Origin of the sequence: Lentzea sp. CC55 (assembly GCF_021056325.1) — a bacterium.
GTDB classification, from domain to species: domain Bacteria; phylum Actinomycetota; class Actinomycetes; order Mycobacteriales; family Pseudonocardiaceae; genus Lentzea; species Lentzea jiangxiensis.
Window position 1 is genome coordinate 71,858 of record NZ_JAJCXE010000023.1, and the last position, 54,484, is coordinate 126,341.

Here is a 54,484-nt window from a genome sequence, read left to right on the forward strand (position 1 = left end):
ACCAGGAGAACGGCGTCCGCGGCTACCGGCTCAGCGGCCAGGCGGAATTCCTGAAGCCGTACGAGAACGGGCTCGACCGGCAGACGGCGGCGCGGGCGACCGTCGTGGTCCTGAACACCCCGGAGGTCACCGGGCACGTCGCGGCCGTCGACACCGCGCTCGCCGCGTGGCGCAGCGACTACGCCGACCCCGCGATCGCCGCCGTCCGCGCGGGCAGCCCTGTGCCGGACGAGGCGCTCGGCAAGCAGAGGTTCGACGCGGTCCGCACCGCGCTCTCGACGTTGCAGGCCGAGCTGGCCGTGCAGCGGGCGGAGGGGCGTGCGGCGCTCAACGCCTCCGCGACCCGGATGGCGGTCACGTGCATCGTCGCGCTGGCGGTGCTGCTGGTCGCGGTGCTCGCCTGCGTCGCCGCGATGCTGGTGCACGTCGTGGGGCCGTTGAGCAGGCTGCGCCAGCAGGTCGGGCTGGTCGCGGGCGGCGAGTTCTCGCGCACGGTGACGGCCACCGGCCCGCAGGAGCTCCGCGCGCTGGGCCGCGACGTCGACACCATGCGCACGCGGGTCGTCGAGGACCTGCACCAGACGCGGGAGCGCAACGCGGCCCTCGACGCCGCGACGGCGGAGCTGCGCCGGTCCAACGCGGAGCTGGAGCAGTTCGCCTACGTCGCGTCCCACGACCTCCAGGAGCCGCTGCGCAAGGTGGCGAGCTTCTGCCAGCTGCTCGAACGGCGCTACCGCGACCAGCTCGACGAGCGCGCCGTCCAGTACATCGACTTCGCCGTCGACGGCGCCAAGCGCATGCAGTCGCTGATCAACGACCTGCTCGCCTTCAGCCGCGTCGGCCGGCACCGCGACAAGCACGTGGTCGTCTCCGCCGCGAACCTCGTCGACGAGGCGTGCCGCGACCTCTCCGAGGCGCTGGAGGAGTCCGGCGCCGTGGTCGAGGTGGGCACCCTGCCCGAGGTCGAGGGCGAGGCGCGGCTGCTGACCGCGGTGTTCCAGAACCTGATCGGCAACGCGGTCAAGTTCCGCGGCGACGAGGCCCCGCGCGTGCGGGTCGACGCCGAGCCGGGCGAGGACGACCAGTGGGTGTTCTCGGTGCGGGACAACGGGATCGGCATCGAGGAGCAGTACGCCGAGCGGATCTTCGTGATCTTCCAGCGGCTGCACCCCAAGGACCTCTACGCGGGCACCGGCATCGGGCTGGCGATGTGCCGCAAGATCGTCGAGTACCACGGCGGCCGCATCTGGCTCGACACCGGCGCCGGTCCCGGCACCACGATCCGCTTCACGCTGCCACGGGTCGGGTCGGCCGTCCCCGCGCCGGTCGCCGGCTGAGAGGTCACCGCACGCGACGGTGACCTCGTTGCCGGCGAACGGTGTCAGAGCGCGAAGCCGCCGGACACCTCGACGTCCTGCGCGGTGATCCACCGGCCGTCCTCGCCCGCGAGCGCGGCGATCGCCACGGCCACGTCTTCGGGCTCGCCCATGCGCCCGAGCGCCGTCCTGGCGGCGATCGCGGGCACGACCTCGGGGAACCGCTCGACGGCGTCGCCGCCGAGGCGCGTGCGGGTGGCGCCGGGGGAGACGGAGTTGACGCGGATGCCGCGCGGGCTGAGCTCCTTGGCGAGGTAGCGGGTGAGCACGACCAGCGCGCCCTTCATGGAGGCGTAGCCGGAGTAGCCGGGTTCCGCGAGCTGGGTGGAGCTGCTCGTCGTGTTGATCACCGCGGCGCCGTCGGAGAGGAGCGGCAGCAGCGTCTGGGTGAGGAAGAAAGGGCCTTTGAGCAGCACGCGGTAGAAGCGGTCGAACAGCTCCTCGGACAGCTCCGGGAACAGCGCCGTCTCGGCGAAGCCCGCGTTGTTGACCAGCACGTCGACCGTCTCGCGGCCCCAGCCGCCGAGCACCTCGGCGACCCGGTCGCGGAAGGCGCAGAAGGTCTCGCTGCGGCCGACGTCCAGCGGCAGGGCCACCGCGGTGCCGCCGTTCCGTTCGACGGCCGCGACCGCGTTCCTCGCCCCCGCCTCGTTGGAGCTGTAGGTGAGGATCACGGAAGCGCCTCGCCGCGCCAGTTCGACAGCCGTGCTCCAGCCGATGCCGGAGCTGCCGCCGGTCACGATGGCCACTGACATTTTCCTACCGCCTGTTCGGTCTGCTTGGTTTCAGTAGAACCAATAAGACCGGTTCAGACGGTGAACTCCGAGATCAAAGCTCCCGGTTGCTTGCCTGATCCTCCCTAAGAGTTCAGGGCGCGGTTCAGCAGGGCGGTGAGCTGCCGCAGCTCGTCGGCGGTCAGCGCCCCCAGCGGTGTGTTCTCCAGCGCCGCCCGCATCACCTCGTCACGCACCCTGCGGCCCTTCGCGGTCAGCACCAGCACGCGCGAGCGGCGGTCGGCCGGGTCGACGGCGCGCTCCACCAGGCCCCGGTCCACGAGCTGGTTGCTCATGAACGTGAGGTTCGGGGCGTTGCAGTACAGGCGCTCGGCCATGACCTTCATCGACGGCGGCTGCTCGGCAGGGTCGATCGCCCACAGGGCCTGGAACGTCGCCGTGGTCAGGCGGTGTTCGGTCAGCACCGGGGTGATCAGGTCGACGGTGCGCATCCAGGACTCGTGGACCGCGGCGACCGCCGCGGTGAGGTCGGACGCGGTCATGCCGCCATCCTACCGGCGTTTCGAGTCTCGAAGTATCGTGCTAGCGTCGATGCTTCGAGACTCGAAGCAATGGAGGACTCTGTGGGCTACCGGGGTGTGACCGCGCTCGTCACCGGCGCGTCGAAGGGGCTGGGCCGGGCGTACGCGCTGGAGCTGGCGCGGCGGGAAGCGCGGGTGGTGGTGCTGGCGCGGTCGGAGGCCGGCCTGCGCGCGCTGGCGGCCGAGGTCCGCGAGCGGCACGGCGTGGAGGTGGAGGTGGTCGTCGCCGACCTCACGGCGCCGGACGGGCCCGGCCGCGTGCTGGAGGAGCTGCACGAGCGCGGGCTGAGCGTCGACCTGCTGGTCAACAACGCCGGCGCGGGCAGCGCGGGACCGTTCCTCGAGCGCCCGCTGGGACCGCAGCTGACGTCCGTGGCGCTCAACGTGGACGGCCTGCTCGCGCTGACCCACGCGATCGGCGGAGAACTGGTCTCACGCGGGTCCGGCGGCATCATCAACGTGTCGTCCATCGCGGCGTTCCAGCCGATGCCGTACCAGGCGACCTACGCGGCGACGAAGGCGTTCGTGCTGTCGTTCACCGAAGCGCTGGCCGAAGAGCTGCGCGGCACCGGGGTGCACGTCATGGCCGTGCACCCCGGGGCGGTCGCGACCGGGTTCTTCGACGGCACCACCGCCACGATCCACCCGATCGCGGACACGCCGGAGACCGTCGCCGCCCGCACCCTCGACGACTACGAGCGGCGGCGTGCGGCCTCCTACCCGGGCCGGGCGCTGACCAAGGTGGTGAACCGGGCCATGACCTGGCCCTCCCGCGTGCTGCCGCGCACCGCGGCGACCCGCGCCGCCCGTGCGCTGAACCGCAAGCTGGGCCTGCACGAGGTGGTGGACGTGGTCACGCCCTCCCGGTGACGTTGAGCGCAGCGTGGCAGGCCGGGAACAGCGAGTCGAGGATCGACGACGGCGCGGAACAGAAGGTCCGGGCTCGTCAGGCAGAGGGCGTCCGCGGCCAAGCCGAGAGCTTCGAGCCGTTCCGCCGCCTTCAGCGCTTCCGGCACGAGAGCGCCCATCGTGACGATGGTGGCGTCGGTGTGTTCGCGGTGCGGCGCAAGGCATAGCCGCCCGCGACGACCTGGCGCCGGCGGCGTTCGCGGGCGACTTCGGCGCGACGCACGCTCCCGGACGGTGATGGCGTGGACCGAGTTCGCTGTGGCGGGTGTGGCCGGCTCACGCGAGCGGCAGAGGCCGGGGGGCGGCTCGCGCTGAGCGCACCGCGGCGGTCGGCGCTGAGTGCACCGCGTGACCCGCGATGGCGCGACCGAACCCGCTGTGCCCGACCGGCTCGGCGCGAGCGGCGGGGCCGGATGGCGGCTCGCGCTGAGCGCACCACCCGGCCCCTGGCGGCCGGCCCGGCGCAGCCACCTCACGCGGCCCGCCGGGCTCGTCGTGGGCGACTACTCGATGTGCAGGTTCCGCACCTTGGCCTCGGCGACGATGCGGTCCGCCTCGTCGCGGGCGACGCTGCGCAGCTCGGCCAGGGCGCGCATCGCCTCGGCCCGGCGGGCCGACATCGCGAGGCGGAAGTCCTCGCGGACGCTCTCCCGCTTCGCGGCTGCCTCCTCGTCGAGCCTGCGGGCGCGCTGCTCCGCCTCGCCCACGATCATCAGGGCCTTGAGCTGGGCGTCCCTGATGACGTCCCGGCGTTCCTCCTCGGCCAGGGCGACCATGCGGGCGAGCCGCTCGGGCAGGCCCTTCGGGTCGATCGGCGTGAGGCAGATCCGGTGCAGGCCGTCCTGCAGGGCGGCGTTCTCCTCCTGGACCGCCGTCAACCTGGTGGCCAGGGCGTCCGCCCGTGCCTCCGACGCGTCGCGGTCGGCGGTGACCAGGCGCAGCTCGGCCTCCAGTTCGGCGACGTAGTCGTCCACCTCGTCGCGGTCGTAGCCGCGCCAGCGCAGCCCGAACCACGTGCGCAGCGGTATGAGCTCAGTCCTGCTGTCGACACCCACCAGCCGTCTCCTCCGCCTCCCGCGAGTCAGTCCTGCCAAGGGGTACGTACGAGGCGCGTCATCGGTTCTAACGGGTTCACCAGGCATGATGGGCACGTGAACACCAAACTGTGCCCGTGCGGCACCGGCCGGTCCTATGTGGACTGCTGCGGTGCGCTGCACTCCGGAGCCCGCAAGGCGGCCACCGCCGAGCAGCTGATGCGGTCGCGCTACAGCGCTTTCGCCGTGTCCGACGAGGACTACCTGCTGCGCACGTGGGCCGCGAAGCACCGCCCCTCCAGCGCCGGGATCGACTCGACCGACCGCTGGCTGAAGCTCGAGATCCTGGCCACCGAGAACGGCGGGCTGCTGCAGAACGAGGGCGTCGTGGAGTTCCGGGCGCACTACGTCGGAGGCGTGGTGCACGAGCGGAGCAGGTTCATCCGGGAGAACGGCCAGTGGGTGTACGCGGAGGGCCTCGAATGAGCACGGTGACGGTCGCGAGCAGGTTCAACGGGCCGCCCGGGATGGGCAACGGCGGCTACTCCGCAGGCTTGCTCGCCGCGCACGTCGCGGCTCCGGCCGTGAGCGTCCGCCTGCGCAGGCCGGTGCCGCTCGACCGCGAGCTGCGGGTCCGCGACGGGCAGCTGCTCGACGGCGAGACCGTGATCGCGTCGGCCGAGCCCGCCACGCTCGACCTCGAGGTCCCCGCCGCACCGGCGATCGACGAGGCCCTCAAGGCGTCCGCCAAGGTGCCGTGGCGCGACAAGCACCCGTTCCCGACGTGCTTCGGCTGCGGTCCCGGCCGCGAGGACGGCATCGCGGCGCTGCTCGGGCCGCTCGACGGCCGCGACGAGTGGGCCGGGGTGTGGCGGCCCTCCGACGCGCTGCCGAACGACGGCGAGCACGTGCTGCCCGAGATCGTCTGGGCGGCGCTCGACTGCCCGTCCGCCCAGCCCGTCGCCCCGGACGGGGGACCGGCGTTCGTGCTCGGCACGTTCGTCGCGCAGGTGGAGAAGCCCGTCGCGCTCAACGTCGACCACGTGCTCCTTGCGTGGGAACTCGGCCGGGAGGGGCGCAAGGCGTACTCCGCGTCCGCCATCATCGGTCCCGACGGGGTGTGTGGCAGGGCGCACGCCGTCTGGGTGTCGATCGGATGACCCCAAATAACCCGACTGGGTGAGAAGGGGTGCGGCGCGTCTTGATAGCGTGCACCCCCGTTGCCCGATTGAGCCGAAAGGGCGAGTGACCGGGATGGCACGGAGGTGATCAGGCGCTTGATGGGCCGACGTGCCGCCGCCCATGGCGACCAGCAAACACAGACCCAGGCTTCTGGCCAGAGCAGTTTCGGGGTTCAAACCATCACGAGCACCGACCAGGACCTGGACCTGTACCCCGTCGAGCAGCCCCCGGCAGCGGCAGCACCAGCGGCGCCGCAGCCGGAGCCGGTACCCCAGAGGACGCCGTTCGCGGCGAACTTCGTCGGGGCGACGCTCGTCGTTTCCGCTCAGGAGGGCCCGAGCCAGGGCGCCACGGGCCTCGCCCGCGCGCTGCCCGCCGACCGCGGCAGGACCGTGGTCGTGGTCGACTTCCCGGGCGGGGACCAAAGCACCTTCTGGCCGCACGTCGTGACCGCGCTCAGCGGCCGCGGGCCCATCCGGCTCGCGGTGTCGCACGCGGGCACGATGCGCCCGACCGCGCCCGCGCAGTGGCTCGCCGAGCAGCTGCAGACCGAGGTCGTCGCGCCGGACGGCGTGCTGACCACGGTGCCCGGCGCCGCGTTCGTCGTGGGCACCCAGGGCTACGGCAGCTGGGTGCGGTTCCAGCCGAACGCGTCACCGATGCCGTTCGGCCGCCGCTTCCCGGTGCCGCAGTGGGAGGCGATGGACCCGAACTCCCCGTGGCCCACGGGGGAGGTCGGCATCTCCGAGCCCATCCCGTCCGGGCTGTGGCTGCGCGCGCAGCAGCCGCCGTTCGACCCCACCGCCCAGGACTCGCGGCCGATCGTGGCGCTGCCGTGCCGCGACAACGTGCTGACGGTCGTCGTCGGCGGTCCCGGCCAGTCCGCGATCCCGGTCGACGAGGTGTGCCGCCTCATGACCGCGCTGCCCCAGGCGGCCCGGTCGCGCGTGCGGCTCGTGCCGTACGGCATCGACGCCGGCCTGGGCAGCCTCGTCGCCGACCAGCTCGGCGAGCCGATCGCGATGTTCACCGGCCTGCCGGTCGGCAACCTGCGCGGCGGCGGTCCCGCCGTGATCGCGGTCGACCCGCGCGGCCAGCAGACGTGGCGGCCGTTCGTGACCGAGGTGCTGTGCGTGCCGAACGAGTCCGTGCCCGTCGTGTCGGGCTACCGGACCCCCGTACCGGGCCTGTCCGAAGTCTCGCCGGGCGTGTTCGCGCTCGGCGACGGCGTCGTGCTGGAGGTCGTGCCCTCGGGCCTGTGGGTGCGTGAGCAGGACGAGCCGTACAACGCGGCCGAGGTGCGCTCTCAGCCCGTTGATCCCGAGTGGGCACGTCTGACCGTGGGCACGCCTGGGCGCACGACGCCCGGTGCGGTCGCGGTGCACGGCGCTGCTCTCGTGGAACGCCTTGAGCCCGAGGTGCGCAAGCTGCTGCGTTTGGTGTTCTGCGACTCCAAGGTCTCGCCGCCGCCTCCGCCCGCTCCTCCGCCCCCTCCGGCGCAGATCGCCTCGTCGACCAGCACCGCGGCGCACGCGTTGTCGACCCGTGACTCGTCGGACAACGGCACGGGCTTCTTCACCGCCGTGACGCCCGTCGAGCCCGAACCGGACCGCCCCGCGTACGCGAGCATGGACGCCGGCCCGGCGATCGCGACCGTGACGTCGCACGCGCTGGACGACCCGGACGAGGCCGCCTTCCCGTCCGACGACCCGGACTACGCCCCCGTGCGATTCCGCGTCGACGGCCCGCTGCCGCTGCAACCGCTGGCGCTGTGGGAGTCGTTCGCGGAGGTCTCCGCCGACCGCGAGACGGTCGACCCGGACCACAGCAGCTCCGACGCCGAACGCGACACGGTCCGCCGCGCCCTGGGCGAACGCTACGGCGTGCACGCGGCCACGGTCTGCCGCCTGCTCGCCCAGCGCCCGGACGCCGAGGAGGACCCGGCCGCGTTCGAAGCGATGGTCACCGACCTCACGGCACTCCTCGCGTGCGTGTCACAAGACGAAGAAATGGTCGTCGACACGCTCCGAATGGGCCGCCTCGGCCGGTTGCGCCCGTACGTCGCCTGCATCGTCTCGGGTCTGAACCGCCTGCCCGTGCACAACGGCGTGGTGACCGTGTGGGGCATGAGCGGCCAAACCGGCCCGCGCCGCTACCGCCACGGCGAGGTCGTGGTCGAACACGGCCTGCTGGACGCCATCGCCAACCCGGCCTCGCGCATAGGGGGCGCCACGGAGTACCTGCTGTGGTCGGTCACCGGCCGCCGCGTCGAGGTGTCCGACCGCGTCGCCGTCGCCACCGAGGAGCGCGTGGTCTTCGCACCCGGCACCCCGTTCCGCGTGCTGGCGGTGGCCGAGGCGGAGGGCGACCACCCGCAGCAGGTGCTGCTGCAGGAGGTGGCCGGAGCCGCGGCGGAGCAGGAGATCGCGGGGATGCGGCCGAGCGTGCTGTCGCAGCTGGAGCGGGCGGCGGCGAACCTGCGCGTACTACCGGTGTCGCACCAGGTGACGGTGGAGGCCTGACCGCCCACCTGGGCATCCGCTACGCCGAACCGCCCGTCGGCCCGTTGCGCGTCCACCCGCCGGTGGACCGCGACGGCGAGCCGACCGGCGGGTTCGGCGACGCCCACACCCTGAACGTCTGGTCCACGGCGGACCGGGACGCCCCGGTCCTGCTGTGGGTCCACGGCGGTGAGAACACCGTCGGCTCCTCGTCCCAGCCGGAGTACGCGGGCGACCACCTGGCCTCGCTGGGCATCGTCTTCGTCAGCTGCAACTACCGGCTGGCCGAAGACGGCTACGGCGCGCTCGACGGCGTTCGGCACAACCGGGGGCTGCTCGACGTCGTCTCGGCGCTGCGGTGGATCCGGCGCAACATCACGGCCTACGGCGGCAACCCGGGCAACGTCACCGTCGCCGGCCAGTCCTCGGGAGCGCAGACGGTCGCCGCCCTCATGGTGATGCCGGCGGCGCGGGGCCTGTTCCACAAAGCGGTCGTCCACAGCCTCGCCGGCAGGTTCTTCACCCCGGCGCAGGCACGGGAAACGCAGCACCGGGCCGATCCGGGAGTCGTGCACCACCAACCGGTCGTGGACGGCGACACCCTCCCGCGCAGCCCGCTGGAAGGCCCCTACGGGGTCGAGCTGATGGTCTGCCACACGGCGGACGAGGACGAATACTGCAACGGCACTTGTGTGCTCTGTAGTGGATCATATTGTGTGTGGTGGTCGATGTCGCTGTGGCGGAGCTGGACCGGTTGCGTGATCGGATCGGTGGCCGGTTCGTCAGGTCGGAGCCGCGGGTTCGTGCCCGCGAGTATGTGCTCGGCCTGACTGCGGGGCTGGAGCGTAAGAACGGCTGGACGTTGGCCGAGCGGGCCGGTGAGGTGTCGCCGGACGGGATGCAGCGGTTGTTGCGGCGGGCGGACTGGGACGTTGATGGTGTCCGTGACGATCTGCGGGACTACGTCGCGGAGAACCTGGGCGCCCAGGACGGGGTGTTGATCGTCGACGACACCGGGTTCTTGAAGAAGGGCACTCGTTCGGCGGGGGTGCAGCGGCAGTACTCGGGCACCGCCGGTCGGACGGAGAACTGCCAGGTGGGAGTGTTCCTGGCCTATGCCTCGGCGCGGGGTCACGCGTTGATCGACCGGGAGCTCTACCTGCCGGAGTCCTGGACCGCCGATCCGGACCGGTGCCGGGCGGCAGGCATCCCCGATGGGGTGGAGTTCGCCACCAAGCCGCGGCCGGCGATGGCGATGATCGAGCGCACGCTCGAGGCCGGGGTGCCGTTCCGGTGGGTGACCGCCGACGAGGCCTACGGCCAGGCCAAGTACCTGCGGTTCTGGCTCGAACAACGCGACGTGGCCTACGTGCTGGCCACGAGAGTCAACGACACGCTGACCACCACCGACTTCCGCCAGGCCCGCGCTGATGCCCTGATCGCACAGCTGCCGGCACGGGCCTGGCGCAGGTTGTCGGTGGGCGCCGGAGCGCACGGGCCGCGCGAGTACGACTGGGCTCGGGTGCCCATCCGCGTGTTGTGGGAACCGGGCCGCGGGCACTGGTTGCTGGCCCGCCGCAGCATCACCGATCCCGGCGAGATCGCCTACTACGTCTGCTACGGGCCCCGCCGATGCACGCTGCTGGACCTGGCCTGGATCGCCGGCACCCGCTGGCGCATCGAGGAATGCTTCCAGCAAGCCAAGAATGAGGCCGGGCTCGACCACTACCAGGTCCGATCCTGGCGAGCCTGGTATGCCCACATCACCTTGTCCATGCTCGCCCACGCCTGGCTCGCCGTGACCAGATCCCTTGCCGCAAAAGGGGAACCGTCCACGGCACCCACGACATGATCGGCTTTACGTTACCCGAGATCCGCCGCCTGCTCGTCAGCCTGGTCCTCCGGCCGACAACCAACGTCGACCACGTCTGGGCCTGGTCATGCTGGCGCCGACGACGCCAACACCAAGCCCGCCTCAGCCACTACAAACGACGCGGCTACCCACTCACATAAGTGCCGTTGCAGTACGAAGAGCTGTTCCGGGAACCCACGAGGAGGCTGGCCGAGGAGCACGGCCACGCCTTCAGGTCGGTCTACGCGCGCACCCCGGCCCACCACGGCGCCGACGTGCCGGACATGTTCCGCGGCGACATCGCCGACGCCTGGGCGAGGTTCGCCCGCGACGACGACCCGGGCTGGCCGCGGGAAGACCTGAAGACCTGGACCTAGCTCTCCGTCGAGAGCCCGAGCGACCCGTCGAGCCGAGGCACGCAGGCACCGGCGCGCTCGTCCGCCGCCAGGAACTCCGTGAGGCACCGGGCGATCTGCTCGTGGCCGCGGGCGTTGGGGTGGAACGACTCCTGCAGCGCGTGCGAGGAGCGCCGCTGGTCGGTCAGGCCCTCCCAGTCGACCGACAGGCGGGTGAACCACTCGGTGCCCGGGTCGTCGCCGCCCGCGCACGCCTCGTGACCCTCGCCGGCGCGGGAGAGGTCGAGGAAGCGGGCGCCCACCTCCGACGCGGCGGTGCGCAGGCCGTTCGACAGTTCCGGCACGGCCTCCTCGACGACCCACTCCAGGTCCGTGGTGCGCAGCGGGCAGCCGGAGAGGTTCTGCAGGGAGCGCGGCATCTTCGGGGACACCGGGGCGGCGTACGACTGCACGACGAGCTGGTACTCCGAGTCGAGGTAGCCCGAGTCGCGCATGGTCTGGCGGACGGCGTTGAGCGTGTTCTCGACCTTGGGAACCATCCGCTTCACGCGCTTGGTCCACTCCGGGGCGACGGCGGACGTGCAGTCGCTGCGCTTGCCCCACGCCTCGAAGCACTTGTTCAGGATCTCGGAGAAGCGCGGGTCGTCGTTCGCGCCGATGGCCACGACGATCGCGACGACGCGGTGCGAGCCCGCGATCTCGCGCAGGCGGGGGAGCTGTTCGTTGCGCAGCTTGTCGGAGTTGGCGCCCGAGCAGGCGAGGTTGAACCGCCGGTCGGCCTCGACGCCGGCCTTCATGATCTCGGCCCCGCGCGAGCGGTGGCACCAGTTGCCGCCGTCCTCGCCGTCGGTGCCCGGCTCGTAGTCGCCGGCGCCCTCGCCGGACATCGTGCTGTCGCCGAGCGCCACGACCGCGGTCCTCGTCTCGCGGTCGGGGGCGGACGGCGGCGGGAACGGGTGGTCGCTCACGACCAGCACGATCGCGAGCAGGCCGATGGCGGCAAGGGTGAGCACTTTGCGCATCGCGGACCAGTTTACCGGGCCCGCTGGTCCGGCCACGTCCTCTGTGGACGACCGGCGGGGCGGGGTGCCGGTTCGGCGGGACGCGTACGTGGCCGAATGCGAGGGCGAGAGGGCGTTGCCGCCTCAGCGGGGGATGAGGAAAGTGGAGGTGTGGGGAAACTGAGGGAGATAGTCGTGGTCGGCTACGACCGCACGGCGTTGCTGGACCTCGCGGGGCCCGTAGAGGTGTTCCAGTCCGCGAACTACGGCGAGCAGCGCTACGAGGTCACGGTCGCCACGCTCGGGGGAGTTCCGTTCACCGTGACGGCGGGGGTGCGCGTCGAGGCGGGCGCGGACCTGCTGACGCTGGACCGCCCGATCGACACGCTGCTGGTCGTCGGCGGCTGGGGCTACGACGACGCCGCGTCCGACGCGGTGCTCACGTCGCACCTGCGGCGGCTCGCGCTGAGATCGCGCCGGGTCGCGGGCGTGTGCACGGGTGCCGTGGTCCTGGCCGGCGCCGGGCTGCTCGAGGGCAAGAAGGCGACCACGCACTGGGCGTTCACCGGGGAGCTCGAGAACCGCGGGGTCGAGGTGGAACCGGACGCGATCTTCGTCTGCGACGGGCAGGTGGCCACGTCGGCGGGGGTGACGGCGGGCATCGACCTCGCGCTCGCCATGGTCGAGCAGGACCACGGGCCCGCCCTGGCCCGCCGGATCGCGCAGTACCTGGTCGTCTTCCTGCAGCGCTCGGGCGGCCAGTCGCAGTTCAGCGTGCACACCCGCGCGAAACCGGTGCGGGACGGCTCGCTGCGCGCGTTGCTCGACGACATCCACGCCGACCCGGCCAGGGAGTGGACGGTGCCGGTCATGGCGCGCAAGGCCATGATGAGCGTGCGGCACTTCGCCCGCGTCTTCTCCCGCAACGTGGGCGTCTCGCCCGCCCAGTACGTCGAACGGGCCAGGGTGGAGGCCGCCGCCGACCGGCTGGCCAGCACCGCCGACCCGCTCGACCTCGTCGCCCGCCAGTCGGGGTTCGGCTCGGCCGAGACCCTGCGCCGTGCCTTCCTGCGCGTGCTCGGCGTGTCGCCGGGCAGCTACCGCGCCCGCTTCCGGACCACCGGGGTTGCCTGATGGACGCCACTTTCGTGCTCTACCCGAACATGACCGCGCTCGACTTCGTCGGCCCGTACGAGGTGCTCGCCAGCGTGCCGGTGGTCACCGCCCGGTTCGTCGCCGCGACGCTCGACCCGGTGAGGTCCGACAACGGCCTCGTCGTGACGCCCACCGACACGTTCGACTCGCTCAAGGCGACCGACATCGTCGTGGTGCCCGGCTCCGGGCACTGGAAGGAGGTGCTGGCGGACTCCGGCGGCGTCGTCGAGTGGCTGCGGGAGGTCCACCCGACGACGAAGTGGACGACGTCGGTGTGCACCGGCTCGACGCTGCTCGCCGAAGCGGGCCTGGTGTCGAGGGCGACGACGCACTGGGCCGCGCGCGAGGACCTCGAGGTGCGCGGGGTGGAGGTCAGCACCGACCGGGTCGTGTTCGACGGCAAGGTCGTGAGCGGCGCGGGCGTCTCCGCGGGCATCGACATGGCGTTGCGGCTGGTCGAGGCCGAGTTCGGCGAGGTGGTCTCGCAGGCCGTGCAGGTCGGCATCGAGTACGACCCGCAGCCGCCGCGGTCCTACGACTCGATCCCGCCCGAGATCGAGCAGGGCCTCAGGACCGCGTTCGAGTCACGTCAGGCCTGACTGCACGGCGAAGACGACGAGCTGGGCGCGGTCGCGCGCGCCCAGCTTCACCATCGCCCGCGACACGTGCGTGCGCACCGTCGCGGGCGAGATCACCAGCGTGGCCGCGATCTCGTCGTTGGACGCGCCGGACGCCACGTGCCGCATGATCTCCCGCTCGCGTTCGGTCAGCCTGTCGAGGTGCGGCACGGGCCGCGCCGACGCGCCGGACGCGAACCGGTCGATCACCCGGCGCGTGACGGACGGCGAGAGCAACGACCCGCCGTCGGCCACCACGTGCACGGCGCGCAGCAGGTCGGCGGGGTCGGAGTCCTTCACCAGGAACCCGGACGCGCCCGTCCGCAGCGCCTCGAACACGTACTCGTCGAGGTCGAACGTCGTGAGCACGACGATCTTGACGCCGGCGCAGGCGGGATCGGCGGAGACGCGGCGCAGCACCTCCAGGCCGTCCATCAGCGGCATGCGGATGTCGAGGAACACCACGTCCGGCTTCACCGACCGGATCAGCGCCAGGGCCTCGCGCCCGTCGGCGGCCTCGCCCGCGAACCGCACGCCGTCCTCGGTCTCGATCAACGTCCGCAGCCCCATCCGGACCAGCGGCTGGTCGTCGGCCACCACCACGCGAATCATGACGGCAACGGTATCCGTGCGATGACCGAGAAACCGTGCGCTCCGTCGACCTCCAGCGTGCCGCCGAGCGCCTCCGCCCGCGAGCGCATGCCCGTGATGCCGTGGCCCTCGACGACCGTTCCCGGTGTGCCGGTGTCGGTCACGTGCACGACGACCTCGCCCCGCACGGCGTAGACGCGCACGGACGCCGTGACGCCGGGAGCGGAGTGCCGCAGCACGTTCGTCAGCGACTCCTGCACGATCCGGTACACGGCCAGCTGGTGGCCCTCCGGCAGGTCGAGCGGGTCGACCTCCACCGACACGTCGAGCCCCGCCTCGCGCATCCGCGAGGCCAGCGCCGGGACGTCGGCCAGCGAGATCGTCGGCGTCAGCGGCGCCGAGCCGCGCAGGGTGTCCAGTTCGGACCGCAGGCCGTCCAGGGCCTCCTTCGCCGTGCCGCGGATCGCCTCCAGCGACGCGCGGGCCTTCACGGGGTCCCTGTCCAGCACGTACAGCGCCACGCCCGCCTGCATCGCGATCACCGAGAGGCCGTGGCCGACGACGTCGTGGACCTCCTGGGCGAGCCGCAGCCGTTCGGAGATCACCACGCGTTCCCGGACGTCCACAGCGGACTTCCGGCGCAGCTTCACCAGCACACCGGCGGCGCCCGGCAGCAGGATCCAACCCGCGCACCAGGTGATCCACGAGGTCACGGAGTCGTGCCACCACGGCAGGATCGCGAGCGCGTAGACCAGCGCCGAGGCGGCGGCGATCTCGACGCGGGAGTACACCGCGACCGCGTACACCGCCGCCACGCCGCTCACCAGGATCGGGCCGAACGGGTAGCCCTGCGCGAGGTAGACCGCGATGGAGAGGACCGAGATCCCGAACATCCACAACGGACGGACCGAGCGGAGCAGCAGTCCGGCGGCCGCGGTGGTGACGAGCACCTGGGCGAGGACGTCGAGCGGCTCCGCGCCCTGCAGCCGTGCGGCGAACCGCGTCCCGACGAGGCCGAAGACCAGCAGCGCCACGGTCAGCGCCACGTCCTGCCACCTGATCCGCATGCCACCGACCCTACGACCGGGACCGTACGCAGATGTGCGTATCTTCGTGACGCTCCCGTGCGGACGACCCGGCGCGCTCGCGGGGCCACCGTGGAGCCCATGATCGTGACAACGGAGAAGCTGACGAAGCGCTACGGCGACCGCGCCGTGGTGGACGAGGTCAGTCTGTCCGTGCGGCGGGGCGAGGTCTACGGGTTCCTCGGTCCCAACGGCGCGGGCAAGACGACCACGATCCGCATGCTGCTGGGGCTCGTGAAGCCGACCGGCGGCACCGCTCGCGTGCTGGGCGAGGCACCGGGCACCCCGAAGGCGTTGCTGCGGGTCGGGTCGCTCATCGAAGGACCCGGCTTCTACCCGTACCTGTCCGGCCGCGACAACCTGCGGGTGCACGCGGCCCGCCGCGGCCTCGCCGGGACCCACGTCGAGACCGCGCTGGAACAGGTCGACCTGGTGGGCGCCGCCGGGCAGAGGTTCCGCCGGTACTCGCTCGGCATGAAGCAACGGCTCGGCGTCGCCGCCGCCCTGCTCGGCCGGCCGGAGCTGCTGATCCTCGACGAGCCGACCAACGGCCTCGACCCGGCGGGCATGGCCGACATGCGCGACCTCGTGCGGGCGCTGGCGGCGCAGGGCCAGACGGTGCTGCTGTCGAGCCACCTGCTCGGCGAGGTCGAGGAGGTCTGCGACCGCGTCGGCGTGATCGCGAACGGCAGGCTCGTCGCGGAGAGCACCGTCGAGCAGCTGCGCGGCGACACCGTGCTGCTGGTCCGCGCCGACCCGGTCGAGAAGGCGCACGCGCTGATCGGGGGCAGTTCGCTGCACGGCGACGTGCTGCACGTGCGGGAGGCCGACGCGGCCTTGCTGGTGCGGACGCTGGTGCACGCCGACGTGGACGTGCGGGAGGTCCGGCCCCTGCGCCGGACGCTGGAAGAGGTCTTCTTCGAGATGACGGGAGCGGCCTGATGGGCACCGTGAAGGCGGAGCTGCTGCGGTTGTGGAAGTGGCCGGCCACGTGGGTGCTGATCGGTGTCTGGCTGGTGATGACGCTGACGTTCGGCTACGTGTTCAACTACCTCGCGTTGAACGGCGGCACGAACACCCGCGACTTCTCGCAGCAGCAGCTGATCGGCTTGATGCAGCCGGAGAACGCCGGTGCGGCGGTCGTGCGCGGCCTGCCGATGTTCGGCGGCGCGATCGTCCTGGTGCTCGCGGCGCTGGCGGTCGGCAGCGGCTACGGCTGGGGCACCTGGAAGACCACGCTGACCGCCGGCCCGCGCCGGGTGTCGGCGATGGCGGGCACCCTGGGGGCGCTGGCGGTCGTCGTGGTCGTCCTCGTGGTGCTGACCTTCGTGGCCGACCTCGGCGCGGCGATCACGGTGGCCTCGCTGCAGGGCTGGGACTGGAGCCTGCCGGGCTGGTCCGCGGTGGAGGCCCTCGGCGCCTCACTGCTGATCGCCGCGATGTGGACGGCGTTCGGCGTCTTCCTCGGCGTCGCCACCCGTGGACCCGCGCTGGCCGTCGGTCTCGGGCTGATGTGGGCGATCGTGACCGAGAACCTCCTGCGGGGCGTGGGTTCCCTGCTCGGGCCGGTCGAGTCGCTGACCGGGGTCCTGCCCGGTGGCTCCGCCGGCAACCTCGCCGGCGCCGTCGGCGGAGCGGGTGCTCCCGGCGTGCTGGACGACCTGGGCGGCACGACCGCGGCGCTGTTCCTCGTGGGGTACGTGGTGTTCTTCGCGGGCGCGGCGACGCTGCTGAAGGTGCGCCGCGATCTCGTGTAGGGCCACGGCGGCCCAGATCACGCCGAGCACGACCGCGACGCCGGTGGGGTGGTCGCGGTCGTGCAGTCCCGGGTTCACCGGGCCGCCGTGCTCGCGCCAGAGCAACGGGACGGCGAGGATCCCGACGACGCCCGTGGTGGCGAGGCCGATGCCGACGGACGGGCGTCTGACGACGAACCCCGAGAGCCCGACCAACGGCGCGATGAGGAAGTCGTGCAGCACAACCCCTCCGCCCAGCCAGAGCAGCAGTTCGACGGTGATCTGGGGGAGCAGCAGCCAGGCGCCCCACGCACCCAGCGCCACGCCGAGCGCGGCCGGCGCGACCCTCATCGGACCTCCAGCGACGTGACCCACTTCGTCTGCAGCACACCGGGCCGGTTCGGGGCGATGAGGCGGCACGGGTAGCCGTGGTCGGGGCTGAGCTCCTCGCCGTTCAGCCGGAGCGCCAGGAGCGTCAGCCGGTCCCGCGCGAACGCCTCGGGCAGCGTCGTGGCCCGGTACAGGCCGTTCTCCTCGAGGGACTCGACCCGCACGTCCCCTCGCACGTCGACGAGCTCGGAGATCCGGACGCCGGTCCAGGTCGCGTTCTGGCTCCAGCCCTCGACGCACGCGATCGGCAGCTCGACGGTGGTCTGCGGCAGGGCCTGGAGCTCCCCCAGCGAGTAGCTCTTCTCGCCGGCCACGAGCCGCCAACCGGGCGGGACGACGATGTTCGCGGCTTGCGCGGTCCGGTTGACCGGCAGGTCGCCGTCGGACCGCCAGGCCAGCACGGAGACCTTGCGCAGCCACGGCACCGCGACTCCGGCCGTCGCCACGACCGCGACACCGGTCGTCAGCGCGGTGGTGCGCAGGAAGGCCCGGCGGGACAGGATGGTCCGCTCACCGGAGTCCGGTTCGAGGGAGCGCCGGATGCGCGGGACCTTCACGGCGACGTGCACGAGCATCGAGCCGATCGCGATCCACGCCACCGCGTAGTGCGCCGTCGGGAAGTAGAACGCCCACGGGTAGTTCTGGGCGGCGTTGAAGAGCCCCGTGGCCAGCTCGAAGAACGAGGCTCCGATCAGCACGAAGAGCGAGCCGCGTTCCAGCGCGTGCGGCACGGACCTCACGAGCGGCCGTTCGAACAGCTTCGGGTAGACGCTCCACAACTTGGCCAGCAGCAACGGGATCGACGCGACACCGGAGACCACGTGCACCCCCTGGGTGACGCGGTAGAGGCCGACAGGCCGCGTCGGCCACGGCCAGTCGTGCTGCACGCCGTGGCTGAGCAAGCCGGTGACGAAGCACAGCCCGAACGTGATGCCGAGCCAGGTGCCGACCCGGCTGGTGACGCCCACGTGGTGGGCGGGGGCGCGGAACCTCACGGCTTCTCCCAGCAGGCGAACCAGCGGCCGGCCCGTTCCCGGTGCCACAGCGGGAGGAAGCCGTCGGCTCGCACCGACTCGGCGTCGCTGCGGGCCCACTCGAACCAGCCGCTGCTCGTGGCTCCGGTGCGCACGCGGGCCGGGCCGGTGGTGAGCCCGGACCCCGGCGGCTCCACCTCGGCGACGACGGTGCCCGCCGGCCGGAGCAGGCGGTGGACGCGGCGCAGGAGGGCCTCGGGGTCGCCGCCGATGCCGATGTTGCCGTCGGCGAGCAGCACGTGGTGCCAGCGCCCCTCGCCGGGCAGGGGGCCGAAGACGTCGCGGTGGAGCGCGGCGCCGCCCCGCGCGGTGGTGCGGCGGACCGCCTCCGGGGACACGTCGACGCCGAGCACCTCGACGTGGCGGGAGCGGAGCGCGGTGACGAGGCGGCCGGGACCGCAGCCGACGTCGAGCGTGGGGCCGGTGCAGGCGTCGAGGAGGACGGAGTCGCCGCCGGTGGCGTCGGCGTGCCAGCGGGCGACGCTGAGCTCGCGCGGGGCGCTGCCGGGGAGGTCGAGCCAGCTGGGGCGGCCCTGCAGAGCCTGGTCGAACATCATCGCGCCACCGCCGCGACCCGCGTCAGCGCGGCGGCGAACCGGCTGCCCGGCACCTGCGCCGCGACCGCGCGGGCGTCGGCCATCGTGTCCACATCGGACAGTTGCGGCAGCGTCCGCACCCGCAGCCCGTGCAACGCCTCCAGCGTCCGCGCCCCGGTGTCCGCGCGTGACATCGGCACGTCCCGCAGCACCGAGGCCCGCAGCGGGTCGCGCAACCCGAGCGCCCACCAGCCGCCGTCGAGCGCGGGGCCGAGTGCCGCCTCGTCGAACTGCGCGCACGACTCCAGCAGCGCGGGCGTCACCTGCGGCGTGTCCATCCCGATCTGCAGCACCGGCAGCCGCAACCGCGCCACGTCGGCGTGCGCGTGCACCAGGCGTTCGGCGAACGTCGAACCCCGCTGCGGGATGACCACGCACTCCGCCAGCGCCTCCCGCACGTCCCCGCGCCGCACCACCCCGGCGAGCGCGACCACCGGCACGGCTCCCGGCGTCGCCAGCGCCGCCGACAGCGTGTCGAGGAGCGACGCCGCCGCGACCGAGGCGGCTTCCCCGGGGGACAGCGGCGGGCACAGGCGCGTCTTCACCTGACCGGGGACCGGCGACTTGGCCACGACCAGCAGGCAGAACCTCACCGCAGCACCCCCGCCATGTCCCGCGCCGCGCGCAGCGTGCCGCGCACCGAGCCCGACACCTTGGACCGCGTGCCCGCGGCACGGGGGCGGTAGGTCACGTCGACCTCCCGCACGCGCCAGCCGGCGGCGGCGGCGCGCACCAGCAGTTCCAGCGGGTAGCCGAAGGCGCGGTCGCGGACGTCCAGCGCCAGCAACGCTTCCCGGCGGCACACCCGCAGCGGCGCGATGTCGTGCACGTCCAGGCCCCGGCGGCGCAGCAGCGCGGAGATCACCGCGTTGCCCGCCCGCGCGTGCCACGGCCAGACCCCGGCGTTCACCGGCCGCCGCCGGCCGGCCACGAGGTCCGCGTCCGCCAGCAGCGCGGCCATGGCGGGGAGTTCCGCCAGGTCCAGGGAGCCGTCCGCGTCGGCGAACGCGACCACGTCCGAGGTGGCCGCCAGCAGGCCGGTGTGCACGGCGGCGCCGTAGCCGCGCCGGGGCTCGTGCACGACCAGCGCGCCGCACGAGGCGGCCACGTCCGGGGAGCCGTCGGTGGAACCGTTGTCGACGACGACCGCGCGGGCTCCGGGAGGCAGGGAGGCGAGGACCGCGGGCAGTGCGGCGGCCTCGTCCAGGCAGGGCAACACGACATCCATGCGTTCACCCTGGACCATCGGAAAGTGTTGCGGTGCTTACGGAATTGTGACGCGCGAAAGAGTTCTTACGGTTGTCTTGCGAGGCCCGCGAGCCCTCCGCCGGACCCCTAGGTTGGGCGCGGTGCGTCTAGTCATCGCCGGTGCGCTCGTCGTCGCCGCCGTCATCGTCGGGTTGGTCGTCAACGCTCACGACCCGAACGTCCTCCACGCCGCCGCGGCGCCGCTCTTCGGCGACTGGCAGCCGCACGTCGGCCCGGGAACCCCTGCCGCGGTGCTGATCGCGTTCCTGGTCGTCGCCAAGGGACCCGAGCTCGCACAGCACCGGTTCGCGCTCCCGATCGCCTACGGCACAGCGGTGGCGTGGACGCTCTCGCTCGCGATGGCCGACGGCTGGGACCGGTTCGCCACCAGGCTCACCACCGAGGACGAGTACCTGCACGAGGTTCCGGGCGTCACCGACGTTCCCGCCGCGCTGCGCGGGTTCGCCGAACGCATCCCCGACTTCCGGCCGGACTCCTGGGCCACGCACGTCTCCGGCCACCCGCCGGGCGCGCTGCTCACGTTCGTCGGGCTCGACCGGATCGGGCTCGGCGGGGGAGCGGCGGCGTCGCTGTTCTGCGTCCTCGCCGGGGCGCTCGCCGTCGTGGCGGTGGCCGGGGCGGTCGGCGACAACGCCGTGCTGCCGCACCTGGTGCTGTTCCCCGGCGCGGTGTGGGTGGGAGCGTCGGCGGACGGCATGTTCCTGGGCGTCGCGGCCGTCGGGCTCTACCTGCTCACGCGGTGGCCACTGCTCGGCGGCGTGGTGCTGGGCTGGTGCCTCTTCCTGTCCTACGGCCTGGTGCTGCTCGCCCCGCTCGCGCTGGCGGCGCTCTGGCGCGGGGGAGACCTGCCCGGCACGGCTCGCCGCACGGGCCTGGCCGTGCTCGGCGTGCTCGCGGTCGTGGGAGCGTTCGCGCTCAACGGGTTCTGGTGGTACGAGGGCTACGAGCTGGTCCAGCTCCGCTACTACCAGGGGATCGGCGCGACCCGGCCGTACTGGTACTGGGTGTGGGCCAACCTCGCGGCGCTCGCCCTGGTCATCGGGCCGGCCGGGATCAGGGGACTGCGCCGGGACAGGTGGGTGGTCGCGGCGGGTGTCGCCGTCCTGGCGGCGGACCTGTCCGGGCTGAGCAAGGCCGAGACGGAACGGATCTGGCTGCCGTTCGCGATCTGGCTCCTGGCCGGCGCGGCCGGGCTCGGCCGGAGGTGGCTCACCGCGCAGGCGCTGACCGCCCTGGCGGTGAACCACCTCGTGCTCACGAACTGGTGACCGGTTCCCGCTGCGAGGCGGACGCGAAGTCCCGCACCCCCTCCTCGAAACCGACCCGCGCCTCGAACCCCAGCACCTCCAGCGCTTTCGCGGGCGACGCGACGACGTGCCGGACGTCGCCCGGCCGCGCCCCGCCCACGACCTCCGGCGCGGGCCCGCCGCAGGCGTCGGCGAGGGTGGACGCCAGGTCGCCGATCGTGCGCGGCGAGCCGGAGCAGACGTTCACCGCCTCGAAACCGGGGCGGGGGGAGGCGAGGGCCAGCGCGTTCGCCCGCGCCACGTCCGTGACGTGCACGAAGTCGCGGCGCTGCCGCCCGTCCTCCATCACGCGCGGCGCGAGGCCGTTCCGCAGCGCGGACCGGAAGATCGACGCCACCCCGGCGTACGGCGTGTCACGGGGCATCCGCGGGCCGTAGACGTTGTGGTAGCGCAACGCCCACACGCTCCCGCCGGTCTGCCGCGCCCACGCCGCCGCGAGGTGCTCCTGCGCGAGCTTCGTCGCCGCGTAGGTGCTGCGCGGCTCCAGCGGGGCGTCCTCGGGAACCAGTTCGGACACCACGAAGTCACCGCAGGAGCACCGCGGTTCGTACAGGCCGCGTTCGACGTCGGCGGCCTTGCGGTCGGCACGCACGATCCCGTGCGAGAGGCACCGGTAGCGCCCCTCGCCGTAGACGACCATCGACGACGCCAGCACCAGCCGCGACACCCCGGCCCGGTGCATCTCGGCCAGCAGCACCGCCGTGCCGAGGTCGTTGTGCCGGGCGTAGGCCGGCGCGTCGAACGGGTCGACGCCGTGCCCGACCATCGCCGCCTGGTGGCAGACCGCGTCCACTGTGGACAGCAGCGGCCGCAGGACCTCGGGGGAGGTCACGTCGCCGACGACCAGTTCGTGCTCCAGCAGGGGGACGGTGCCGTGCGCCTCGGGCAGCAACGCGTCGAGCACCACGCATTCGTGGCCCTGGGAGGTCAGCTCGTCCGCGACGTGCGACCCGATGAACCCGGCCCCGCCGGTGATCAGTACTCGCATGCACCGACCGTAGGACCGCCGCACGCGGCGGTGCGCGGTCGAGAGGTCAGCCGTCAGAACTCCGTAAGACCATCTCGACCACGAACCGGCTGCCGCACGGCGAGCGGTCCTCCACCCACACCCGTCCGCCCAGCCGGCGCACGTGCTCGCGCACCAGCGCCAGCCCGAGACCGCTGCCCGGGCCGTCACCGGCCCTGCCGCGCGCGAACCGTTCGAAGATCTGCTCCCGCAACGGTTCCGGCACGCCGGGCCCGGCGTCCTCGACCACCAGCCGCACCGACGAGCCCCGGGGCCGCACGGACACCAGCACCGCGCCGCCCGCGTGCCGCTCGGCGTTGTCCAGCAGGTTCGTCAGCACCCGGTCGAGCCGGCGCCGGTCGCCGAGCACGACCGCGGGCTCCAGGTCCAGCGCGACCGGCGCGCGGGTCGCGACGACGTTGCGCACCAACGCGTCCAGCGCGACCCGGCGGGGCGGGTCGTCGACCTGGTCGGCGCGCGAGATCTCCAGCAGGTCCGCGACCATCCGCGCGAACCGGTCGACCTCCGAGGTCAGCAGCTCCAGCGCGGTTCCCGCGGTGCCGGGCAGGCGGTGGCGGCGGCGGCGCAGCACCGCGGCCGCGTTCACCATCGTCGTCAACGGAGACCGCAGCTCGTGCGAGACGTCCGAGACGAACCTGGCGTCCCGCAACGCCCTGCGCTCCAGCGCCTCGGCAGCCGCGTTGACCCGCGCCGCCAGCGCCGCGAGGTCAGGGTCGTCCTGGCGGGGCAGGCGGGCGCGGAGGTCACCGTCCGCGATCCTGCCCGCCGCGGAGCTCAGCTCCGCCAGCGGGATCAGCGCCCGCTTCGCCGCCCACGAGCCCAGCGCGGCACCGAGCAGCGCGGAGCCGGCCGTGCCGGCGACCAGTGCGGCGCGCAGCACGGCGAGCGTCCCGTCGAGCTGCCGCAGCCCGGACAGCTCGACGTAGACACCGCCCGCCAGCGGTCGGGCGACGGCGAGCACGGGCAGGCCGTCCACGGTGGTCCACGCGCTGCCCGGCGGGTGGCGCAGCAGTCGTGGCGGCAGCGCGGACGGCTCCACCGCGCGACCCGCCGTCACCACGCCCGCCGGGCCCACCACGAGGATCGACGAGTCGGGGCCGGCGAGGAGCTCGGCGAGGGCGGAGGAGGTCGGCGACCCGCCGGCCAGCCGGGCGTGGGCCTCGGCCTCGCGTGTCGCACCCGCCTCCCGTTGCCGCAGCAGGGAACCGGAGACGAGGGTCCAGGTGGTGAACGCCAGCACGCCCGTGACGAGCAGCAGGCCGAGTCCGGACAGGAGGGTGAAGCGGCGGCGCAGCGTGAGCCTCACGAGCCGATCCGGTAGCCCGCGCCGCGCACGGTCAGCAGCAGCGAGGGGTCGTCCGGATCGGCCTCGACCTTGCGGCGCAGCCTTCTCATGTGCACGTCGAGCAACCGCGTGTCGCCGAAGTAGTCGTATCCCCAAACCTTCCGCAGCAACTGCTCCCTGGTGACGATTCGGCCGCCCGCACCAGCGAGTTCCAGCAACAGCCGGAATTCCGTTCTGGTGAGGTGAACGCGTTCGCCCGCACGGTGCACGAGACCTTCCTGCGGACGGATTTCCAGTTCGCCGATCCGAACGGCTTCGCGGTTCGGTCCGCGGCGGCGCAACAACGCGCGAACCCGTGCCGCGAGAACGTTCGCCAACAACGGTTTCGTGACGTAGTCGTCCGCCCCCGACTCCAGTCCGGCGATCACGTCTCCGGGGTCGGTGCGCGCCGTGACCACGATTATCGGCAGGTCACCGCGGGTGCGGAGGATCCGCACGACCTCCAGCCCGCCGATGCCCGGCAGGGTGAGGTCGACCAGCACCACGTCGAACGAACCCTCTTCCGAGCGCAGCACCCCCTCTTCACCCGAACCCGCCTCGTCGACGGTGAAACCCTCGTCGGACAGGGCGAGGCTCAGCGCCTGCCGGATTCGCTCGTCGTCTTCGACCAGCAGGACCCGTACGCACACGACGACTCCACTGTGTGAGAGCCGCGGCGACGGCGCCTCACACAGTGGAGTGAAAGTCGATCAAAAGCAAGAATACTTCGGCCTAAAATCCGGTCAGCGTGATTTTCGCCGAACGGGGGTTCGGTTCGTGGACAAGTGACTCGAATCCGCCGACGTCGTCGAACGCGAACCCGTAGGCGCGCCCGTCGGCCATGTTGGCGTGCACGATCTTCGAGAAGTGGTTCGTCGTCGCGCGGGTGTAGAACTCGCTCGCGTTGTAGGTCGGCTGGGTGTGCAGGAAGCCGAGCGTCGACCGGTTGAGCGCCGCGCACAGCGAGCGCGAGATCGCGCCGAGCTCGTTGTTCGGCGCCGCGAGCCTGCCGTCGCAGTTCAGCACGTCACGCGTGGACGGCTGCTGGAACTCCGCGACCACCTGGCCGGAGGTGTTGGTGAACCGCATGACGCCGCCGCTCACGCGCCCGGTGAACCTGCGGTTCGGCTCCGCCTGGTACGGCACGACGGTGAGCGGGGTGTTCTGGTAGGTCGACCACACGCTGCTGACGTAGCTCTGGAAGTACGAGCCGGAGAACAGGCCCGCGTCGAGGCCCTTGCTCGGGTTCAGCACGCGCAGCCGCGTGCCGTCCGAACGCGAGTACGCGAGCTTCGCCCAGTCGCCGCCGAGCTGCCGGTGCTGGTCGAAGATGCGGGCGCGCCCGCCGGAGACCAGCTGGCCCGCCCGCTTCGTGGCGCCGCCCTGGGACGTCGCCTCGACCGCGTGCGGGACCGCGAACATGTCCACCTGAGAGCTGTTGAGCCACAGACCGCCGCCGTCGTAGCTGAACTCGCTCCAGTCGAACAGGACGTCGCGGTTCGGGTCACCGGCGGCCCACGGCGCCGGCTGCACGAGACCGTTGGGGACCAGGCTGAACTTCAGCTTGTCCCGGAACGACATGTAGATCCGGCCACCGGCCAGGTTGAGCGGGATCTGCACGGTCCTGCTGGTCCCGTTGGCCGGGCCGGGGATCGAGAAGTCCGGCGCGGGCACCGGCGGGATCGCGCCGCCGGACCACGGCGTGAACTGGCCGCTGCCGTTCACGTAGCCGAGCCGGCCGTTGTGGATGCCGGTGATGTAGAGGTGGACCGCGTCACCGCGCCCCGAGTTGTTGGTGACGGTGAGCGGGAGCTGGCTCGGGGGAGCCGCTTGCGCGGGTGCGGACATCGTTGTCAGCCCTAGCAGGGCCGATGTCGCGAGCAGCAGGAGCTTGCGCATCGACTATCTCCTCACTGAAGACAGGGTTCGTGAGAGCGCTCTCATAGTCGGCGCGTTCGTGTTCATGTGTCAAGAATGGTCTTCATGCGCGCGTTGACTGTGGATCTTGCACGAGCCGGGTCGCTGAACCTGGCCGATCTGCCCGATCCCGTACCGGGACCGGAAGAGCTGCTCGTCGAAGGGCTGGCCATCGGGATCTGCGGGACGGACCGCGAGATCGTGCGCGGGGAGTTCGGCGTCGGCGGGACCCTCGTGATCGGGCACGAGTCCCTCGGCCGGGTGATCAGCGGGCCGGGCTTCGCACCGGGGACCCTGGTGGCGGGAGTGGTCCGCAGGCCGGACCCGGTGCCGTGCGTCGCGTGCGCGCGCGGCGAGTTCGACATGTGCAGGAACGGGCGGTACACCGAGCGCGGGATCACCGGGCTCGACGGCTACGGCTCCACCCTGTGGACGGTCCCGGCCTCGTACGCCGTCGCGGTCAGCTCCGCGGCGGGCGTCCTCGTCGAGCCGGCGTCGGTGGTGGTCAAGGCCTGGGAGCGGCTCGACCGGCTGGCGTTGTTCCCGTTCGACAGCGTGCTGGTCACCGGCGCGGGGCCGATCGGGCTGCTGGCGGCGCTGGTCGGGGTGCAGCGCGGGCTCGACGTGCACGTGCACGACCTCGCCGAGGACGGGCCGAAGCCCGCGCTCGTCGAGTCGCTGGGCGCCACGTACCACCGCACGCTGCCGGACCACCAGGTCGTGATCGAGGCGACCGGCGCGCCGTCGCTCGTCGCCCGGCTGCTCGGGCGCGACCTGGTGTGCCTGACCGGCGTGCCCTCCGCCGAGGTGCTGCCGGCGGACGTCGGCCGGATCAACCGCGACCTGGTGCTGCGCAACGGGATCACGTTCGGGACCGTCAACGCGAACGTGCGGCACTACCGGGAGGCGTCCGCCGTGCTCGACCGCGCCGACGACGAGTGGCTGTCCGCGATGATCACCCGGCGGGTGCCGCTCGAGGAGTTCGCGTCGGCGTTCGAGCACCGGCCGGGTGACGTGAAGGTGGTGCTGGAGCTGTGAACCGTGCTTCCCCCTGCCGGGAGGCCCGAGCCTCCTAGGATGCGGGGCGTGGAACTGCGCCAACTCCGGTACTTCCTCGCGGTCGCGGAGGAGCTGCACTTCGGCCGGGCCGCGGCACGCCTGCTGATCGCGGGACCGTCGTTGTCGCAGCAGATCAAGGCGCTCGAACGGGACCTCGGCGTGCCGCTGTTCACGCGCGACCGCCGCACGGTCGCCCTGACGTCCGCCGGAGCCGCGCTGGTTCCCGAGGTGCGGGCGCTGCTCGACCGCGCCGACGAGCTGCGACGGCACGCGCGCCAGCTCTCCGGATCGCGGCCGGTGCGCATCGGGTACGTGAACTGGCTGCCGCCGGACCTCGCGCGGCGCACCGCCGGGGTCGCCCAGCTGTACGTGGACGCGTGGGTGGTGCCGTCGCACCAGCAGGCGGCCCGGGTGGCCGACGGCAGCCTCGACCTGGCCGTGTGCTGGATCCGCGCGGCGGACGCGGCGCGGCTCGGCCTGCGTGCCGACCTGCTCGGTGCCGACCGGCTCTACGCGGTCGCCGTGGGCACCGGCACGAGCCCGGTGCGGGCCGCGGACATCGCGGTGCTGGTGGACGACGACGTCACGTCGTGGCAGTCGTGGAACGACTACGCCGAGGAGTTCGCCCGGGACACCGGGGCCGTGGTGCGGCGCATCCACAACGGCGCGATCACCGGGCCGGCGTTCTTCGACCACGTGCGGGTGTGCACGACGCCGGTGCTCAACTCGCCGAAGGGCCAGACCGCGCCGCTGCCACCGGACCTCGTGCGACGGCCCGTCGTGGACCCCGAGGTGCTCTGGACGTGGTCGCTGGTGCGCCGGGCGGACGAGGACCGCGCGGACGTGGTCGCCGCCGCGGAGGCGATCGTGCGGGAGGTGGGGGACCTGGGACTGCGCCGTGGAGGCGTGTGGCTGCCCGCCGACGACCCCCACCGCGCACTGGGAGGCTGAGCCTCCCACGAAGGAGGAAACGGGTCGCGATTGTTCGAAATGAACTCGCGGGCGCTCGCCGTTGTGGCTGTCAGTCCCACTTCACCTCCTTCGGAAAGCGAGCAGGAAAATGACCAGCAAGGTGGCCATCGTCACGGGAGCGTCGCAAGGAATCGGTGCGGCACTCGTCCCGGCCTATCGCAAGCTCGGCTATTCGGTCGTCGCGGTGTCGCGGTCCATCGGCGCCTCCGACGACCCCGAGGTGCTCACGATCCGGGCCGACCTCGCCCGGCTCGGTGAGGGCGCACGGGTGGTCCGCGAGGCGCTCGCGCGGTTCGGCCGGGTCGACTCGCTCGTGAACAACGCCGGCATCTTCGTCGCCAAGCCGTTCACCGAGTACACCGACGAGGACTTCGCCGCCGTCACCGGCACGAACCTGGTCGGGTTCTTCGACATCACCCGCAGCGCGGTCAAGGCGATGGAGACGAACGGCGGCCACGTCCTCAACGTCTCGACCAGCCTCGTCGACCACGCCCTCTCCGCCGTGCCCTCCGCCCTCGCGTCGCTGACCAAGGGCGGTCTCAACGCCGTCACCAGGTCGCTCGCGGTCGAGTACGCGGCGCGCGACATCCGCTTCAACACCATCGCGCTCGGCATCGTCAAGACCCCGATGCACGCCCCGGAGACCCACGAGGCGCTCGCCGGGCTGCACCCGGTCGGCCGCATCGGCGAGATCTCCGAGGTGGTCGACGCGGTCACGTTCCTCGAACAGGCCGGCTTCGTGACGGGCGAGGTCCTGCACGTCGACGGCGGCCAGAGCGCGGGGCACTGACATGGCGCTCGAAGACGTACTGGAGCGGTGGAAAAGAGCCGTGGACGCGCACGACCCCGAGGGCGTCGCCGCGAACTTCACCGAAGACGCGATTTTCCAGGGCTTGCAGCCGTACGGGGTGGGAAAGGCCGCTGTCGCCGCCTATTACGATTCCCAGCCCCTCGGGCTGAAAGCCGAGTACGAGGTGCTGGAAACGCGCCGGCTGGCCGATGACCTCGTTCTCGGGTATGTGAACGTCGATTTCTCGTTCACCGACCGGCCGGCGCGCAACGTGCGCCTCGGCGTGCTGGTGAGGGGAGACCTGATAGCGCACTACCAGGTCTCCGCCCTCTAGTTCAGTGCCTGCGGGGCTCCCGCCCGAACGGTGCCTTCGGCCGTTCGAGGTCGGGGGCCTTCGGGATGGGCATGGTCACCGGCGCGTCCGCGGTGATCGTGATCGGCTCGCCGTGGTGCCGGGTCTCGAGCCGCGTGCCGTCCACGATCCGGTAGGTGGCCTCGTTCCCGGCCACCTCCACGGAGATCCTCGTGCCCCGGAAGCACATCCGGAACGAGTAGCGGCTCAGGGCGTCCGGGATCCGCGGGGCGAACGTCAGCTCGCCGCCGTGGTCCCGCATGCCGCCGAACCCGGCCACCAGCGCCGTCCACGCTCCCGCGAGCGACGCCATGTGCAGGCCGTTGGTGACGTTCCCGTGCAGGTCGTGCAGGTCGGTGAACGCCGCCTCGGCCAGGTAGTCGAACGCGAGCCCCAGGTGCCCGACCTCCGCCGCCAGAACGGCCTGCGTGCCCGCCGACAACGACGAGTCCCGCACCGTGCGGGCCTCGTAGTAGGCGAAGTTGCGGGCCTTCTCCTCGTCGGTGAACGCGTCGCCGCGCACGTGCATCGCGAGGACCAGGTCGGCCTGCTTGATGACCTGTTTGCGGTAGAGGTCGAAGTACGGGTAGTGCAGCAGCAGCGGGTACTTGTCCTGCGGGGTGTTCTCGAAGTCCCACTCCGCGTGCTTGGTGAAGTTGTCCGCCTGCGGGTGCACCTGCAGCATCTCGTCGTACGGGATGGACATCGCGTCCGCCGCACGGCGCCAGGCCGCGATCTCTTCCTCCGTGGCACTACCGGGGTTGCGTTCGGCGGCGTCCGCGGCGGCCCGCAGGTTCTGCTGGGCGATCAGGTTGGTGTAGACGTTGTTGTCGACGATCGCCGAGTACTCGTCCGGGCCCGTCACGCCGTCGATGCGGAACCCGTCGTGCGGGTCGTGGTGGCCGAGCGACGTCCACAGCCGCGCGGTCTCCACGAGGATCTCGGTGGCCGCCGCGCGGTCGAAGTCCTCGTCGCCCGTGGCGTTGAGGTATTGCTGGGTCGCGTAGGCGACGTCGCCGGACACGTGGAACGCGGCCGTGCCCGCCGGCCAGTACGCGCTGCACTCCGCACCGTTGATCGAACGCCACGGGAACGCGGCGCCCTTGAGCCCCAGCACCTCCGCGCGTTCGCGGGCCTTGTCCAGGGTGGAGTGACGCCACCGCAGCGCGTCGCGGGTGGCGTCCGGCACGGTGTAGGTGAGCACCGGGAGCACGAACATCTCCGTGTCCCAGAACGCGTGGCCGTCGTAGCCCGGCCCGGTCAGCCCCTTGCCGGGGATGGCGCGGGTCTCCCCGCGGGCTCCGGCCTGCAGGACGTGGAACAGCGCGAACCTGATCGCCTGCTGCAGCGCGTCGTCGCCCTCGACCTCGATGTCGGCGACGTCCCAGAAGTCGTCGAGGAACGCCCGCTGCTCCTTGAGCAGCCCGTCCCAGCCCGTCTGGCACGCACCGGCCAGCGCGGCCTCGACCTGCGCCCGCAGCGCCGGGGTCGACCGCTGGCCGGACCAGCCGTACGCGAGGTACTTGGTCAGCTGCAGGCGCCCGCCCGCCGGCACGTCGACCGCCGCGGTGAACCGGGCCAGGTCGTCCTCGGCGCGGATCTCCGTGCGCGGCTCGTCGTGCAGCTCGTTGGCGGAGCGGGTGACCTGGACCTCGTGGTCCATCGCGGCGGCCATCCGCAGACCGGACTCCTTGGTGTGGTGGCAGAGCACCGCCCGCGACTTCTCCGCCATCGTGAAGTCGTTGACCAGCGGGCAGTCCAGCGCGGCGGCGACGCGCGGGTCGTTGCTGCGGCTCTTGATCGGCTCGTTGGCGAGCAGGTCCGACTGCACGACCAGCTGCAGGTCGTCCTCCGGCTCGACCTCGTAGCGGATGGCCGCCACCGCGCGCTGGGTGAACGACACGAGCCGCTCGCTGCGCACCGTCACCCGGCGGCCGGTCGGGGACTCCCAGACCGTGCGGCGGCGCAGCGTTCCCGTGCGGAAGTCGAGCGTGCGCTCGTGCTCGACCGCGGTGCCGTAGCGCATGTCCAGCGGCTCGTCCTCGACCAGCAACCGGATGATCTTGCCGTCGGTGACGTTGACGACGGTCTGCCCGGCCTCGGGGTAGCCGTAGCCGCCCTCGCCGTACGGCAGCTGGTGCTCCTCGTAGAAGCCGTTGAGGTACGTGCCGGGCAGTCCGCGCGGCTCGCCCTCGTCGAGCGTGCCGCGCATGCCGATGTGCCCGTTGGACAGGGCGAACGTCGACTCGGTCTGGTGCAGGTGGTCCACGGACAGGCCCTGCCACCGCAGCTGCCACGGTTCGACGGCGTAGCTCATGACAGCAGCTCGTCGAGCTCGTCGACGACCACGTCGGCGCCGTGGGCCTTGAGGGCGTCCGCCTGGTGGCCGCGGTCGACGCCGACGACGAAGCCGAAGCCGCCGTCGCGCCCCGCCTTGACCCCCGCGAGCGCGTCCTCGTAGACGGCGGCGTTCTCCGGTGCCGTCTTCAGCCGCCGGGCGCCCTCGACGAACGAGTCCGGCGCCGGTTTGCCGCGCAGGTTCGACGAGATGATCACGTTGCCGTCCACCAGCGCGTCGACGTAGTCGAGCAGGTTGCCCGCGCGCAGGACGCGCAGGGCGTTGGCGGAGGACGTGACGACGCCGATGGGGAGGCCGGCCGCCCTGGCCGCTTCGAGGTAGCTCACCGACGCGGGGTACGGCGTGATGCCCTGTTCGTCGATGATCGCGTTCACCAGGTCGTTCTTCTGGTCGCCGATGCGGCGGACCTCGTCCTCGGACGGCGTGAGGCCGCGCGAGGTCAGGAAGCTGCGAACGCCGTCGTAGCGCGGTTTTCCGTCCACGTGCGCCAGGTAGTCCTGCTCGCTGAACGGCTGGCCCATCGCTTCGAACGTCTGCCGCCACGCCTGGCGGTGCAGCACGGCGGTGCTCGTGAGCACGCCGTCGAGGTCGAACAGCAACGCCGTGATCTTCTCCGGGATGCCGAGGCTCATGACGCGATCATGCACCCGTCTCGTCGATGTCGCCGCGCTCTTCCCGGAGCCGTTCGTCGAGAGGACGCGGGTGTGCCTGCTCGTACTCGGTCATCCCGTACTTGGTGGACCCCGACCAGTCCTCCGGCGGGTCCATGGCCTCCTCGAGCGGGTCCTTCTGGAGGTTGTCCTCGTCGAGGCCCTCGAAGCTCTCGGTGTCCTGCGGGACGTAGGCGCCGCGTTCTTCGCTCATGCCCGCCTCTGTACCCAATCCGGTCCTATCCGATGCTTTGGCCGACGAGCGAGCCGATGGCGTAGGTGACGCCCATGGCGATCAGGCCGCCCGCGATGTTGCGGACGACCGCGCGCCGCTTGCCCGCCCCGCTCAGCCGCGCGCTGACGAAACCGGTGAGCGCGAGGGCGAGGACCGCGGCGACGACCGTCACCGGCACCCGCAGGCTCGTGGGCGTGAAGGTGATCGCGGCGAGGGGGAGCAACGCGCCGATGGTGAAGGCGATGAAGCTCGCGATGGCCGCGCCCCACGGGTTCGTCAGCTCGTCCGGGTCGATGTGCAGCTCGGCCTCGGCGTGGGCGCCCAGCGCGTCGTGTTCGGTGAGCTGCTTGGCGACCTCCCGCGCCGTCGGTTCGTCGAGCCCCTTCTCCTCGTAGATCTCCTTGAGCTCCTGCAGCTCCTCCTCGGGCATGTCGCGGAGCTCCTGCCGCTCCTGGGCGAGCAGGGCGCGTTCGGCGTCGCGCTGGCTGCTGACGGACACGTACTCGCCGCTCGCCATCGACATCGCGCCCGCGAAGAGCCCGGCGAGCCCCGCCACGAGGATCTGGGTCCTGTCGGTGGTGGCACCGGCGACACCCACCACGAGGCTGGCGGTCGAGACGATGCCGTCGTTCGCGCCGAGGACGCCTGCGCGCAGCCAGTTCATCCGGTCGCCGGTGACCTCGTCGTGGGCCTCTGGGTGGATCATTTCCGCAGGCTAGCGTCGCCGCCGCGCGGCTTTCGGGCGGCCACGCCGTCCTCGGTGTTCACACCGCTGCCGCTCTGCTGTTCGGGTGAGTTTTGCCTGGTCAGGCCTTGGGTGTTCATTTTTTGTCAGACCCGCGTGGCAGCATGTCGAACAGGTGTTCGTGTGCGTGCTCAAGGAGGTCAGTCCCGATGCAGATCGAACCCCGTCGCTGGCCGGGCCGCGTGGTGCCGTCCACCACCGCCGACGTGGACGTCGCCGTCGAGTCCCTGTGCGTGCGCGCCTCCTGGCCGGACGCCGACCGCCGCTGGGTCCGCCGCCTGCTCGAGCCGTGGTTCGCCGCGGGCTGGAGCGTCGACGCCCTCCTGATCGCCGTCGACAAGAAGCCCGACGGCACCCGCCAGGGCGCCCCGCGCTCCCGCACGCAGGTGGCCCACGAGTTCCTCAGAGCCCGCCTCCGCACCTGGACGGCGGACGGCGCAGGCCTCGCCAGCCCGCCGCTGAAGGGCGTCAGCCTCGGCGAGTGGTACCGCGTGAACCGCCGCAACGCCGCCCTGCACGCCCCGCGCCGCAGCTCCGGCCTGACCTCGGAGGGCGAACGGGCCCGCGCCGAGTCCCGCGCCCTGGCCCACCGCCGCGACCCGGTCGAGCGCAGCCGCGAGAAGGGCCGGCGCCGGCAGGAGGTGCTGGACAGCCTGCTCGTGCCGGGGCAGGAGGTGCCGTCGTTCGCCGACTCCTGGCGGCTGGTCGCCGAGCTGGTGCCGGTGCCCCGCGTCTGCTCGGCCTGCGGGCACGTGCGGAACGAGGTGGCGCGGCCGACGCACCGGGTGGCCTGAGGGCCTGCGGGTTTTCGGTGAAGCCGTGCCGGGGGAGGGCGGTAGGGGCGGCACGGCCTGCTGTGCTTCGCCCGACACGAGCCGTGGCTCCCCGCGGCCCGATGTGGCCTTGAGACCTGCGTTCCGCGTCGCTGGCGCCGGACCGTTCGCCCACGCTGTCCGCCTCGGGCCGTGGTTCCCCGCGTCCTGTCGCCCGGTGTGGCCTGAGGATCCACATTCCGCGTCGTCGGCGCCGGATCCTTCATCCCTCTGTCGGCCACGGGCCCTGGTGGTCCGCGGACCTGCACTCCTCGTCGCTGGTGCCGGACTTCACCCGCACTGCCGGCCGCAGGCCGTGGCTCCCCGCTTCCCGTCGTCCGGTGTGGTCTGGAACCCGCATTTCGCGTCGCCGTCGCCGCATCCTCCGTCCGCACTGTCGGCCACAGGCCCCGCTCCCGCTGCGCATCGCCCGGTGTGGTCTGGTGACCCGCACTCCGCGCCGTCGGCGCCGATCCTCCACCCACCGTCGGCCACAGGCCGTGAATCCTGCTGCGCATCGCCCGGTGTGGCCTGGGACCCGCACTCCGCGCCGTCGGCGCCGATCCTCCACCCACCGTCGGGCCACAGGCCGTGAATCCCGCTCGCCGTCCCCCGATCAGGCCATCTGCCTGCGACTTCGGTGAGCGGTGGTTGAACCCGCCACCCGCCGGGAACACCGGACGAGTTTCTTGTTTCCGATGTAAGGGGCCGACATGCTCGAAGTGACGCCGATGGCCGCCGAGGTCATCAACGAGTTGACGTCACAGTCCGAGGGCGCCAACGACGACATCGGCCTGCGTTTCGCCCTGGCCACCGAGCAGGACCAGGCGGCTCTGGAACTGTCGCTGAGCGAGGCCGTTGACGGCGACGAGGTGGTGGCGGCCCCGGCGGGCGCCAGGGTCATGATGGAACCGGCGGCGGCCCAGTACCTGGACGACAAGGTCCTGGACGTGCGCCAGGACGAGCAGGGCAACCCCGCCTTCGCGATCGCGCGCCAGGACCCCCAGGTCTGAAGAAGAGGCTGGGCGTCCGCCGACGCCGGACGTGCGCACGGGCCGGTCCCCGCGGCGAGGGACCGGCCCGTTCCGTTCTGCCCGCGGTCCCCGTGATCAGGGAATGGTCAGCACCTGACCGGGGTGGATGAGGTCGGGGTTCGCGATGCCGTTGGCCGCCGCGATCTCCCCGTAGCGGTTGCCGTCGCCGTAGTGGTTCTGCGCGATCGCCCACAGCGAGTCGCCGCTCTGCACCTCGTAGGTCCGCACGGCCGGGGCACTCTCGACCGGAGCCGGAGCCGGAGCGGCGGCGGGTGCCTCGGGAGCGGTCTGGGGCGAGTCGGTGTTGGTGTTCGTGGCCCACTTCGGGCTGCCGTCGCCGCCGATGACGACCAGGTTCCTGTCGTCCTGCAGGACCAGGCGGGCGCCTGAGTTGCCCATGGTGCCGGTCGACCAGACGGCGTTGTCGCCGTCCGCGTAGAGCACGAAGTTGCCGTCGTCCTGCAGCGTGGCGCGGACGGCGCCCTTGCCGTCGGTGCCGCTGGCCCACACCGTGCCGGTGTTCTCCGACAGGACCAGGTTGCCGTCGTCCTGCAGCGTCAGCTTGTAGCCGTTGGTGGTGACGAGCTGCTGGCCGCGGGTGAGTTCCTGACCGGCTTGCAAGGTGTCCACTGGACGCTCCACTTCGGACGATGACGACCGCCGGACCGGCGGTGCCCGAAGCGGAAACCTAACCAAGGGGCGGGCATCCCGCCGGGTCACGAGGGCACGTGCACCCGCTGGGGTGACAGCAGAACGCCTCCCGCCCGTCGGGCAGGAGGCGTTCGCGCGAAGCGGGATCAGCCCTCGATGCGGCGGATCGCGGTGACCGGGCCGATCGAGTCGATGTCGGCGACCTTCACCGGCACGCCCTCGGTGGACGCGTGCACGGCGCGGATGCCGTCGATGGCCATGGCCACGTGGGACTGGCTGGAGTAGTACACCAGGATGTCGCCGGCCTTGACCTCGCTGCGGCTGACCGGACGGCCCGCGGCCGCCTGCGCGTAGCTGGTGCGGCCGATGGAGACGCCCGCGAAGCGGTACGCCGCCTGGATCAGCGAGGAGCAGTCCCACGAGTCCGGGCCGTTGGAGCCGTAGACGTAGGGCTTGCCGCGCTGGTTGAGAGCGAACTGCAGCGCACGGCCCGCGGTGCCCGCCGGCACCGAGATGTTCGACATGTCGCCGGACTGCGCGAGCTGGTTCTTCACCGTCGTGCTGAGCGAGCGGTACTGCGCCTGCGCCTCGGAGAGCTGCTTGTCGAGGTCCGCCTTCTTCTGGTCCATCTCGGCCAGGAGCTTCTTCGACGCCTCGGTGGCCTCGTTCGCCGACTTCGTCGCCGCGTCGGCCGCGTTGACGGCGTCGGTCAGCTTCTGCAGGGCCTCGGCGTTGTCGGCCGCGAGGATGTTGATGGCCGACATGCGGTTGAGGAAGTCCTGCTGCGAGTCGCTCACGAGCAGCGCGGAGATCTGGCTGAAGTTGGCGCCGGAGTTCGTGGCCTCGGTGAGGAGGTCCACCTGGCCGCGGAGGGTCTCCTCGGCCTTCTGCGCGTTGGCCAGGTCGCCCTTGGCCTTGTCCAGTTCACCCTGCTTGGCCTTGAGGTCGTCCTGGGCCTTCAGGTGGTCCTGGTTGAGCTTGGAAGCCTGCTCGGACAGCTCGTTGTACTTCTTGAGCGCGTCCGCCGCGTTGTTCGGCTGTGCGGTGGCCGGGGCCGTGGGGAGGGATGCTGCGACGACCGCTGCGGTCGCCACGAGTGCTCCACGCACGGTACGGCGTGAGGGTTGCGACACCACGTCGCGGGTCCTCCTTTTTTCCGGCAGCCGCCCCCGCGAGAACTACTCCGCGTAAGGCAGCAACCTTGGCGTGTGCCCCGAGTGGGTTAACTGCTGGGCCGAAGGTCTCGGACAGGTTACGGAATGACCTTGTTCCCGTCCAGCACCGGTTCCCCAGCGGTTCCCCGGTCAGCACGCTCTCACAGTCGTCTACGTCGCCTTATCGCGGGGTGGAGAGACGCGTCACCCGACTACGCGACGAATCACCGAAATGGGTCCGATGGAGTCGATGTTCGCGATTTTCACCGGCACGCCCTCGGTCGACGCGTGCACCGCGCGCGTGGCGTCCACGACCATCGCGACGTGTGACTGACCCGAGTAGTAGATGACGAGGTCCCCGGGCGCGACCGCGCCCCGGGTCACCGAGCGGCCGACCTTCGCCTGGTCGTACGTCGTGCGCGGGATGGACACCCCGGCGGCCCGGTAGGCGGCCTGCATCAGCGACGAGCAGTCCCACGAGTTCGGCCCGTTCGACCCGAAGACGTACGGCTTGCCCTGCTCGCCCAGCGCGAAGTTGAGCGCCGTGCCGGCGGCGCCCGCGGGCACCGGCACGGAGACCTTGGGCGTGGGCGCCGCGAGGGTCTGCTTCTGCGGCGCGCTCAGCGACCGGTACTTGGCCCGCGCGGTGGAGACCTGCTGGTCCATCGCGACCTTGCGGGTGGACACGTCGGCGGCGAACTTCTCGGCGGCCGAGGCGGCGTTCGTGGCGTCGGTCCGCGCCTTCTGGGCCGCGGACAGGGTGGCGTCGAGGCGCACCACGGCCTCGTTCTGGTCGGCGGCGATGATCTGCATCGCCTGCATCCGCTCCAGGAAGTCCTGCTGGGACGACGACGTGAGCATCGCCGACAGGTTGGTGAAGCGGGCGCCCTCGAACGACGCCTCGGTCAGCGTGTCGACCTGGCCGCGGAACTGCTCGGACTCGGCGAGCGCCTTCTTCTCCGCCTCGGTGGCGGTGGCGGCGGCCGCGTTCGCCGCGGCGAGGTCGCTCTGGGCCTTGAGGTGGTCCTGGCTCAGCTTCTCGGCCTCGCGGGTGAGGTCCGTGTAGACCTTCAGCGCGTCGTCAGCGGGCTGGGCGTGCGCCGAGGGCATCGACACCACCGTCGCGGCGATCACGGCGGCCAGGGCAGTGGTCCTTGCAGCACGGCCGGGCACGCGGCCTCCTCAGGAGTCGGGATCGGCTTCTGAGGAGGCGTACGGCCGAACGGCCGTCGCGGTTCAGCTCCCGGAGTGGTCGATCACGGTGCCGTTGGAGCAGTTGTTCACGTGGTCGCCGACCCAGTCGCCGAGAACGGGCACCACGGCGACCTCCTGCAGGCACACGGCGGCCGCGCTGAAGTTCCAGTTGTCGGCGGCGTTCACGCCGGGGCCGAAGTTCGAGTCGTCGTCCGCCAGGTCGGAACTCCGGGTGGATCCGACCGGTCTCACCCGGTCAGGCGTGCGGTGCCACCGGAAGGTGTGGTGGCTGGTGGCGTCAAGGGCCACGAGCAGTTCCTCGGCCACGAGGACGGGCCTGTCGGACTCGACGTCCACCACCACGTCGGCCGGAGCCGGGACCTGTGCCGACCGGTGCGGTCCACGTTGTGGATCAAGCCGCCCGGTGTGCCTCGATCGAGGCGCGGCACGCGGCGATCAGGCGGACGGTGGCGGCGCTGCTCCCGTGCCCGCAGCGGGGGCAGCGCATCGAGACGTCGCCGGCGAGCTCGTCGACCACGACACCGAGCGGCGTGTCGCAGCCGCGGCACCAGCGGTGCCGCGTGACCGGGTTGACGTGCACGGGCGACGACACGCACTGGTGGATCCACCGGCCGTGCACGTGGCAGGTCAGCCGGTCGTCGGGCGCGAGCGCGCCGTCGTCCTCGGCGTGGTCTTCCTCGGCCAGTGCGGCGATGAGCGTGGCGATCATGTCGGCCCTCCGATCCGGAACCTGCTCCTGCCAGGACGTCGAAGTGAGGAGTCCGAAATCGACACCGGACCGCTGGAACTTGCTGTCATCACGCGGTTCCACAGGGTGACAACCGAGCCTCGATTCCCGTTTTGCCGGGACTCCTTGATAGGTTAGGCATGCCTAATCAGGAGGTGGACAGGTGCGCAGGACAATCGCCGCGGTTCTGGTGCTCGGCCTAGTGGCCGGGTGTGGTGGAACCGCTCCCGCGGAGCAGCAGCAAAGTGGCCAGTGGTCCTTCAAGGACGATCGTGGCAAGGAGGTCACCGCGGAGAAGCGTCCGGAGCGCGTCGTCGCGCAGGTGTCCGCCGCGGGGGCCCTCAAGGACTACGGGATCAACGTCGTCGGCACGTTCGGCCCGCTCAAGCGCGCGGACGGCACGACGGACCCCGAGGCCGGCAGCATCGACCCGAGCCAGGTCACCGACGTCACGGGACCCGGCTACGGCGAGATCGACTTCGAGAAGTTCGCCGCGCTGAACGCCGACCTGGTCGTCGCGGGCTACTACCCCGAGGTCAGCGGTCTCTGGCACCTCACGGCCGAGTTCGAGGAGAAGGTCCTCAAGGTCGCCCCGACCGTCGGCATCGGCCAGTCGAAGATCCAGCTGCCGGACGGCGTCAAGCGCTTCCGCGAGCTCGCCAAGGCGCTCGGCGCCGACACCGAGTCCGCGAAGGTGAAGGCCGACGAGGCGGCGTTCGACAAGGCCGCGGCGCGGCTCAAGGACATCGGCGCGAAGATGACGGCCGCGAACCAGAAGATCCAGGTCGTCGGTGCCGACCCGAAGCTCTTCTACGTCGCCGTCCCGGCCCGCAACCCCGATCTCGACTGGTACGTCAAGGAGCTGGGCCTGCCGCTGCTCACCCCGGACAAGCCCGACGCCGAGGGCGGCGGCTACTTCCAGTCGCTGTCGTGGGAGAACTCCGGCACGTACAAGGAACACGTGATCATGTGGGACACCCGCCAGCACGTGCTCGACCCGGAGAAGATGAAGGAGGGCCACCCGGTCTTCCAGGCCCTGCCCGCCGTGCAGGCCAACCGGTTCGTGGAGTGGAACGCGGTCGCGCCGCTGAGCTACGCGTCCTACGCCGCGATCATGAACAAATTGGCTGACCAGCTGGACCAGGTGTTGGCAAAGTAGTCGTGTGCTGACGCTTCTGAAGGAAAACGGCCCGTTGCGCGTGCTCAGCACCGCACGGGTCGTTTCCGTTGTGGGGGACGCCCTCAGCCTCGTCACGCTGATGGTGCACGTGCAGTCCGTGCTGGGGAAAGCCATCGCGGTGGCGGCGCTGCTGCTCGTGGGCGACTTCGCGCCGTCTTTGCTCAGCCCGCTGACCGGCCTGATCAGCGACCGGTTCGACCGCCGCACGGTCATGGTCGCCTGCGAGGTCGCGCAGGGCGTGCTGCTCGCGGTCATCGCATTCACCCTGCCGCCCCTGCCGGTCCTGCTCGCGCTCGTCGGCGTGCGGGCCGTGATCGGGCAGATCTTCGTCCCGGCCTCGCGCGCGGCGGTGCCGAGCCTCGTCGCCGAGAAGGACCTCGGGCAGGCGAACACCGCGCTGGGCCTGGGGTCCAACAGCGCCGACGTGATCGGGCCGTTCCTCGCCGCCGTGCTCCTGACGTTCCTGGACGTCCGCGGGGTGCTGCTCGTCGACGCGGTCTCGTTCGGACTGTCGGCGTTGTTGTTGCTGCGCCTGCCGAAGCTCGTCGTGCCGGGCGGGCCGGGGGAGTCGGTGCTCGCCGACGTGAGGGCCGGCGTGGGCGAGATCCGGCGCAACCGGGCGTTGCGGATCCTCTTCCTCGGCTTCTGCGGTGTCGTCGCGTGCACCGCCATCGACGACGTCGCGGTGCTGCAGCTGACGATGGGCGTGTTCGGCGAGCCGGACAGCATCGCCGGCGTCGTGCTCGGTGCCGTCGGCGTCGGCCTGCTGCTGGGGTACGCGTTGCTGGCCAGGGGATCGGGCCGGTGGGGCATGGTGGCGCTGCTCGTCACCGGGTTCCTGATCAGCAGCGCCGGCAACCTGTTCACCGGTCTCGCGTGGGGCGTCGCGTCGGCGTTCGCGCTGCAGGCCGTGCGCGGGTTCGGCATCGCGGCCATGGACGTCGCGCACAGCACGCTGATCCAGCGGCTCGTGCCCGCCGATCGGACCGGCCGGGTGTTCGGCAACTTCTACGGCGGCATCGGGGTGGCGGCGGCGGTCTCGTACGTCGCCGGTGGTCTCGTCATCGACGTGATCGGTCCGCGGCTGACGCTGGTCGTCGCCGGTGGTGCGGGAGTTGTGGTGGCGTTGTGGGTGCTCGTCGCTTCACGAGCGAGAGGTGTCGACTGGGAACGGGCCTCCTGAAGGGGGACCGCCGTCGGTGCCGCTCGGTACGCTCGATCCCGTGGAGCCCTACGAACACGGCATGCTCGACGTCGGCGACGGCAACCAGGTCTACTGGGAGACCGTCGGCGATCCCGGCGGCAAGCCCGCCGTGTTCCTGCACGGCGGCCCCGGCGCCCCGTCGCAGGGCGCCCGCAAGGCCCTCGGGCCGGGGTTCCGGCTGGTGGTCCTCCACCAGCGCGGGTGCGGCCGCAGCACCCCGCACGCGAGCGACCCTGCCGCGGACATGAGCGTCAACACGACCGAGCACCTGATCGCGGACCTGGAGAAGCTCCGCGAGCACCTGGGCGTCGAGAAGTGGTTGGTGTACGCCGGTTCCTGGGGCACGACCCTCGCGGTCGCCTACGCGCAGCGCCACCCCGGACGCGTCTCCGAGATGGTCCTGATCGCGGTCACGCTCGCGTCGGAGCGCGAACTGGACTGGCTCTACGGGGGCGTTTCCCGCTTCTTCCCGGAGGCGTGGGCGAGGTTCAGCGCGCACGTCGGCGACGCGCCGGATGTGGTGCGCGCGTACTCGGACCTGATGGAGAGCCCGGACCGGCAGGTGCGCGAGCAGGCCGCCGCCGAGTGGTGCCGCTGGGAGGACGCGGTGCTGTCGCTGGAGGACTTCGGCCAGCCGGACGTGTTCTCGGGCAGGCCGGACGACGACGTGATCGCGCTCGTGCGGATCATCACGCACTACTACGCCCGCAAGGGTTTCGTCGGCGACCTGCTGGGAGGCGCGGGCAAGCTCGCCGGCATCCCCGCGGCGCTGGTCCACGGCAGGCGCGACCTGAGCTGCCCCGCCGACACCGCCTACGCGTTGGCGCGGGCGTGGCCGGACGCCGAACTGACCATCGTGGACGACAGCGGCCACAAGGGCAGCCCCGCCTTCCGGGAGGCGATCGAGGCCGCGGTCAGGAGGTTCTCCCCATGACACAGCGGAAACCGCACGGCACGGACTTCGAGACGTGGGTCGACCGGCAGATCCGCGAGGCCCAGGAGCGCGGCGAGTTCGAGAACCTGCCGAGCGCCGGGAAACCGTTGCCGGGCGCGGGCGAAGCGCTCGAAGAGGACTGGTGGATCAGGAGGAAGGTCCGGGAGGAAGAGGGCACGACAGGGTTGCCCCCTTCCCTGGTCCTGCGCAAGCGGGCCGAGACCGCCAGGGCGCGTGCCCTGGCGGCCCGGACCGACGACGAGGCGCGCGCGATCATCGGCGAGGTGAACGCGGAAATCCTCGAAGCGCTGCGGAAACCGTTGTCCGGCCCGCCTTTGGCGCTGATGCCGTTCGACGTCGACGAGCTGCTGCGTGAGAGGAAGGGGACCTCACGCGGTGCGTGATCAGCTCGCGTTGACGTCGATGCAGGAGTAGAAGGCCATCGGCGTGTCAGCGATGTTCCACACGGCCAGGACCTTGTGCCTGCCGGAGGAGCCCACGTTGACGGTGTGCGACACGGTGGCCGGCGGCTGCTGGTTGTTGCCGCTGAACGTCGCGACCTTGCGGCCGTCCACGAAGTAGTCGTAGTCGCGCGTGCGGTGGCGGGCGGTGAACGTCCAGTTGAACGTCACCGAACGACCGGTGCTGTGGACCCTCCAGCCCTTGTTGTCGTTGCTCAGCACGGAGAACTGCGACAGGTTGGCGTGGCAGCTCTGCAGGCCCTTCGGACCTTCGACCGACTGCGGCTCCCACTGGATCGCCCCGCAGTCCTTCACGACGCCGCTGGCGCACTGCGCCTGACGGCTGGCGGGGGCGGACACGTAGCCGTGCGCGTTCGCGGTACCGGTCGGGAGAGCCACGACGATCAACGGAGCGGCGAGAACGCCGGCCATGGCAGCAGTAACCCTGCGTCCACTCTTCATGTGACTTCCTTTGCCTTGATGTCTGAGTTGCTCCCGTTACATCGCGGCGGCGACTGAAGGTCTAGACCATACCGCGCGTAATCGCGGTGCCACAAGGTGTGCTGGTGGATCAGGCGGGAAAGGATTCTCCGGGCAGCTTCGTACAACGCCGATGCTGAGGCGTCGATCGCCGAAGTGGTGGTGCCGTGGCGAGTTCCGGGGTGCCGCGCTCAGCGGCGGGCTTCGTCGCGCAGGTTCGCGGGCAGCCGCGGGAACGGTCCGCGCCGGATGTAGCGCCAGTGCGAGACGAACACGACGACGGTCATCACGAGGTTGACCAGGCCCCAGAACAGGTAGGCCGTCCAGTCGTCGTACACGTGCACGCCCAGGGCGATCGCGGCGGCCAGGAACGCGCTGTTCCACAGCAGTCCGCGCACCGTGAAGCGCTTGACCTCGCGCATCCGTTCGCGCTGTTCGTCGTCCATCTCGCGCTTCCCCACACACCGACTGTCCCACGCCGGGCAGCCGCGGGACGACGCTTTTCAGAGCATCGGCAACCGGTCACCCGTGACGGGGTAGCGCCCGTTCTCGAGCCGGAACACGTAGGCGCGGAGGTCGGTCTCCAGTTCGCCCGCCAGGTAGGCGAGGAAGTCACGCGCACCCCCGGCCGCGTCGAGGTCGTAGGGGTCGGCTCCGCCGGCCTCCCACCTCCGGGCGAGCGCGGTCACGTGCTCGGCGACCTCGTCCCGCCCGCGCCACCAGTCGCGGACGGCGTCCGGTGTCCAGCGGGAGTCGCCGTCGCAGGCGTAGCCGTCGAGGGGGTCGTCCCACGCGGCGTCCACCAGGCAGTCGACCTCCTCGGGGGTCTTGGGCTGGCGGTAGACGAACTCCGCGAGGTGGGGGCCGCCGTAGAGCACGTGACGCGGCGCCGACAGCCTGCCGGTCCAGCAGGTGTCGGTTTCACCGGTGTAGAACGGGCCGGGCACGTTCAGCCACAGCTTCTGCGCCCACTTCGTGCCGTCCTCGGTCCTCGGGAACTCCTCGGGGACGTGGTCGAGCGGGTTCCACGGCTCCGTCATGCCGGCGTGGCCTCCTCTTCGGCCTTCTCCGCCGCGGGCCGGCCCGCGCGGCACGACGAAGGCGCGTTCGAGTGGTGCTTTCCAAAGCGCCGGGGGGATCCCGGCGCACCGCGAATGTAGTCCAGCGCCGCGAACGGGCGGGCGGGCCGACAGCGACTGTGCCCGCCTCGGTGGAGCTGCTCACCGGGTCGCCCACCCGGAACCAGCTCGACCAGCGGGTCTCCGCCGTGACGACGGGGAGTTGACACCGGAGAGCTGACACCGGGACGAAGTCCCCGCGCTGTCGGGACCAACGCCCGGTTCGGCGGTGCGGCGGAGCTCGTACCGTCGGCAGCAGGCCGCGTGGCGCTGCCGCGCGCCCCGGAGGAGGCAGGTGTCGATGGACTACATCCAGGTCTCGCTCGCGACGTCCATCCCCGAGCAGGCCAGGGACTACGCGTCCGCGCGCATCGGGTCGCTCGACCGCTACGCGCCGGACCGGATCGACTTCGCGTGGGTCAACCTGACCTCGGACAGGTCGGTGATCCACGCGCACGCCCGGCTCGACCTCAAGTGGGTCGAGGTGCAGGCGTACGCGGAGGCGGGCACGGTCACCGAGGTGATCGACCTGGTGCGCGAACGCGTGCGGCGGCAGCTCGTCTCGATGAGCGGCGTGCTCGCGCACCACTGACCCCGCGAGCCGACCCCACCACCCGGCGGGCCGGGTGGTGGGACCGCTGCACCCTCGTCGCGGAGCCGCGGCCCGCCGGTTGCGCGGAACACCTCCAACGGCGGAATCATGGCCGCCGAGGTGTCGAATCCGGGCCGCCGCGTTCGTACAAGGGGGGAAAGGAGACCACGATGACCCAGACGTACCTGCTCAGCATCTACCAGCCCGACGGGGAGGCTCCTCCGCCCGAGGTGCTCGACCCGATCATGGAGAACCTGGCCGCGCTGAACGAGGAGATGCGGGCCAAGGGGGCGTGGGTGTTCGCCGTCGGCCTGCACCCGCCGTCGACCGCCACCGTGCTGCGGGCCGAGGGTGACGACGTGCTGATGACCGACGGCCCGTTCACCGAGGGCAAGGAGCACATCGGCGGCTTCACGGTGATCCGGGCGGAGGACCTCGACGAGGCGCTCGAATGGGGCCGCCGGCTCGCCGGGGTGCTCAGCCCGCTGGCGGTCGAGGTCAGGCCGATCGCGGTCTGATGCTCGAGGAGGTCTTCCGCGCCGAGTACGGCCGGGCGGTGTCCGTCCTGGCCCGCGTCCTCGGGGACATCGACCTCGCCGAGGACGCGGTGCAGGACGCCTTCGCCACGGCCGTGAGGAGGTGGCCGGTCGACGGCGTCCCGGCGTCCCCGGCGGGCTGGATCATCACGACCGCCCGCAACCGCGCCGTCGACGGGCTGCGCCGCGCGGCCAAGGGCGCGGAGAAGCACGCGCAGGCGGCGCTGCTCGCGCACGAACCGGAAGAGGAGGAGGTGGGGGACGTGCCCGACGACAGGCTCCGGCTGATCTTCACGTGCTGCCACCCCTCGCTGGCGCCGCAGGCCAGGGTCGCGCTGACGCTGAAGCTGCTCGGCGGCCTGAGCACGGCGGAGATCGCCAGGGCGTTCCTGGTCCCGGAAACCACGATGGCGCAACGGATCGTGCGCGCGAAGGGCAAGATCCGGGCGGCCCGCATCCCGTACCGGGTGCCGCGCGACGCCGACCTGCCCGCACGCCTCGAAGCCGTTCTCGCCGTCGTCTACCTGATCTTCAACGAGGGCTGGCTCGACAGGGCGGACCTCGCGGACGAGGCGATCCGGCTCGGCCGGGTGCTCGCCGAGCTCATGCCGGACGAACCCGAGGTGTGGGGGTTGCTCGCGCTGATGCTGCTCGTCGCGTCACGCCGGGAGGCACGGCTGCGCGACGGCGAGATCGTGCTGCTGCGGGACCAGGACAGGTCGCTGTGGAACGCCGCGCTGGTCGCGGAGGGCCAGGACCTCGTGCGCCGCTGCCTGCGCTGGAACCGGCCCGGGCCCTACCAGCTCCAGGCCGCCGTCAACGCCGTGCACAGCGACCCGCCGACCGACTGGCACCAGGTCGTCGCCCTCTACGACCAGCTGATGGCGATCGCGCCCAGCCCGGTCGTCGCACTGCACCGGGCCGTGGCCGTCGCCGAGGTGGAGGGACCCGCGGCCGCGTTGCCCGAGGTCGAAGCCCTCGACCTCGACCGCTACCACCTGTTCCACGCCGTGCGCGCAGACCTGCTGCAACGCCTGGGGAAGAACCCCGTGCCGGCGTTGGAGGCCGCGCTGGAGCGGGCGGACCACCCGGCCGAGCGCGACCTGCTGCGCAGGAGGCTAGGCCTGGCGGCGGCGGACCAGCAGGATCGCGCCGACGACGACCACTAGCGCGACCACGATCCACACCCAGACCGGCACGCCGCCGGACTCCGGCGGCGTGGCCGCCGAGGGCGAGTTCGACACCGGCGCGCTCGGCGTCACCGACGACGGCGGCGGCGCGGCGGACGACGACGGCTGCCCCGCGACGGTCAGGGTGAAGGCGATCGTGCCGGAGATGGTGTCCCCGTCGTCGGCCTTGGCCTGCCAGGCGATCGTGTGGGGGCCCGCCTTCGCCGCGGACGGGTCGATCGTCGCGGTGATGGTGTTGTCGAGGGCGTGCACCTGCGTCACCGGCCACGAGGTGCCTTCCGGTCCCGTGATGGTGACCGGTGTGCCGTCGGGCAGGCTGACCGCGCCGGTGAACACCAGCTCGACGTTGCGGGGGAGGGCGTCGAGGGCCGCGCCGGACGCCGGGTTGCTGCTCTTGAGCTCGGCGTGGGCCTGCGCGGGGACGGCCACGGCCGTCGCGGCGAGCAGTGCCAGCACGAGCGCGCTGAAGTAACGCCTCACGTGCGCAGCGTAATGGGTTCGTCGATCAGTGCGGCAGGTCCGCGGGACCGGTCCGCGGCACGGGTGACGCCGCGACGGGCAGGAACGACAGCGCCACGGCGAGCGCGGCCGCCGCACCGGCGGCGATCACCGGCACGACCGGACCCACCTCGTGGAGCACGGTGCTGAGCACCGGCCCGGCCACGAACGTCAGCCCGCTCGTCATCATCACCAGCCCGGCGACGATCCCCTGGTGCCGCGGCGCGACCCCGAGCGACGCCGTCGCCGCGAACCCGGTGAGGGCGAAGCCGGCACCGATCGACACCACCAGGAACGCCAAGGCCATCAGCGACGGCACTGCCGCGACGACCGCGTACCCGGCCAGTGCGATCGCCGTGCCCGCCTTCATCAGCCGCGCGGGGGACCACTTCAGCAACGGCACGAGCAGACCCTGCGCCAGCACGAGCCCGGCGCCCCCGGCGAGCACCACGCCCTCGACGGCACCCGGCCCCGCGTCCCGGTGGAGGGCGGCGACCTGCACCAGGCCGAGGGACAGGTTCACCAGCAGGCCGATGCCGAAGGCGGGCAGCAGCTCCCAGCTCCGCGACGGCGCGACGTCGTGCGGACGGTCACCGGGCTTGTACGTGGCGAGCACCAGAGCCAGGACCAGCAGGACGAGCACGGGTGCGAGGTAGAGCGGCACCTGCAACGACGCCACGACGAGAGCACCGCCGACGACGGGGCCGAGCAGGCCGGCCAGTCCCTGGGCCGCACCGACGAGACCGACGGCGGTCGTGCGCGCGGTGACCCCGGGGGCCGAGGTGCCGGCGACGGCCAGCGCGACGACCGGCAGGGCGGCGAGGCCGGCGCCGAACAGGAAGCCGCGGAACACCAGCAGGAAGATGAACGCCACCTCGGGCGCCAGGGTCTCGCCGGCGGCGAACGTGACCGCGGCGGCGTGGCCCACCAGACCGAACAAACCCAGGCCGAGGCCCGCGACCAGCACGGGACGGGGTCCGGCGGCGTCGAGCAGCAGGCCCCAGAGCGGGGAGGCGAGGGTGATCGCCGCGGACGACACCGCGAAGACGAGTCCCAGCTGGGACGCGCTGAGCCCGAGGTCGATCGAGACGGGGCCGAGGAGCGAGATGACCATCTGGTGCACCGACTGCACGACCAGCAGTGCGATCAGCGGCAGCGTCAGCGTTCTGGGCACGCGGTTCCCCCTGGAGTGCGGCGGAGTCGTGAGAGTAGTTCAGTTCGGTGAACAGTTGGTTTGGAAGTCGATGTAGTCGGGTAACCGCCCGCGGAACTGATCAACTGACCGAGGAGCGGTTTGGCTCGCGACCAGGCAGCGTGGACGGGTGAGGCGGCGGACCTGCCCCTGGGCAGGCAACGGCCGTCGCTCGCGGCCGTCCGGCGCTGGGTGCGCCTGGAACTGGTGCGGGAGGACGCCGACGCGGTCGCGGACGTGCTGCTGGTGGTGAACGAGCTCGTCAGCAACGCGTACCGGTACACGTCGGAACCGTCGTTCCTGCGCGTCGTCGTGGAGACGTCCAGGATCCGCGTCGAGATCGCGCACGACGCGCGTGCCAACCCGCCGCTGCGCAAGGTCTCCCGGCCGCAGCGCGGGTACGGTCTGGTCCTGGTGGCCCGGCTGTCCGACCGCTGGGGCGTCGACAGGGCCCACGGCGGCACCGTGGTCTGGGCGGACCTGCCGAGGGTGCTGTGAGTGAAGTTCGCCGTGTTTCGATTTGCGCGTCTGTGGGTATGGAACCTCCAGCCCTGCACGAAGAGGGCGCGGGGAGAGGCTGATGGGTATCGCAGGACGGTCCAGCGAACGACTGGACCTGGTCCTACCGGAGGGGGGCTTGCCGCTCGCCGACGTGCGGGCGGAGGTTCGTCGACTCCTGCGGGGGATGCACGAGAACGTCGTGGTCGACGTGATGGTCGTGGCCACGGAGCTCGTGAGCAACGCGTACCACCACGCCGCCCCTCCCCGGCGTGCCCGCATCCTCTGCCTGCCGGAGCGCGAGGTTGTGCGCGTGGAGGTCGACGACGGCACGCCCGGCCGGTTCCCGCAGCTCGGGCGGATCGGGTTCCTGGGGCGCCGGCAGCGGGGTCTGCTGCTGGTCAACGGCCTGGCGCAGGTGTGGGGGCACAACCGGTTCCCCGACCTCAAGACCGTGTGGGCGGACGTCTCCTCGGTCAGGTGAGGGTTTTGACCACGTAGGCGGCGGCTTCGGCGACGAGGGCCTCGTCGTACTTCGCGTCCGCTTCCTGCTTGCTGGACATGACCGCGATCAGCAGCGGTTCCCGGCCGGGCGGCCACACGACTGCGATGTCGTTGACGGTGCCGTACGAGCCGGTGCCGGTCTTGCTCGCGACCCTGCTGCCCGCGGGCACCCCGGCCCGGACGCGCCTGGCGCCGGTGACGGATCGTTCCAGCAGGTCGTTGAGGAAGTCGCGCTTGTCGCGGGGCAGGGCGTCACCGAGCACGAGCCGCCGGTAGTCGGTGCCGAGCGAGCGCGGGGTGGCGGTGTCGCGCGGATCGCCGGGCACGGCCGAGGTGATGTCCGGCTCGATCCGGTCCATGCGGGTCTCGGTGTCGCCGAGCTCGCGCAGGTACCTCGTGAGCTCCGCGGGACCGCCGAGGTCGCGCAGCAGCAGGTTGCCGGCGGTGCCGTCGCTGTGGCGGACCGCCGCGTCGCACAGGTCGCGCAGCTTCATGCCCGTCCCGACGTTCCGCCGGGTGATCGCCGAGCTCTTCATGAGGTCGGCCTCGGTGTAGGTGACGACGGTGTCGAGGTGCGCCATCGGGTTGCGGTGCAGGACAGCCGCGGCGGCGAGACCCTTGAACGTCGAGCAGAACGCGAACCGCTCGTCCGCCCTGTGCTCGACCGTCCTGCCCGTGTCGCTCACCGCGTACACGCCCAGGCGCGCGTCGAACTTCTTCTCCAGTTCGACCAGCGCGTCGTGCCGCACGGGCGCCGCACTGGTCGTGGCGGCCGTGCTGGTGGGCGTGGTCGGTGCCGCGGTCCGGGGTGCCGGTGGGGTGGCGCAGCCGGCGAGCGGGAGGAGGGCGAGCATTTTCAGGACTGCGCGTCGATCCGTCACCCGTCCACCGTATTTGATCTCGGCAGCGCGAGGTGTGCGCGGTCGCTGCGCAGGAAGACCGCCGACCGGGCGACCGCCTGGCCGCGCGGGTCGTGGCTCAGCCACGTGACGGACAGGAGCGGGGTGGCCGCTCGGACCCCCAGCCGGGCGGCGACGTGAGGTGTGGCCAGAGCGGTCGCGCACTGCGGTTGTGCGGCGCTCTCGAAGCCGTAGGTGTCCCTGAGGAACTTCGGCAGCGGGGTGGTGCGGTCGTAGAGACGGGCGAGGCCGGGGAACCGGGAGGCGCGCAGGGACGCCGACCGCACGCCGACCGGCTCGTCGCCGTGCACCAGCACCGATTCGACGACGACCAGGTCCTGTGCCGCCGGCCGGACCGTGGTCGACTCGCGGGTGGCGACGTCGCGGACCAGGGCGTCGAGGCCCAGCCGGTGCACGGGCCTGCGCGGTGCGACGGCGGTGCCCCGGCGCCCCGCCCCGCGCACGAGCCTGCCCTCCAGCACGAGCTCGTCCAGCGCCTTGCGGATGGTGGCGCGGGACATGCCGAAGAGGTCGGACAGCACGCGCTCCGGGGGGAACGGCGTGTTGTCCTGCCGTTCGTTCAGCAGGTCGAGGAGCTTGGCCTTGGCCTGGTAGTAGCGCGGGACGGGCACGCCCCGACGCTAGGGCCGGGCGATAACCGGCGACTCATCGTGCTTCTCGTGCGTCCGGCACGGAGCCGATTTCCTCGTAGATCCGGACGGCCTGCGCCCTGTCGCCCGCCAGGTACGCGGTGGCGGCGTCACGCCAGCGCGACCACGACACCCCCGCGAGGCTTTCCGGGCCGTGCCCGGCTCTGGCGAGCACGATCGGCAGGCCCGCCCCGACGAGCCCGGTGATCTGGCGGCCGGGCAGCGACGTCAGCAGTTCGCCGACCTCCGGCCGTTCCCCGTGGTGCAGCGCGACGCGGGCCTGGAGCACGAGCGGGTGCTGCAGTTCGCCGGGATGGTCCTTCGCCCTGGCGAGGCGCAGCGCCGTGCGGGCGTCCTCGGTGGCACCGGCGAGGTCACCGGCCAGCAGCCGGACGCGGCCGCGGTCGGCGTGGAGGTGGGACTGACCGGGGGAGAGGGCGATCGACCCGTCGAGGGTCGCCAGCGCCTCGGTGAGGCGGCCGTCCCAGAACAGCTCGGCGTACTGCGACGAGTCGAGCCACGAGAGCGTGTAGCTGTCGCCGCGGCGCAGCGCGTCCACCCTGGCCCCGGTTCTCGTGGCGAGCCGCTCGCCGAGGTCGCCGAGCACGGAGTGGGCGGTGCTCAGGTTGAACAGGCAGAGGCTGGGGGAGACCCCGGCCGCGCGGCGTTCCGCCACGGCCTGCCGCAGGTCGTCGAGACCGCCGCGGTCGCCCTGCTCGACCCTGGCCAGTCCCCGCGCCTCCAGGGCGATGGCGCGGTCCTCTCCCGTCGCCGCCGCGAGGGCCGCCTCCGCGGCGGTGACCGCCTCGTCCGGCCTGCCCGCCAGCGTCAGGGAGTGGGCGAGGTGGGCCTGGACACCGGACACGCGGTCACCGGGGCCGGCCCGCGCGAGGAACTCGACGGTCCGGTCGAGGTGTCGTCCGGCCGCCGCGTGGTCGCCGCGGTGCCACGCGGCTTTCCAGGACGCCCGGGACGCCTCCGCCGCGCCGGCGAAGTCCCCCGCGCGGAGGTGGAGCGCGATGGCCTCGGCCAGCTCGTCGAGGCCGCCGCCGTTCCAGGCGAGGCTCGACCCCAGCAGCGCCAGCAGCTCGACCCGGTCGGGCAGGCCCGGCGGGCAGACCGCGAGGGCGGCGCGGTAGCAGCGGATCGCGGTGTCCCTCGCGGCCAGTGCGCTCGCCCGGCGGCCCGCGTCCGTGAGAGCTGTTCGCGCCGCTCGTCCCATGATGTCGCACGGGCGTCCGGAAGCTTCCGCGAGCCACACGGCTTCCTGGTAGTGGTGCGCCAGCAGGGGAACGTGCTCCAGCGGCAGCGCCCGCACCCACTCCGCGGCGCGGTAGTGCTTCATCGCCTTGGTGCCGCGCGGCACCCGGTCGTAGGCGACGTCGCGCACCAGCACGTGGCTGAACGCGTACTCGACCTCGCCGACGACGTTGCTGGTGGTCCGGCGCCGCAGGAAGTCGCGTTGCCGCAACACCTCCAGGCAGCGCGAGACCTCGGCGACGTCACGTTCCGCGACCATCGCGACCGCGCCGGGCCAGACCGTCGAGCCGATGACCGCCGCGTCCTGCAGCACGGCCTTCTCGCGCGGCGGCAACGAGTCCAGCCGCGCGCCGATGACACTCTGCACGGTGTCCGGGAGGGCGTCCGGCGCGCCGTCGCGGAGCATGCGGACGTACTCGCCGGCGAACAGCGGGTTGCCCGCCGATCGCCGCAGGAGCGCCGGCAGGTCGGCGGTCACGTCGTGCTGGCTCAGCAACGCTTCCAGCAGCAGGGTGGTGTCCTCTTCGGACAGTGCGCCGACCGCCAGGGTGCCGCGCCAGTCCGGGCGGCGGTGCAGGAGCTCCGGTCGTGCGGTCATGAGCACCAGCAACGGCACGTCATCGGTGCTGTCCGTGAGACCGTGCAGGAAGTCCAGCAACAGGTCTTCGGCCCAGTGGACGTCCTCGACGACCACGACGAGCGGTTCCGCGGCGAGCTGCTCGACGAACCTCCGCCACGCCATCAGCACGTCACCACCGCGCGGGCTCACCCCGACCAGCGCGGACAGCTGCGTGACCAGCCAGGGGTCGTCGGTGACCGCCTCGATCTTCGCGACGACCACGTCGGCCGGGTCGGTGTCGAAGATCCGGGCGTGGGCCCGCACGATCTCGGCGAGCGGGGCGAAGGCGTCGTTGCGGACGAACGGCGGGGTGCGTCCCGTGAGGGTTCTCCTGCCGGTCGCGAACTCCTTGACGAGCCTGCTCTTGCCCGCTCCCGGTTCGCCGACCAGCGTGACCGCGCTCGGGCGGCTCGCGGTGACCGTTCGGTGGTGGACCTCGGTCAGGTGGGCTGTGTGCCTTGCGCGGCCCACGAACGGGGTGTCGTCGTCCACCGGGGCGAGCAGCCGTTCCGTCACCGGGCAGGTCTTCACCTCGTTCGTGCTCGTGCTCTCCAACAGGCGCAGGGCGGCGTCCAGCACGGTGCCGCCGACCTCGACGCGGTCGCCGGACGTCACGAGCGCCGGGCCGGTGGACACCGCGGCCGCGGCGGGGTGCCCGCCGATGATCTCCCCGGCGGCGCGGACCGCCCGTGCGGCGTCGTCTTCCCTGTTGACCGGGGCGCCGAACGCCGCGCAGACCGTCGAGCCGAGCGTGGTGACCGTGGTCCCGCCCATCGCCTCGATCCGCTCCTTGACCTGGGCGACGGCGGTTTCGAGCCGCTCGTCGGCGGCTTCGCCCTCTCCCCGCTGGTGCAGGCGGACCACCAGGACGCTGACCTTCTTGCGTTCCAGCAGGGGCGGTGCCGCCGGCGTGGTGATCATCAGCGCCGGATCCCGGGTGAGGATCGCCCGGTGCAGGCCGGCGAGTTCGCGGCTCGGGGCGATGCCGAGTTCGTCGACGAACCTGTTGTGCGCGTTGCGGTACACCGCCAGTGCGTCCGCTTGCCTGCCGGATCTGCAGAGAGCCAGCATCAGGTGGGCTTGCAGGCGTTCGCGCAGCGGGTGGTCGCGGGTCAGCGCTCGCAGTTCCGGGATGATCTCGTGGTGGCGGCCCGCCGCCAGCTCCGCTTCGAACCTGTCCTCGACGGCCTGGTCGTGCAGGCTGGTGATCTCGGTCAGGGCCGGCCAGGTGACGCCCTCGGCGGCCAGGTCCGCGAGGACCGGGCCCCTCCAGAGGGCCAGGGCCGCGCGCAGGGTGGTGGCGGCCTGGTCCGGGGTGGGGGACCCGGCGGCGTGGCGCAGGGCGGTCCGGAACCGGTGCAGATCGACGGCGGCCGGGTCGGTGTTCAGCTGGTAGCCCGGCTTGCGGGTGGTGATGTCCAGACCGGCCTTGCGGAGCGCGGAGATCGCGTTGAGCAGGATCCCCCTGGCTGTCGGGGGTTGTTCGTGCGGCCAGATCGCCGTGGTCAGCTCGGTGGTCGGGACCGTGCGGTTCGCGTTGAGCAGGAGGTAGGCGAGGGCCGCTCGGCGGGTGAAGCCGCCGAGGTGCTGGTCTCTGCCGTCGAGGTGGACCCGCAGGGGGCCCAGGACGGCGAACTCCGCGGACATTGGTTCGGACCATACCGGGGATTCGCGGTGTACGGGTTTGCCGCCTTCGGGATGGCGGGCTTGTGGGCTCGGTGAACCGGTGCCATGTTGGGGGTGACGTACCGGCTGGTCCTCTGGGTGGGGAGATCACGGATGCGGCGAACGGCGGGGCTGGGGCTGCTGGCGGTGTGCGGGTTGCTGGCGGGGTGCCTGGGGCAGACGCGAAGTGGTGATCAGGCGCGCAACGCCGACGCCAAGGAGATCACGCTGACGATCGTGGCCAACGCGGTGTCGGGCGGGAAGAACGCCCGTGGGGCCGGGTGGTTGCAGAACTGGGTGATCCCGCGGTTCACCGAGCTGCAGAAGGCCAAGGGTGTGACGGCCACCGTGCGGTTCGAGCAGAACGGGGCCGGGGACGAGGACTACAGGACCAAGGTCGCGCTCGACCTCAAGACCGGGGGCGGGGGCGACGTCGTCGAGATCGACGGCATCTGGCTCGGGGAGTTCGCGCAGGCCGGGCAGATCAAGCCGCTGGACGAGGTCGTCGGCGACGTGGCCTGGGACGGGTGGGAGCAGATCCCCGACGCCGTGCAGGGGCTGGGGGAGTTCGACGGCAAGCGGTACGGGGTGCCCATGGGCACGGACGGGCGCGTGCTGTTCTTCAACAGGAAGCTGTTCGCGCAGGCCGGGTTGCCGGTGGAGTGGCAGCCGCGG

Annotated in this window: 61 protein-coding genes (1 of these 61 only partly in view); 30 read left to right on the forward strand and 31 right to left on the reverse strand. The window is 72.0% G+C overall.

Translation table 11 applies throughout. From position 1 onward, the window contains the following. Positions 1-1,337: sensor histidine kinase (locus L6E10_RS20875; protein ID WP_236221198.1), on the forward strand; the 1,337-nt coding region annotated here is incomplete at its 5' end. A gap of 44 nt (positions 1,338-1,381) precedes the next feature. Here L6E10_RS20875 and L6E10_RS20880 read toward each other — a convergent pair. Together L6E10_RS20880 and L6E10_RS20885 are read right to left on the reverse strand one after the other, a co-directional pair. Continuing rightward, positions 1,382-2,125 carry an SDR family NAD(P)-dependent oxidoreductase gene (locus L6E10_RS20880; protein ID WP_236221199.1) on the reverse strand — a complete coding sequence of 248 codons (744 nt, stop codon included), beginning with the start codon at positions 2,123-2,125 and terminating at the stop codon, positions 1,382-1,384. A gap of 110 nt (positions 2,126-2,235) precedes the next feature. Continuing rightward, positions 2,236-2,652: a MarR family winged helix-turn-helix transcriptional regulator gene (locus L6E10_RS20885; RefSeq protein WP_236221200.1), complete on the reverse strand. Its 417-nt coding sequence runs from the start codon at positions 2,650-2,652 to the stop codon at positions 2,236-2,238. 69 nt (positions 2,653-2,721) lie between these two features. On the opposite strand from L6E10_RS20885, the gene L6E10_RS20890 reads away from it, so the two are divergent. Beyond that, positions 2,722-3,561 (forward strand): SDR family oxidoreductase, encoded by an 840-nt coding sequence (locus L6E10_RS20890; protein WP_236221201.1) that lies wholly within the window; start codon positions 2,722-2,724, stop codon positions 3,559-3,561. Beyond that, on the forward strand, positions 3,558-3,767 hold the full coding sequence (locus L6E10_RS41220) for a hypothetical protein (protein ID WP_374237152.1): 210 nt from the start codon (positions 3,558-3,560) through the stop codon (positions 3,765-3,767). Before L6E10_RS20890 ends, L6E10_RS41220 begins: the two co-directional genes overlap by 4 nt. A 336-nt stretch (positions 3,768-4,103) precedes the next feature. On the opposite strand, the gene L6E10_RS20900 is transcribed toward L6E10_RS41220, so the two are convergent. After that, a complete protein-coding gene (locus L6E10_RS20900; RefSeq protein WP_236221202.1) occupies positions 4,104-4,655 on the reverse strand; it encodes a DivIVA domain-containing protein in 552 nt (183 codons plus the stop codon). A 96-nt stretch (positions 4,656-4,751) separates the two neighbouring features. Here L6E10_RS20900 and L6E10_RS20905 point away from each other — a divergent pair, with 96 nt between their 5' ends. From L6E10_RS20905 to L6E10_RS20930, 6 genes are all read left to right on the forward strand, one after another. Continuing rightward, on the forward strand, positions 4,752-5,120 hold the full coding sequence (locus L6E10_RS20905) for a YchJ family metal-binding protein (protein WP_236221203.1): 369 nt from the start codon (positions 4,752-4,754) through the stop codon (positions 5,118-5,120). Next, on the forward strand, positions 5,117-5,794 hold the full coding sequence (locus L6E10_RS20910) for a hypothetical protein (protein ID WP_236221204.1): 678 nt from the start codon (positions 5,117-5,119) through the stop codon (positions 5,792-5,794). Before L6E10_RS20905 ends, L6E10_RS20910 begins: the two co-directional genes overlap by 4 nt. Positions 5,795-5,914: 120 nt before the next feature. Next, complete coding sequence (locus L6E10_RS20915; protein ID WP_236221205.1) at positions 5,915-8,338, forward strand: hypothetical protein; 2,424 nt, start codon at positions 5,915-5,917, stop codon at positions 8,336-8,338. 44 nt (positions 8,339-8,382) lie between these two features. Further along, entirely contained in the window at positions 8,383-9,147 is a 765-nt protein-coding gene (locus L6E10_RS20920; protein ID WP_236221206.1) for a carboxylesterase family protein, read from the forward strand. After that, positions 9,036-10,169 carry an IS701 family transposase gene (locus L6E10_RS20925; protein WP_374237155.1) on the forward strand — a complete coding sequence of 378 codons (1,134 nt, stop codon included), beginning with the start codon at positions 9,036-9,038 and terminating at the stop codon, positions 10,167-10,169. Before L6E10_RS20920 ends, L6E10_RS20925 begins: the two co-directional genes overlap by 112 nt. Positions 10,170-10,330: 161 nt before the next feature. Then, positions 10,331-10,546 (forward strand): hypothetical protein, encoded by a 216-nt coding sequence (locus L6E10_RS20930; RefSeq protein ID WP_236221207.1) that lies wholly within the window; start codon positions 10,331-10,333, stop codon positions 10,544-10,546. On the opposite strand, the gene L6E10_RS20935 is transcribed toward L6E10_RS20930, so the two are convergent. Next, positions 10,543-11,547, reverse strand: a complete 1,005-nt coding sequence (locus tag L6E10_RS20935; protein ID WP_236221208.1) for a GDSL-type esterase/lipase family protein — start codon at positions 11,545-11,547, stop codon at positions 10,543-10,545. The two genes, L6E10_RS20930 and L6E10_RS20935, sit on opposite strands and share 4 nt — an antisense overlap. A gap of 150 nt (positions 11,548-11,697) precedes the next feature. Here L6E10_RS20935 and L6E10_RS20940 point away from each other — a divergent pair, with 150 nt between their 5' ends. Continuing rightward, a complete protein-coding gene (locus L6E10_RS20940; protein WP_236221209.1) occupies positions 11,698-12,660 on the forward strand; it encodes a GlxA family transcriptional regulator in 963 nt (320 codons plus the stop codon). Further along, on the forward strand, positions 12,660-13,280 hold the full coding sequence (locus L6E10_RS20945) for a DJ-1/PfpI family protein (RefSeq protein ID WP_236221210.1): 621 nt from the start codon (positions 12,660-12,662) through the stop codon (positions 13,278-13,280). Before L6E10_RS20940 ends, L6E10_RS20945 begins: the two co-directional genes overlap by 1 nt. Here the strand turns inward: L6E10_RS20945 and L6E10_RS20950 are convergent. Together L6E10_RS20950 and L6E10_RS20955 are read right to left on the reverse strand one after the other, a co-directional pair. Continuing rightward, positions 13,266-13,910, reverse strand: coding sequence for a response regulator transcription factor (locus L6E10_RS20950; protein ID WP_236221211.1), 645 nt, complete (start codon positions 13,908-13,910; stop codon positions 13,266-13,268). The genes L6E10_RS20945 and L6E10_RS20950 overlap by 15 nt on opposite strands. After that, positions 13,907-14,956: a sensor histidine kinase gene (locus L6E10_RS20955; RefSeq protein ID WP_236221212.1), complete on the reverse strand. Its 1,050-nt coding sequence runs from the start codon at positions 14,954-14,956 to the stop codon at positions 13,907-13,909. Before L6E10_RS20955 ends, L6E10_RS20950 begins: the two co-directional genes overlap by 4 nt. A 99-nt stretch (positions 14,957-15,055) precedes the next feature. Here L6E10_RS20955 and L6E10_RS20960 point away from each other — a divergent pair, with 99 nt between their 5' ends. Continuing rightward, complete coding sequence (locus L6E10_RS20960; RefSeq protein ID WP_236221213.1) at positions 15,056-15,916, forward strand: ABC transporter ATP-binding protein; 861 nt, start codon at positions 15,056-15,058, stop codon at positions 15,914-15,916. Then, entirely contained in the window at positions 15,916-16,731 is an 816-nt protein-coding gene (locus L6E10_RS20965; RefSeq protein WP_236221214.1) for a hypothetical protein, read from the forward strand. Before L6E10_RS20960 ends, L6E10_RS20965 begins: the two co-directional genes overlap by 1 nt. 326 nt (positions 16,732-17,057) lie before the next feature. On the opposite strand, the gene L6E10_RS20970 is transcribed toward L6E10_RS20965, so the two are convergent. The 4 genes from L6E10_RS20970 to L6E10_RS20985 are packed head-to-tail and all read right to left on the reverse strand — an operon-like array spanning position 17,058 to position 19,958. After that, complete coding sequence (locus L6E10_RS20970; protein ID WP_236221215.1) at positions 17,058-18,095, reverse strand: molybdopterin-dependent oxidoreductase; 1,038 nt, start codon at positions 18,093-18,095, stop codon at positions 17,058-17,060. Beyond that, the gene (locus L6E10_RS20975; protein WP_236221216.1) at positions 18,092-18,691 is read right to left on the reverse strand and encodes a class I SAM-dependent methyltransferase; all 600 of its coding nucleotides are present in this window, start codon (positions 18,689-18,691) and stop codon (positions 18,092-18,094) included. Before L6E10_RS20975 ends, L6E10_RS20970 begins: the two co-directional genes overlap by 4 nt. Further along, positions 18,688-19,323 carry a DUF2064 domain-containing protein gene (locus L6E10_RS20980; protein WP_236221217.1) on the reverse strand — a complete coding sequence of 212 codons (636 nt, stop codon included), beginning with the start codon at positions 19,321-19,323 and terminating at the stop codon, positions 18,688-18,690. The genes L6E10_RS20975 and L6E10_RS20980 overlap by 4 nt, the downstream gene beginning before the upstream one ends. Beyond that, a complete protein-coding gene (locus L6E10_RS20985) occupies positions 19,320-19,958 on the reverse strand; it encodes a glycosyltransferase family 2 protein (protein WP_236221218.1) in 639 nt (212 codons plus the stop codon). Before L6E10_RS20985 ends, L6E10_RS20980 begins: the two co-directional genes overlap by 4 nt. 121 nt (positions 19,959-20,079) lie before the next feature. On the opposite strand from L6E10_RS20985, the gene L6E10_RS20990 reads away from it, so the two are divergent. After that, the gene (locus L6E10_RS20990; RefSeq protein WP_236221219.1) at positions 20,080-21,267 is read left to right on the forward strand and encodes a hypothetical protein; all 1,188 of its coding nucleotides are present in this window, start codon (positions 20,080-20,082) and stop codon (positions 21,265-21,267) included. Here the strand turns inward: L6E10_RS20990 and L6E10_RS20995 are convergent. The 4 genes from L6E10_RS20995 to L6E10_RS21010 form a co-directional block, all read right to left on the reverse strand. After that, on the reverse strand, positions 21,254-22,294 hold the full coding sequence (locus L6E10_RS20995) for an NAD(P)-dependent oxidoreductase (RefSeq protein WP_236221220.1): 1,041 nt from the start codon (positions 22,292-22,294) through the stop codon (positions 21,254-21,256). The two genes, L6E10_RS20990 and L6E10_RS20995, sit on opposite strands and share 14 nt — an antisense overlap. A 46-nt stretch (positions 22,295-22,340) precedes the next feature. Next, positions 22,341-23,639 carry a sensor histidine kinase KdpD gene (locus tag L6E10_RS21000; protein ID WP_236221221.1) on the reverse strand — a complete coding sequence of 433 codons (1,299 nt, stop codon included), beginning with the start codon at positions 23,637-23,639 and terminating at the stop codon, positions 22,341-22,343. After that, positions 23,636-24,307, reverse strand: a complete 672-nt coding sequence (locus L6E10_RS21005; protein ID WP_236221222.1) for a response regulator transcription factor — start codon at positions 24,305-24,307, stop codon at positions 23,636-23,638. The genes L6E10_RS21000 and L6E10_RS21005 overlap by 4 nt, the downstream gene beginning before the upstream one ends. 82 nt (positions 24,308-24,389) lie before the next feature. After that, on the reverse strand, positions 24,390-25,556 hold the full coding sequence (locus tag L6E10_RS21010) for a beta-1,3-glucanase family protein (protein WP_236221223.1): 1,167 nt from the start codon (positions 25,554-25,556) through the stop codon (positions 24,390-24,392). 84 nt (positions 25,557-25,640) lie between these two features. Here L6E10_RS21010 and L6E10_RS21015 point away from each other — a divergent pair, with 84 nt between their 5' ends. The 4 genes from L6E10_RS21015 (at position 25,641) to L6E10_RS21030 (ending at position 28,729) form a co-directional block, all read left to right on the forward strand. Continuing rightward, positions 25,641-26,612 (forward strand): alcohol dehydrogenase catalytic domain-containing protein, encoded by a 972-nt coding sequence (locus L6E10_RS21015; protein ID WP_236221224.1) that lies wholly within the window; start codon positions 25,641-25,643, stop codon positions 26,610-26,612. Between the two features lie 48 nt (positions 26,613-26,660). Continuing rightward, a complete protein-coding gene (locus L6E10_RS21020; protein ID WP_236221225.1) occupies positions 26,661-27,584 on the forward strand; it encodes a LysR family transcriptional regulator in 924 nt (307 codons plus the stop codon). Between the two features lie 109 nt (positions 27,585-27,693). Next, complete coding sequence (locus L6E10_RS21025; RefSeq protein WP_236221226.1) at positions 27,694-28,395, forward strand: SDR family NAD(P)-dependent oxidoreductase; 702 nt, start codon at positions 27,694-27,696, stop codon at positions 28,393-28,395. Position 28,396: 1 nt separating this feature from the next. Beyond that, positions 28,397-28,729, forward strand: a complete 333-nt coding sequence (locus L6E10_RS21030; RefSeq protein ID WP_236221227.1) for an SgcJ/EcaC family oxidoreductase — start codon at positions 28,397-28,399, stop codon at positions 28,727-28,729. Position 28,730: 1 nt separating this feature from the next. On the opposite strand, the gene L6E10_RS21035 is transcribed toward L6E10_RS21030, so the two are convergent. The 4 genes from L6E10_RS21035 to L6E10_RS21050 are packed head-to-tail and all read right to left on the reverse strand — an operon-like array spanning position 28,731 to position 32,697. After that, on the reverse strand, positions 28,731-31,064 hold the full coding sequence (locus L6E10_RS21035) for a glycoside hydrolase family 65 protein (protein WP_236221228.1): 2,334 nt from the start codon (positions 31,062-31,064) through the stop codon (positions 28,731-28,733). Further along, positions 31,061-31,738: an HAD family phosphatase gene (locus L6E10_RS21040; protein WP_236221229.1), complete on the reverse strand. Its 678-nt coding sequence runs from the start codon at positions 31,736-31,738 to the stop codon at positions 31,061-31,063. The genes L6E10_RS21035 and L6E10_RS21040 overlap by 4 nt, the downstream gene beginning before the upstream one ends. A gap of 7 nt (positions 31,739-31,745) precedes the next feature. Next, complete coding sequence (locus L6E10_RS21045) at positions 31,746-31,970, reverse strand: hypothetical protein (protein WP_236221230.1); 225 nt, start codon at positions 31,968-31,970, stop codon at positions 31,746-31,748. Positions 31,971-31,995: 25 nt separating this feature from the next. After that, complete coding sequence (locus L6E10_RS21050) at positions 31,996-32,697, reverse strand: VIT family protein (protein WP_236221231.1); 702 nt, start codon at positions 32,695-32,697, stop codon at positions 31,996-31,998. A 188-nt stretch (positions 32,698-32,885) separates the two neighbouring features. Between L6E10_RS21050 and L6E10_RS21055 the strand changes: the two genes are divergently transcribed. Together L6E10_RS21055 and L6E10_RS21060 are read left to right on the forward strand one after the other, a co-directional pair. Then, the gene (locus L6E10_RS21055) at positions 32,886-33,530 is read left to right on the forward strand and encodes a hypothetical protein (RefSeq protein ID WP_236221232.1); all 645 of its coding nucleotides are present in this window, start codon (positions 32,886-32,888) and stop codon (positions 33,528-33,530) included. Positions 33,531-34,261: 731 nt separating this feature from the next. Continuing rightward, on the forward strand, positions 34,262-34,561 hold the full coding sequence (locus tag L6E10_RS21060) for an iron-sulfur cluster biosynthesis protein (protein WP_236221233.1): 300 nt from the start codon (positions 34,262-34,264) through the stop codon (positions 34,559-34,561). Positions 34,562-34,657: 96 nt separating this feature from the next. Here L6E10_RS21060 and L6E10_RS21065 read toward each other — a convergent pair whose 3' ends face one another. From L6E10_RS21065 to L6E10_RS21085, 5 genes are all read right to left on the reverse strand, one after another. Continuing rightward, positions 34,658-35,212: a LysM peptidoglycan-binding domain-containing protein gene (locus tag L6E10_RS21065; protein WP_236221234.1), complete on the reverse strand. Its 555-nt coding sequence runs from the start codon at positions 35,210-35,212 to the stop codon at positions 34,658-34,660. 167 nt (positions 35,213-35,379) lie between these two features. Beyond that, a complete protein-coding gene (locus L6E10_RS21070; protein WP_236221235.1) occupies positions 35,380-36,327 on the reverse strand; it encodes a C40 family peptidase in 948 nt (315 codons plus the stop codon). 264 nt (positions 36,328-36,591) lie between these two features. After that, positions 36,592-37,560 (reverse strand): C40 family peptidase, encoded by a 969-nt coding sequence (locus L6E10_RS21075; RefSeq protein WP_236221236.1) that lies wholly within the window; start codon positions 37,558-37,560, stop codon positions 36,592-36,594. A gap of 63 nt (positions 37,561-37,623) precedes the next feature. Then, positions 37,624-37,938, reverse strand: coding sequence for a hypothetical protein (locus L6E10_RS21080; RefSeq protein WP_236221237.1), 315 nt, complete (start codon positions 37,936-37,938; stop codon positions 37,624-37,626). A gap of 55 nt (positions 37,939-37,993) precedes the next feature. Then, positions 37,994-38,311: a hypothetical protein gene (locus L6E10_RS21085; protein WP_236221238.1), complete on the reverse strand. Its 318-nt coding sequence runs from the start codon at positions 38,309-38,311 to the stop codon at positions 37,994-37,996. Between the two features lie 181 nt (positions 38,312-38,492). On the opposite strand from L6E10_RS21085, the gene L6E10_RS21090 reads away from it, so the two are divergent. From L6E10_RS21090 to L6E10_RS21105, 4 genes are read left to right on the forward strand one after another with little or no spacing between them, the layout of a single operon-like run. After that, on the forward strand, positions 38,493-39,488 hold the full coding sequence (locus L6E10_RS21090; RefSeq protein WP_236221239.1) for an ABC transporter substrate-binding protein: 996 nt from the start codon (positions 38,493-38,495) through the stop codon (positions 39,486-39,488). A gap of 4 nt (positions 39,489-39,492) precedes the next feature. Next, on the forward strand, positions 39,493-40,692 hold the full coding sequence (locus L6E10_RS21095; protein ID WP_236221240.1) for an MFS transporter: 1,200 nt from the start codon (positions 39,493-39,495) through the stop codon (positions 40,690-40,692). Between the two features lie 40 nt (positions 40,693-40,732). Then, complete coding sequence (gene pip, locus L6E10_RS21100) at positions 40,733-41,647, forward strand: prolyl aminopeptidase (RefSeq protein WP_236221241.1); 915 nt, start codon at positions 40,733-40,735, stop codon at positions 41,645-41,647. Then, positions 41,644-42,051, forward strand: coding sequence for a DUF1992 domain-containing protein (locus L6E10_RS21105; protein WP_236221242.1), 408 nt, complete (start codon positions 41,644-41,646; stop codon positions 42,049-42,051). Before pip ends, L6E10_RS21105 begins: the two co-directional genes overlap by 4 nt. Here the strand turns inward: L6E10_RS21105 and L6E10_RS21110 are convergent, their stop codons facing one another. From L6E10_RS21110 to L6E10_RS21120, 3 genes are all read right to left on the reverse strand, one after another. After that, positions 42,052-42,570, reverse strand: a complete 519-nt coding sequence (locus L6E10_RS21110; protein WP_236221243.1) for a lytic polysaccharide monooxygenase auxiliary activity family 9 protein — start codon at positions 42,568-42,570, stop codon at positions 42,052-42,054. A gap of 209 nt (positions 42,571-42,779) precedes the next feature. After that, complete coding sequence (locus tag L6E10_RS21115) at positions 42,780-43,049, reverse strand: hypothetical protein (RefSeq protein WP_236221244.1); 270 nt, start codon at positions 43,047-43,049, stop codon at positions 42,780-42,782. A gap of 42 nt (positions 43,050-43,091) precedes the next feature. Continuing rightward, complete coding sequence (locus L6E10_RS21120) at positions 43,092-43,628, reverse strand: hypothetical protein (RefSeq protein WP_236221245.1); 537 nt, start codon at positions 43,626-43,628, stop codon at positions 43,092-43,094. Positions 43,629-44,007: 379 nt separating this feature from the next. Between L6E10_RS21120 and L6E10_RS21125 the strand changes: the two genes are divergently transcribed. The 3 genes from L6E10_RS21125 (at position 44,008) to L6E10_RS21135 (ending at position 46,003) form a co-directional block, all read left to right on the forward strand. Further along, positions 44,008-44,298, forward strand: a complete 291-nt coding sequence (locus tag L6E10_RS21125) for an HPF/RaiA family ribosome-associated protein (RefSeq protein ID WP_236221246.1) — start codon at positions 44,008-44,010, stop codon at positions 44,296-44,298. Positions 44,299-44,468: 170 nt separating this feature from the next. Then, entirely contained in the window at positions 44,469-44,816 is a 348-nt protein-coding gene (locus tag L6E10_RS21130; protein WP_236221247.1) for a YciI family protein, read from the forward strand. Beyond that, positions 44,816-46,003 carry an RNA polymerase sigma factor gene (locus tag L6E10_RS21135; protein ID WP_236221248.1) on the forward strand — a complete coding sequence of 396 codons (1,188 nt, stop codon included), beginning with the start codon at positions 44,816-44,818 and terminating at the stop codon, positions 46,001-46,003. Before L6E10_RS21130 ends, L6E10_RS21135 begins: the two co-directional genes overlap by 1 nt. On the opposite strand, the gene L6E10_RS21140 is transcribed toward L6E10_RS21135, so the two are convergent. Continuing rightward, positions 45,953-46,504 (reverse strand): copper resistance protein CopC, encoded by a 552-nt coding sequence (locus L6E10_RS21140; protein WP_236221249.1) that lies wholly within the window; start codon positions 46,502-46,504, stop codon positions 45,953-45,955. The two genes, L6E10_RS21135 and L6E10_RS21140, sit on opposite strands and share 51 nt — an antisense overlap. A 25-nt stretch (positions 46,505-46,529) precedes the next feature. Beyond that, positions 46,530-47,696, reverse strand: a complete 1,167-nt coding sequence (locus L6E10_RS21145) for an MFS transporter (RefSeq protein ID WP_236221250.1) — start codon at positions 47,694-47,696, stop codon at positions 46,530-46,532. A gap of 120 nt (positions 47,697-47,816) precedes the next feature. On the opposite strand from L6E10_RS21145, the gene L6E10_RS21150 reads away from it, so the two are divergent. Further along, positions 47,817-48,212, forward strand: coding sequence for an ATP-binding protein (locus L6E10_RS21150; protein WP_236221251.1), 396 nt, complete (start codon positions 47,817-47,819; stop codon positions 48,210-48,212). 82 nt (positions 48,213-48,294) lie between these two features. Then, positions 48,295-48,696 carry an ATP-binding protein gene (locus L6E10_RS21155; RefSeq protein WP_236221252.1) on the forward strand — a complete coding sequence of 134 codons (402 nt, stop codon included), beginning with the start codon at positions 48,295-48,297 and terminating at the stop codon, positions 48,694-48,696. On the opposite strand, the gene bla is transcribed toward L6E10_RS21155, so the two are convergent. From bla to L6E10_RS21170, 3 genes are read right to left on the reverse strand one after another with little or no spacing between them, the layout of a single operon-like run. Continuing rightward, complete coding sequence (bla, locus tag L6E10_RS21160; protein WP_236221316.1) at positions 48,689-49,570, reverse strand: class A beta-lactamase; 882 nt, start codon at positions 49,568-49,570, stop codon at positions 48,689-48,691. The genes L6E10_RS21155 and bla overlap by 8 nt on opposite strands. 23 nt (positions 49,571-49,593) lie before the next feature. Continuing rightward, positions 49,594-50,247, reverse strand: a complete 654-nt coding sequence (locus L6E10_RS21165; RefSeq protein WP_236221253.1) for a GntR family transcriptional regulator — start codon at positions 50,245-50,247, stop codon at positions 49,594-49,596. Between the two features lie 34 nt (positions 50,248-50,281). Then, entirely contained in the window at positions 50,282-53,791 is a 3,510-nt protein-coding gene (locus tag L6E10_RS21170; protein WP_236221254.1) for a BTAD domain-containing putative transcriptional regulator, read from the reverse strand. A gap of 132 nt (positions 53,792-53,923) precedes the next feature. On the opposite strand from L6E10_RS21170, the gene L6E10_RS21175 reads away from it, so the two are divergent. After that, positions 53,924-54,484: the beginning of an extracellular solute-binding protein gene (locus L6E10_RS21175; protein WP_236221255.1), read on the forward strand. 819 nt of this gene lie beyond the right edge of the window; 561 of the gene's 1,380 nt are visible here — the first part of the coding sequence; its start codon is at positions 53,924-53,926; the stop codon falls past the right edge of the window.

What these genes read in the sequence shown, in the direction of transcription:
- L6E10_RS20885 (WP_236221200.1), bottom strand. Translation starts at nt 2,652, where the DNA reads ATGACCGCGTCCGACCTCACCGCGGCGGTCGCCGCGGTCCACGAGTCC.
- L6E10_RS20890 (WP_236221201.1), top strand. Translation starts at nt 2,722, where the DNA reads ATGGAGGACTCTGTGGGCTACCGGGGTGTGACCGCGCTCGTCACCGGC.
- L6E10_RS20910 (WP_236221204.1), top strand. Translation starts at nt 5,117, where the DNA reads ATGAGCACGGTGACGGTCGCGAGCAGGTTCAACGGGCCGCCCGGGATG.
- L6E10_RS20915 (WP_236221205.1), top strand. Translation starts at nt 5,915, where the DNA reads ATGGGCCGACGTGCCGCCGCCCATGGCGACCAGCAAACACAGACCCAG.
- L6E10_RS20935 (WP_236221208.1), bottom strand. Translation starts at nt 11,547, where the DNA reads ATGCGCAAAGTGCTCACCCTTGCCGCCATCGGCCTGCTCGCGATCGTG.
- L6E10_RS20945 (WP_236221210.1), top strand. Translation starts at nt 12,660, where the DNA reads ATGGACGCCACTTTCGTGCTCTACCCGAACATGACCGCGCTCGACTTC.
- L6E10_RS20950 (WP_236221211.1), bottom strand. Translation starts at nt 13,910, where the DNA reads ATGATTCGCGTGGTGGTGGCCGACGACCAGCCGCTGGTCCGGATGGGG.
- L6E10_RS20955 (WP_236221212.1), bottom strand. Translation starts at nt 14,956, where the DNA reads ATGCGGATCAGGTGGCAGGACGTGGCGCTGACCGTGGCGCTGCTGGTC.
- L6E10_RS20960 (WP_236221213.1), top strand. Translation starts at nt 15,056, where the DNA reads ATGATCGTGACAACGGAGAAGCTGACGAAGCGCTACGGCGACCGCGCC.
- L6E10_RS20965 (WP_236221214.1), top strand. Translation starts at nt 15,916, where the DNA reads ATGGGCACCGTGAAGGCGGAGCTGCTGCGGTTGTGGAAGTGGCCGGCC.
- L6E10_RS20975 (WP_236221216.1), bottom strand. Translation starts at nt 18,691, where the DNA reads ATGATGTTCGACCAGGCTCTGCAGGGCCGCCCCAGCTGGCTCGACCTC.
- L6E10_RS20985 (WP_236221218.1), bottom strand. Translation starts at nt 19,958, where the DNA reads ATGGATGTCGTGTTGCCCTGCCTGGACGAGGCCGCCGCACTGCCCGCG.
- L6E10_RS20995 (WP_236221220.1), bottom strand. Translation starts at nt 22,294, where the DNA reads ATGCGAGTACTGATCACCGGCGGGGCCGGGTTCATCGGGTCGCACGTC.
- L6E10_RS21010 (WP_236221223.1), bottom strand. Translation starts at nt 25,556, where the DNA reads ATGCGCAAGCTCCTGCTGCTCGCGACATCGGCCCTGCTAGGGCTGACA.
- L6E10_RS21015 (WP_236221224.1), top strand. Translation starts at nt 25,641, where the DNA reads ATGCGCGCGTTGACTGTGGATCTTGCACGAGCCGGGTCGCTGAACCTG.
- L6E10_RS21025 (WP_236221226.1), top strand. Translation starts at nt 27,694, where the DNA reads ATGACCAGCAAGGTGGCCATCGTCACGGGAGCGTCGCAAGGAATCGGT.
- L6E10_RS21030 (WP_236221227.1), top strand. Translation starts at nt 28,397, where the DNA reads ATGGCGCTCGAAGACGTACTGGAGCGGTGGAAAAGAGCCGTGGACGCG.
- L6E10_RS21035 (WP_236221228.1), bottom strand. Translation starts at nt 31,064, where the DNA reads ATGAGCTACGCCGTCGAACCGTGGCAGCTGCGGTGGCAGGGCCTGTCC.
- L6E10_RS21040 (WP_236221229.1), bottom strand. Translation starts at nt 31,738, where the DNA reads ATGAGCCTCGGCATCCCGGAGAAGATCACGGCGTTGCTGTTCGACCTC.
- L6E10_RS21045 (WP_236221230.1), bottom strand. Translation starts at nt 31,970, where the DNA reads ATGAGCGAAGAACGCGGCGCCTACGTCCCGCAGGACACCGAGAGCTTC.
- L6E10_RS21050 (WP_236221231.1), bottom strand. Translation starts at nt 32,697, where the DNA reads ATGATCCACCCAGAGGCCCACGACGAGGTCACCGGCGACCGGATGAAC.
- L6E10_RS21055 (WP_236221232.1), top strand. Translation starts at nt 32,886, where the DNA reads ATGCAGATCGAACCCCGTCGCTGGCCGGGCCGCGTGGTGCCGTCCACC.
- L6E10_RS21060 (WP_236221233.1), top strand. Translation starts at nt 34,262, where the DNA reads ATGCTCGAAGTGACGCCGATGGCCGCCGAGGTCATCAACGAGTTGACG.
- L6E10_RS21085 (WP_236221238.1), bottom strand. Translation starts at nt 38,311, where the DNA reads ATGATCGCCACGCTCATCGCCGCACTGGCCGAGGAAGACCACGCCGAG.
- L6E10_RS21105 (WP_236221242.1), top strand. Translation starts at nt 41,644, where the DNA reads ATGACACAGCGGAAACCGCACGGCACGGACTTCGAGACGTGGGTCGAC.
- L6E10_RS21110 (WP_236221243.1), bottom strand. Translation starts at nt 42,570, where the DNA reads ATGAAGAGTGGACGCAGGGTTACTGCTGCCATGGCCGGCGTTCTCGCC.
- L6E10_RS21120 (WP_236221245.1), bottom strand. Translation starts at nt 43,628, where the DNA reads ATGACGGAGCCGTGGAACCCGCTCGACCACGTCCCCGAGGAGTTCCCG.
- L6E10_RS21125 (WP_236221246.1), top strand. Translation starts at nt 44,008, where the DNA reads ATGGACTACATCCAGGTCTCGCTCGCGACGTCCATCCCCGAGCAGGCC.
- L6E10_RS21130 (WP_236221247.1), top strand. Translation starts at nt 44,469, where the DNA reads ATGACCCAGACGTACCTGCTCAGCATCTACCAGCCCGACGGGGAGGCT.
- L6E10_RS21135 (WP_236221248.1), top strand. Translation starts at nt 44,816, where the DNA reads ATGCTCGAGGAGGTCTTCCGCGCCGAGTACGGCCGGGCGGTGTCCGTC.
- L6E10_RS21155 (WP_236221252.1), top strand. Translation starts at nt 48,295, where the DNA reads ATGGGTATCGCAGGACGGTCCAGCGAACGACTGGACCTGGTCCTACCG.
- bla (WP_236221316.1), bottom strand. Translation starts at nt 49,570, where the DNA reads ATGCTCGCCCTCCTCCCGCTCGCCGGCTGCGCCACCCCACCGGCACCC.
- L6E10_RS21170 (WP_236221254.1), bottom strand. Translation starts at nt 53,791, where the DNA reads ATGTCCGCGGAGTTCGCCGTCCTGGGCCCCCTGCGGGTCCACCTCGAC.